Annotated in this window: 59 protein-coding genes and 1 tRNA gene (2 of these 60 only partly in view); 22 read left to right on the top strand and 38 right to left on the bottom strand. The window is 59.1% G+C overall.

Annotated features, from left to right (window positions below):
* Together ABIE63_RS10510 and ABIE63_RS10505 are read left to right on the top strand one after the other, a co-directional pair.
* Window positions 1-167, top strand: the 3' portion of a protein-coding gene (locus ABIE63_RS10510) for a transglutaminase-like cysteine peptidase (protein ID WP_354504432.1). Its footprint begins 496 nt before the window's first position; only the last 167 of its 663 coding nucleotides appear in the window; its start codon lies off the left edge, out of view; it ends in the stop codon at window positions 165-167.
* A complete protein-coding gene (locus tag ABIE63_RS10505; protein ID WP_354504431.1) occupies window positions 149-2,320 on the top strand; it encodes an HD domain-containing phosphohydrolase in 2,172 nt (723 codons plus the stop codon). Before ABIE63_RS10510 ends, ABIE63_RS10505 begins: the two co-directional genes overlap by 19 nt.
* On the opposite strand, the gene ABIE63_RS10500 is transcribed toward ABIE63_RS10505, so the two are convergent.
* The 16 genes from ABIE63_RS10500 to acnA all read right to left on the bottom strand — a co-directional run bounded on the left by ABIE63_RS10500 (window position 2,317) and on the right by acnA (window position 16,867).
* Window positions 2,317-2,841 (bottom strand): isoprenylcysteine carboxylmethyltransferase family protein, encoded by a 525-nt coding sequence (locus ABIE63_RS10500; protein WP_354504430.1) that lies wholly within the window; start codon window positions 2,839-2,841, stop codon window positions 2,317-2,319. The genes ABIE63_RS10505 and ABIE63_RS10500 overlap by 4 nt on opposite strands.
* Complete coding sequence (locus ABIE63_RS10495) at window positions 2,838-3,896, bottom strand: type III polyketide synthase (protein WP_354504429.1); 1,059 nt, start codon at window positions 3,894-3,896, stop codon at window positions 2,838-2,840. Before ABIE63_RS10495 ends, ABIE63_RS10500 begins: the two co-directional genes overlap by 4 nt.
* A 182-nt stretch (window positions 3,897-4,078) precedes the next feature.
* Window positions 4,079-4,270: a hypothetical protein gene (locus ABIE63_RS10490; RefSeq protein WP_354504428.1), complete on the bottom strand. Its 192-nt coding sequence runs from the start codon at window positions 4,268-4,270 to the stop codon at window positions 4,079-4,081.
* A gap of 50 nt (window positions 4,271-4,320) precedes the next feature.
* A complete protein-coding gene (locus tag ABIE63_RS10485) occupies window positions 4,321-4,497 on the bottom strand; it encodes a DUF1328 domain-containing protein (RefSeq protein ID WP_183416927.1) in 177 nt (58 codons plus the stop codon).
* Between the two features lie 37 nt (window positions 4,498-4,534).
* Window positions 4,535-4,786: a hypothetical protein gene (locus tag ABIE63_RS10480; protein ID WP_183416928.1), complete on the bottom strand. Its 252-nt coding sequence runs from the start codon at window positions 4,784-4,786 to the stop codon at window positions 4,535-4,537.
* 274 nt (window positions 4,787-5,060) lie between these two features.
* Window positions 5,061-5,903, bottom strand: a complete 843-nt coding sequence (locus tag ABIE63_RS10475) for a phytanoyl-CoA dioxygenase family protein (RefSeq protein ID WP_354504427.1) — start codon at window positions 5,901-5,903, stop codon at window positions 5,061-5,063.
* A gap of 38 nt (window positions 5,904-5,941) precedes the next feature.
* Window positions 5,942-6,700, bottom strand: a complete 759-nt coding sequence (locus tag ABIE63_RS10470) for a glucose 1-dehydrogenase (RefSeq protein ID WP_354504425.1) — start codon at window positions 6,698-6,700, stop codon at window positions 5,942-5,944.
* Window positions 6,687-7,712 carry a GTP-binding protein gene (locus tag ABIE63_RS10465; protein ID WP_354504423.1) on the bottom strand — a complete coding sequence of 342 codons (1,026 nt, stop codon included), beginning with the start codon at window positions 7,710-7,712 and terminating at the stop codon, window positions 6,687-6,689. The genes ABIE63_RS10470 and ABIE63_RS10465 overlap by 14 nt, the downstream gene beginning before the upstream one ends.
* Before the next feature lie 9 nt (window positions 7,713-7,721).
* Entirely contained in the window at window positions 7,722-8,450 is a 729-nt protein-coding gene (locus ABIE63_RS10460; RefSeq protein ID WP_354504421.1) for an isochorismatase family protein, read from the bottom strand.
* A gap of 10 nt (window positions 8,451-8,460) precedes the next feature.
* A complete protein-coding gene (locus ABIE63_RS10455) occupies window positions 8,461-9,834 on the bottom strand; it encodes an amidohydrolase family protein (RefSeq protein WP_354504420.1) in 1,374 nt (457 codons plus the stop codon).
* Window positions 9,835-10,221 (bottom strand): nuclear transport factor 2 family protein, encoded by a 387-nt coding sequence (locus ABIE63_RS10450; protein WP_183416934.1) that lies wholly within the window; start codon window positions 10,219-10,221, stop codon window positions 9,835-9,837.
* 6 nt (window positions 10,222-10,227) lie between these two features.
* Window positions 10,228-11,019 carry an ABC transporter permease gene (locus tag ABIE63_RS10445; RefSeq protein WP_354504419.1) on the bottom strand — a complete coding sequence of 264 codons (792 nt, stop codon included), beginning with the start codon at window positions 11,017-11,019 and terminating at the stop codon, window positions 10,228-10,230.
* Between the two features lies 1 nt (window position 11,020).
* Complete coding sequence (locus ABIE63_RS10440; RefSeq protein WP_183416936.1) at window positions 11,021-11,947, bottom strand: ABC transporter permease; 927 nt, start codon at window positions 11,945-11,947, stop codon at window positions 11,021-11,023.
* A gap of 32 nt (window positions 11,948-11,979) precedes the next feature.
* Window positions 11,980-13,002, bottom strand: a complete 1,023-nt coding sequence (locus ABIE63_RS10435; protein ID WP_354504418.1) for an extracellular solute-binding protein — start codon at window positions 13,000-13,002, stop codon at window positions 11,980-11,982.
* A gap of 44 nt (window positions 13,003-13,046) precedes the next feature.
* The gene (locus ABIE63_RS10430) at window positions 13,047-14,105 is read right to left on the bottom strand and encodes an ABC transporter ATP-binding protein (RefSeq protein WP_354504417.1); all 1,059 of its coding nucleotides are present in this window, start codon (window positions 14,103-14,105) and stop codon (window positions 13,047-13,049) included.
* On the bottom strand, window positions 14,102-16,867 hold the full coding sequence (acnA, locus tag ABIE63_RS10425; protein WP_354504415.1) for an aconitate hydratase AcnA: 2,766 nt from the start codon (window positions 16,865-16,867) through the stop codon (window positions 14,102-14,104). Before acnA ends, ABIE63_RS10430 begins: the two co-directional genes overlap by 4 nt.
* A gap of 184 nt (window positions 16,868-17,051) precedes the next feature.
* Between acnA and ABIE63_RS10420 the strand changes: the two genes are divergently transcribed.
* Window positions 17,052-17,723 carry a GntR family transcriptional regulator gene (locus ABIE63_RS10420; protein ID WP_354504414.1) on the top strand — a complete coding sequence of 224 codons (672 nt, stop codon included), beginning with the start codon at window positions 17,052-17,054 and terminating at the stop codon, window positions 17,721-17,723.
* A gap of 33 nt (window positions 17,724-17,756) precedes the next feature.
* On the top strand, window positions 17,757-18,656 hold the full coding sequence (locus ABIE63_RS10415) for an isocitrate lyase/PEP mutase family protein (RefSeq protein WP_354504413.1): 900 nt from the start codon (window positions 17,757-17,759) through the stop codon (window positions 18,654-18,656).
* Between the two features lie 146 nt (window positions 18,657-18,802).
* On the opposite strand, the gene ABIE63_RS10410 is transcribed toward ABIE63_RS10415, so the two are convergent.
* Both ABIE63_RS10410 and ABIE63_RS10405 read right to left on the bottom strand, forming a co-directional pair.
* A tRNA-Arg gene (locus tag ABIE63_RS10410) sits at window positions 18,803-18,879 on the bottom strand.
* 243 nt (window positions 18,880-19,122) lie between these two features.
* The gene (locus tag ABIE63_RS10405; RefSeq protein WP_183417474.1) at window positions 19,123-20,796 is read right to left on the bottom strand and encodes a formate--tetrahydrofolate ligase; all 1,674 of its coding nucleotides are present in this window, start codon (window positions 20,794-20,796) and stop codon (window positions 19,123-19,125) included.
* A gap of 223 nt (window positions 20,797-21,019) precedes the next feature.
* On the opposite strand from ABIE63_RS10405, the gene gpt reads away from it, so the two are divergent.
* Entirely contained in the window at window positions 21,020-21,505 is a 486-nt protein-coding gene (gene gpt / locus ABIE63_RS10400) for a xanthine phosphoribosyltransferase (protein ID WP_322091269.1), read from the top strand.
* Here gpt and panC read toward each other — a convergent pair.
* From panC to ABIE63_RS10385, 3 genes are all read right to left on the bottom strand, one after another.
* On the bottom strand, window positions 21,502-22,371 hold the full coding sequence (gene panC / locus ABIE63_RS10395) for a pantoate--beta-alanine ligase (RefSeq protein ID WP_354504412.1): 870 nt from the start codon (window positions 22,369-22,371) through the stop codon (window positions 21,502-21,504). The two genes, gpt and panC, sit on opposite strands and share 4 nt — an antisense overlap.
* A gap of 109 nt (window positions 22,372-22,480) precedes the next feature.
* Window positions 22,481-23,233, bottom strand: coding sequence for a cyclic nucleotide-binding domain-containing protein (locus tag ABIE63_RS10390; protein WP_354504411.1), 753 nt, complete (start codon window positions 23,231-23,233; stop codon window positions 22,481-22,483).
* Between the two features lie 86 nt (window positions 23,234-23,319).
* Complete coding sequence (locus ABIE63_RS10385; protein ID WP_354504410.1) at window positions 23,320-24,738, bottom strand: HAMP domain-containing sensor histidine kinase; 1,419 nt, start codon at window positions 24,736-24,738, stop codon at window positions 23,320-23,322.
* 229 nt (window positions 24,739-24,967) lie between these two features.
* On the opposite strand from ABIE63_RS10385, the gene ABIE63_RS10380 reads away from it, so the two are divergent.
* Window positions 24,968-25,237, top strand: a complete 270-nt coding sequence (locus tag ABIE63_RS10380) for a hypothetical protein (protein ID WP_354504409.1) — start codon at window positions 24,968-24,970, stop codon at window positions 25,235-25,237.
* A gap of 143 nt (window positions 25,238-25,380) precedes the next feature.
* On the opposite strand, the gene ABIE63_RS10375 is transcribed toward ABIE63_RS10380, so the two are convergent.
* The 3 genes from ABIE63_RS10375 to ABIE63_RS10365 all read right to left on the bottom strand — a co-directional run bounded on the left by ABIE63_RS10375 (window position 25,381) and on the right by ABIE63_RS10365 (window position 28,800).
* Window positions 25,381-26,826: an FAD-dependent oxidoreductase gene (locus tag ABIE63_RS10375; protein ID WP_354504408.1), complete on the bottom strand. Its 1,446-nt coding sequence runs from the start codon at window positions 26,824-26,826 to the stop codon at window positions 25,381-25,383.
* Window positions 26,827-26,917: 91 nt separating this feature from the next.
* Window positions 26,918-27,658: a TVP38/TMEM64 family protein gene (locus ABIE63_RS10370; protein WP_354504407.1), complete on the bottom strand. Its 741-nt coding sequence runs from the start codon at window positions 27,656-27,658 to the stop codon at window positions 26,918-26,920.
* A gap of 254 nt (window positions 27,659-27,912) precedes the next feature.
* Complete coding sequence (locus ABIE63_RS10365) at window positions 27,913-28,800, bottom strand: DMT family transporter (protein ID WP_354504406.1); 888 nt, start codon at window positions 28,798-28,800, stop codon at window positions 27,913-27,915.
* Between the two features lie 486 nt (window positions 28,801-29,286).
* On the opposite strand from ABIE63_RS10365, the gene rpmH reads away from it, so the two are divergent.
* The 6 genes from rpmH to argB are packed head-to-tail and all read left to right on the top strand — an operon-like array spanning window position 29,287 to window position 33,612.
* Complete coding sequence (gene rpmH / locus ABIE63_RS10360; protein ID WP_183417465.1) at window positions 29,287-29,421, top strand: 50S ribosomal protein L34; 135 nt, start codon at window positions 29,287-29,289, stop codon at window positions 29,419-29,421.
* A 3-nt stretch (window positions 29,422-29,424) separates the two neighbouring features.
* Complete coding sequence (gene rnpA / locus ABIE63_RS10355) at window positions 29,425-29,835, top strand: ribonuclease P protein component (RefSeq protein WP_183417464.1); 411 nt, start codon at window positions 29,425-29,427, stop codon at window positions 29,833-29,835.
* A complete protein-coding gene (gene yidD / locus ABIE63_RS10350; protein WP_354504404.1) occupies window positions 29,832-30,170 on the top strand; it encodes a membrane protein insertion efficiency factor YidD in 339 nt (112 codons plus the stop codon). The genes rnpA and yidD overlap by 4 nt, the downstream gene beginning before the upstream one ends.
* Window positions 30,171-30,176: 6 nt before the next feature.
* The gene (yidC, locus tag ABIE63_RS10345) at window positions 30,177-31,958 is read left to right on the top strand and encodes a membrane protein insertase YidC (protein ID WP_354504403.1); all 1,782 of its coding nucleotides are present in this window, start codon (window positions 30,177-30,179) and stop codon (window positions 31,956-31,958) included.
* Window positions 31,958-32,653 (top strand): ribosome biogenesis GTP-binding protein YihA/YsxC, encoded by a 696-nt coding sequence (gene yihA / locus ABIE63_RS10340; RefSeq protein ID WP_354504402.1) that lies wholly within the window; start codon window positions 31,958-31,960, stop codon window positions 32,651-32,653. The genes yidC and yihA overlap by 1 nt, the downstream gene beginning before the upstream one ends.
* 44 nt (window positions 32,654-32,697) lie before the next feature.
* Window positions 32,698-33,612 carry an acetylglutamate kinase gene (gene argB / locus ABIE63_RS10335; protein WP_183417460.1) on the top strand — a complete coding sequence of 305 codons (915 nt, stop codon included), beginning with the start codon at window positions 32,698-32,700 and terminating at the stop codon, window positions 33,610-33,612.
* 1 nt (window position 33,613) lies between these two features.
* On the opposite strand, the gene rmuC is transcribed toward argB, so the two are convergent.
* Window positions 33,614-34,729 carry a DNA recombination protein RmuC gene (gene rmuC / locus ABIE63_RS10330; protein WP_354504401.1) on the bottom strand — a complete coding sequence of 372 codons (1,116 nt, stop codon included), beginning with the start codon at window positions 34,727-34,729 and terminating at the stop codon, window positions 33,614-33,616.
* 157 nt (window positions 34,730-34,886) lie between these two features.
* Between rmuC and def the strand changes: the two genes are divergently transcribed.
* The 3 genes from def to truA are packed head-to-tail and all read left to right on the top strand — an operon-like array spanning window position 34,887 to window position 37,129.
* A complete protein-coding gene (gene def / locus ABIE63_RS10325) occupies window positions 34,887-35,417 on the top strand; it encodes a peptide deformylase (protein ID WP_183417458.1) in 531 nt (176 codons plus the stop codon).
* A gap of 42 nt (window positions 35,418-35,459) precedes the next feature.
* The gene (fmt, locus tag ABIE63_RS10320) at window positions 35,460-36,389 is read left to right on the top strand and encodes a methionyl-tRNA formyltransferase (protein ID WP_354504399.1); all 930 of its coding nucleotides are present in this window, start codon (window positions 35,460-35,462) and stop codon (window positions 36,387-36,389) included.
* Window positions 36,386-37,129, top strand: a complete 744-nt coding sequence (gene truA / locus ABIE63_RS10315) for a tRNA pseudouridine(38-40) synthase TruA (protein WP_354504398.1) — start codon at window positions 36,386-36,388, stop codon at window positions 37,127-37,129. The genes fmt and truA overlap by 4 nt, the downstream gene beginning before the upstream one ends.
* A gap of 15 nt (window positions 37,130-37,144) precedes the next feature.
* On the opposite strand, the gene argC is transcribed toward truA, so the two are convergent.
* The 6 genes from argC to ABIE63_RS10285 all read right to left on the bottom strand — a co-directional run bounded on the left by argC (window position 37,145) and on the right by ABIE63_RS10285 (window position 42,456).
* Complete coding sequence (gene argC, locus ABIE63_RS10310; protein ID WP_354504396.1) at window positions 37,145-38,104, bottom strand: N-acetyl-gamma-glutamyl-phosphate reductase; 960 nt, start codon at window positions 38,102-38,104, stop codon at window positions 37,145-37,147.
* 118 nt (window positions 38,105-38,222) lie between these two features.
* The gene (locus ABIE63_RS10305) at window positions 38,223-38,831 is read right to left on the bottom strand and encodes a hypothetical protein (RefSeq protein WP_183417454.1); all 609 of its coding nucleotides are present in this window, start codon (window positions 38,829-38,831) and stop codon (window positions 38,223-38,225) included.
* Entirely contained in the window at window positions 38,828-39,976 is a 1,149-nt protein-coding gene (dapE, locus tag ABIE63_RS10300; protein WP_354504395.1) for a succinyl-diaminopimelate desuccinylase, read from the bottom strand. Before dapE ends, ABIE63_RS10305 begins: the two co-directional genes overlap by 4 nt.
* A gap of 32 nt (window positions 39,977-40,008) precedes the next feature.
* Window positions 40,009-40,866 carry a 2,3,4,5-tetrahydropyridine-2,6-dicarboxylate N-succinyltransferase gene (gene dapD, locus ABIE63_RS10295; RefSeq protein WP_354504394.1) on the bottom strand — a complete coding sequence of 286 codons (858 nt, stop codon included), beginning with the start codon at window positions 40,864-40,866 and terminating at the stop codon, window positions 40,009-40,011.
* A gap of 157 nt (window positions 40,867-41,023) precedes the next feature.
* Window positions 41,024-41,710: a pyrimidine 5'-nucleotidase gene (locus tag ABIE63_RS10290; RefSeq protein ID WP_354504393.1), complete on the bottom strand. Its 687-nt coding sequence runs from the start codon at window positions 41,708-41,710 to the stop codon at window positions 41,024-41,026.
* Window positions 41,710-42,456, bottom strand: coding sequence for a methyltransferase domain-containing protein (locus tag ABIE63_RS10285; protein WP_354504392.1), 747 nt, complete (start codon window positions 42,454-42,456; stop codon window positions 41,710-41,712). Before ABIE63_RS10285 ends, ABIE63_RS10290 begins: the two co-directional genes overlap by 1 nt.
* A gap of 117 nt (window positions 42,457-42,573) precedes the next feature.
* Here ABIE63_RS10285 and gloB point away from each other — a divergent pair, with 117 nt between their 5' ends.
* Window positions 42,574-43,344 (top strand): hydroxyacylglutathione hydrolase, encoded by a 771-nt coding sequence (gene gloB / locus ABIE63_RS10280; RefSeq protein WP_354504576.1) that lies wholly within the window; start codon window positions 42,574-42,576, stop codon window positions 43,342-43,344.
* Between the two features lie 87 nt (window positions 43,345-43,431).
* Entirely contained in the window at window positions 43,432-44,061 is a 630-nt protein-coding gene (locus tag ABIE63_RS10275; protein ID WP_354504390.1) for a glutathione S-transferase, read from the top strand.
* An 11-nt stretch (window positions 44,062-44,072) separates the two neighbouring features.
* Here ABIE63_RS10275 and ABIE63_RS10270 read toward each other — a convergent pair whose 3' ends face one another.
* The 5 genes from ABIE63_RS10270 to ABIE63_RS10250 all read right to left on the bottom strand — a co-directional run bounded on the left by ABIE63_RS10270 (window position 44,073) and on the right by ABIE63_RS10250 (window position 49,375).
* The gene (locus tag ABIE63_RS10270; RefSeq protein WP_354504389.1) at window positions 44,073-44,762 is read right to left on the bottom strand and encodes an HAD family hydrolase; all 690 of its coding nucleotides are present in this window, start codon (window positions 44,760-44,762) and stop codon (window positions 44,073-44,075) included.
* Between the two features lie 12 nt (window positions 44,763-44,774).
* Window positions 44,775-45,683: a DMT family transporter gene (locus ABIE63_RS10265; RefSeq protein ID WP_354504388.1), complete on the bottom strand. Its 909-nt coding sequence runs from the start codon at window positions 45,681-45,683 to the stop codon at window positions 44,775-44,777.
* Window positions 45,684-45,765: 82 nt separating this feature from the next.
* Window positions 45,766-46,491 carry an acetoacetyl-CoA reductase gene (gene phbB / locus ABIE63_RS10260; RefSeq protein WP_183417446.1) on the bottom strand — a complete coding sequence of 242 codons (726 nt, stop codon included), beginning with the start codon at window positions 46,489-46,491 and terminating at the stop codon, window positions 45,766-45,768.
* A 180-nt stretch (window positions 46,492-46,671) separates the two neighbouring features.
* Window positions 46,672-47,847, bottom strand: coding sequence for an acetyl-CoA C-acetyltransferase (locus tag ABIE63_RS10255; RefSeq protein ID WP_354504387.1), 1,176 nt, complete (start codon window positions 47,845-47,847; stop codon window positions 46,672-46,674).
* Window positions 47,848-48,049: 202 nt separating this feature from the next.
* A complete protein-coding gene (locus ABIE63_RS10250; protein ID WP_354504386.1) occupies window positions 48,050-49,375 on the bottom strand; it encodes an alpha/beta fold hydrolase in 1,326 nt (441 codons plus the stop codon).
* Between the two features lie 35 nt (window positions 49,376-49,410).
* On the opposite strand from ABIE63_RS10250, the gene ABIE63_RS10245 reads away from it, so the two are divergent.
* The 3 genes from ABIE63_RS10245 (at window position 49,411) to ABIE63_RS10235 (ending at window position 51,306) form a co-directional block, all read left to right on the top strand.
* Window positions 49,411-49,662, top strand: coding sequence for a hypothetical protein (locus ABIE63_RS10245; RefSeq protein ID WP_183417444.1), 252 nt, complete (start codon window positions 49,411-49,413; stop codon window positions 49,660-49,662).
* Window positions 49,663-49,790: 128 nt separating this feature from the next.
* Window positions 49,791-50,438 carry a polyhydroxyalkanoate synthesis repressor PhaR gene (phaR, locus tag ABIE63_RS10240; protein ID WP_354504385.1) on the top strand — a complete coding sequence of 216 codons (648 nt, stop codon included), beginning with the start codon at window positions 49,791-49,793 and terminating at the stop codon, window positions 50,436-50,438.
* 52 nt (window positions 50,439-50,490) lie between these two features.
* The gene (locus ABIE63_RS10235) at window positions 50,491-51,306 is read left to right on the top strand and encodes a phosphatase PAP2 family protein (RefSeq protein WP_354504384.1); all 816 of its coding nucleotides are present in this window, start codon (window positions 50,491-50,493) and stop codon (window positions 51,304-51,306) included.
* On the opposite strand, the gene ABIE63_RS10230 is transcribed toward ABIE63_RS10235, so the two are convergent.
* Complete coding sequence (locus tag ABIE63_RS10230; protein ID WP_354504383.1) at window positions 51,293-52,120, bottom strand: sulfite exporter TauE/SafE family protein; 828 nt, start codon at window positions 52,118-52,120, stop codon at window positions 51,293-51,295. The two genes, ABIE63_RS10235 and ABIE63_RS10230, sit on opposite strands and share 14 nt — an antisense overlap.
* 205 nt (window positions 52,121-52,325) lie before the next feature.
* Between ABIE63_RS10230 and ABIE63_RS10225 the strand changes: the two genes are divergently transcribed.
* Both ABIE63_RS10225 and ABIE63_RS10220 read left to right on the top strand, forming a co-directional pair.
* Window positions 52,326-53,309: an amidoligase family protein gene (locus ABIE63_RS10225; protein ID WP_354504381.1), complete on the top strand. Its 984-nt coding sequence runs from the start codon at window positions 52,326-52,328 to the stop codon at window positions 53,307-53,309.
* Entirely contained in the window at window positions 53,306-54,007 is a 702-nt protein-coding gene (locus ABIE63_RS10220; RefSeq protein ID WP_354504380.1) for a gamma-glutamyl-gamma-aminobutyrate hydrolase family protein, read from the top strand. Before ABIE63_RS10225 ends, ABIE63_RS10220 begins: the two co-directional genes overlap by 4 nt.
* Here the strand turns inward: ABIE63_RS10220 and ABIE63_RS10215 are convergent.
* On the bottom strand, window positions 53,971-55,610 hold the 3' portion of the coding sequence (locus ABIE63_RS10215; RefSeq protein WP_354504379.1) for a hydantoinase/oxoprolinase family protein. The gene runs 403 nt beyond the window's last position; 1,640 of the gene's 2,043 nt are visible here — the last part of the coding sequence; its start codon lies off the right edge, out of view — the gene reads right to left on this strand; the stop codon is at window positions 53,971-53,973. The genes ABIE63_RS10220 and ABIE63_RS10215 overlap by 37 nt on opposite strands.

Raw genomic sequence — 55,610 nt, 5'->3', positions numbered from 1 at the left:
ACGACACCAATTTGGACATAGGACATGCGGTGCTTATCGTTGATTCGGAAGACACATCCTGGGTCCTAGACAATCAAACGCGCACACCCTTGCAGATGGATCGCGTCCTGCACTACGTGCCCTATTACTCATTCAATAGTGAGATGACATGGCTGCATCGTTACTGAGTCCCGCCAAGCGAAATCGTACAGGCATAATAGCCGTCGTCGGTTTGGCGGTTGTTGGCATCGCCGCCTTTCTTGCCGTGCTTGGCTTCGTACGCGGCGAGCGTGAACGCGAACTTGGCCAGTGGCAGCTGCGTTTGGACTGGTGGGCGCAGCAAAGCGCGGAATCGTCCGACCGGTGGTTGCGTGATCAAAGTGCCCTAGCCGACCGACTTGCAGCCAACGATACGATTCGGTTGCAGCTCACCTTGATGGCTGAGGCGGGCAGCGACGGCGGCGGGTTGGCCGCCGAGGAGGTCGCGTATGTTCGGAATCTTCTTCAGGCCGTTTCTTTGAACGCCGGTTTGCGGATTTCGGATTCCGAGCGCCGGGTCCCGGCCAACATCCCACAGTTCGCACCTGAGGGTGTGGCGTTGATCGCCAACGGCCAACGTCTGGTGGCCGCAACCGCTGGCATGCCGACGCTCGACCAGAAGGCAGAGACTTTACTGGCTGCACGCGAAGCTGGCGGCACTCTGGTCGTTGCGCTGGATCCGGCTCCCGACGGCGTTCTGCGGGTCCTGCTCGCCAGTCCCGTCTATCGTTTCCAGGCGGATCCCTCGCCTGCGGACGAGATCGGCATGATTGTCATGCTGAGGTCGCTTTCCCGGGCAGCGGCTCTGGAGTTGATCAACCCGGGAAGCCTGACCGCGCCCGGCAGCAAAGCGGGTGTCTTGCATCTGATCACGTTAAACGGGAGCAACGGCCGATTACTGCTGTCGACCCGAGCAGACACCGATACCGGCTTGTCAGAAGGGGACAGTTTTTCACTCGAAAACCAAAAGTTCTTCCTGGCCAAGGCCGCGACGCAACCAGGCGTTTTCCTGGAGACGGAGACCTTGAGCGGTGACGCCCTTCTCATATCTTCCGCGAAGGTCGAGCTCTTGCCTTGGATGACGGCCGCCTCGATTCGGCGCGACGCAGCGCTGGCGGCATCGGAAGCCAGACTTGATACGCTGGCAACTCTGTTCTTCGGCGGCATCCTGGTCGCCACGCTACTAATCCTCCTATTCTGGCGCCATGGTGCATCGGCCAAGGCGGAAGCGCTTTCGGATCGCATGGCGCGCACGCTCGATGACGAGCGCCGCGCCCGGACACTGTTGCAAGGCGTCAGCGATGCCATAACCGATGAACTGCTCGCGCTCGACAGGAAGGGCTTGCTGCTTTACGCGAACGAAAGCCTGGCACTGCGGGTTGGCGTTTCTGCCGATGAAATGAAGCGAAAGACACTTGCCGCTATCCTTGGCCCTGCCGTCGGTGCCGAGCTTAACGCCCAGATCGAAAAGGCCCATGCCGAAGGAACTACCGTACGCCACGAAATGTCTGGCGACGAGGAGGCAAGTGCGCAGCGAGTGATTCGCGCGATCATTGTCCCAGTCGGGCCGCATGATCATACCGCCGACAACGACACGAGCGCGGCGTCGGAAGAGCCGGAGCCGGCCACGATCCTCGTCCTGCAGGATATTACAGAACCTCTGCGCTCCCGCGAGGCCCTGGCGGAGGCGGAAACACGCATGGTCCGGGCACTGGTCCGGATAATCAATCAACGCGACCCCTTTGCCGCGGAGCAGTCCGCGCAAGCCTCCCGACTTGCCGAGGAACTCGCGGAAGAGATGGGATTGCCGTCGGAAGAAGTGCGCGCTGCCAATCAAGCGGCACTGCTCATTGACCTCGGTAAGATCGCAATACCCAGAGACCTGCTCACCAAGAAGTCCGCCTTGACTGCGGAGGAGCTGCAGTTCATGCGCCGCGCCATTCGCCAGGGTGTCGAACTGGTGGACAACGCGGGCTTGCCAAGCGTTGTCTATAAAACGCTCCGCCAACTGGCCGACCGGCTTGGAGCCGAGAAGCGTCCGGTTGACCTGGCGGATGATGAATTACTCATGGCAACCAAAGTCGCTGCTATAGCCCATCACTTTGTAGCCCTCGCCAGCAGGCGCGTTTATCGCGAAGGATTCTCGCTGGAAGACGCCCTGAGAATGGTGCGCGAGGATTCGGATCTGAAACACGACGATGCCGTTGTTTCAGCGCTATCGCACCTTTACTACAGCCGTGGAGGCAGAGAGCGGTGGCACCTAGGGTCCTCGGGAGGTAAAGAACAGGAATCCGAGAGCTAAGGCTGCTCGCGGCGACCGGCCAGGGCTTGCTCCTCCAACCTGATCCGCCATATCAGCAAACAAGCGTTCAGAAGCGAAAACAGAATCGCGACCCACAGTGCGCCAAAGGCCAATGGGAGCAAGAGAATTTCTCCTGCGACGATCACGTAGTTGGGATGGCGCAAAACTCGATAGGGGCCGCGCTTGACCAAGGGCGCTGCGTCCAAAGTAATGATGCGCGTCGTCCAAAAGCGCCCAAGGCTCGTGACCACCCAAACCCGCGCGATCTGCAAGAATACGAACGGACCCAGGAACAGCCAGTCAGCCGGTTGTCCCGACGGCACCACCAAAAACAACGTCAGCAGCCAGGAACCATGCAGCAAAATGAAAAGCGGATAGTGCGCCGCGCCAACTTCGCGCGCACCTGCCGCCAAAAGGGCCTGCGTATTCCGCCGGGCGATCACGAGTTCGCCCAGGCGTTGCGCCGCGACCAGCAAAACGACGAACTGTGCCCAACCGAAACCGAGCGCGTCCAGGTTCATTCCGCCCCTCCGGGCAGAACAAGCTGCAAGGCCGCACTGAACCCCGGTCCCAGCGCTGTCGAGAGTAAGGGGCCTTCTAGGCGCCTTACTTCGCTCAACACCCGTTCCAGAACAAACAGCGCCGTCGGCGCCGACATATTGCCGTAAGCGCGCAGGATCTGCCGTTCGTGCGGTAATGGTCGCTGCAACACTTCCTCCAATGCGGCAACAACCTTTGCGCCGCCCGGATGGCAGGCAGAATGAGCAAGCGAAGCGACGGTCATGTTCTGGTGCTTCAGGAACCTTCTCACAAGCGGCCCCAAATCGCGGCGGACAAGTTGCGGAATATCACGGGAGAAAATAACCCCCAAGCCGTCGTCCTCAACGCGCCAGCCCATAATACCCTTTGATCCGGGCCAGCGGTGTTGCGCACTGGCACCCAGGATCGGCCCTCGCTTTCGGGCATCGGTCGACACAAGCACCGCCGCCGCACCGTCACCGAACAGCGCGCTGGCAATCACATTGGACTTGCTGAGGTCTTGCGCACGAAAGTTGAGGCTGCAAAGCTCAACAACCAGAAGCAGTATCCGGCTACCCGGTCGCGCCTCGGCCAGACGGGCTGCCTGTCCCAATCCGATCACACCGCCAGCACAGCCCAGCCCAAAGACCGGCAGGCGCTCGACATCCTCGCGAAAGGCGAGCCGGTCCATCAGTAGCGATTCCAACGATGGGGTGGCGATTCCGGTGCTGCTGACCAACAGCAGGCTATCGATATCCGCCGGTTCCAGGTCTGCCGAACGCAAACAACGGATTGCGGCGTCTTCCAACAGTGCCAGCGCTGCGTCTTGATAGATTGCCGTGCGCTCGGGCCAACTCCTCGGTTGTGCGTACCACTCCATCGGCATAGCCGAATAGCGCGTTTCGATGCCCGCGTTATCGAAGGCCGGCAGCAGCGGCGTCACGTCATAACCTTGCTCCCGAAAGAGCTTGTGGATATGCGATTTCACCGCTGATTGGGCAAGACGCTCAGGAGGAACGGCAGTACTGATAGCTTGAAGACGGGCGCTCGGAGCCATTCCAACCTCTGGGAAAAGTACAACGGTCTTTCAGGGGACCCCTGCACCGCTCCCAAAGATATATAGGGTAGGTTCGCGCAATAATCGATGGCGCTGTGGGTGAAAACCCTGAAATGTTTCACTATTCCGCGGATTTCTCCGCGATGGTCACGCTTTGTGGCGCCGTCCAAAGGCGAATTAAATCAGTCGGTTTTTTGCTCCAATTCGTCGGCCGCTTCCTTGACCTTGTCGCCGGCTTCTTCAACTGCCTGGTCAATCTTGGAGCCAAGCTGTTCGGCGGGACCTTCTTCTTCGCAAGCGGCAAGAGCCATGCCCAGTAACAGTATGCCAAAAATCATGGCGATGGGTCTCATCGCCGACTCTATGGATTTCATCGCAAATTCCTTTCAAGGGTTGCTTGTTGGTCTGCCTTCAAGAACCGGCCCTAGGGAAGGGGTCCTCGGTCACGCATCAAGTGGAAGGCCATCATCATGGCAAAAAGCACGATGAAGATGAAAAAGAGAACCCGCGCCAGATCGACCGCCACCGCTGCGATCCCGCCGAAACCGAGGGCAGCCGAAACGATCGCGAGTAAAAGAAAGATAGCAGCCCACCTTAACATTGAAGGTCTCCTTGCCCAGAGGATTTCATGCTGAAGATTAGGGAATCACACAGTCAAACGTCATAACGCCGCCGTTGTCGCGCCTGACGTCCTCAACAAGACGCGCTGCCCGATTATAGTTCTCATAGCAGTATTTGGCCGCTTCCTGCCTTGTCTCCTCCTCATCGCCATAGTGATAGGAGTAACTGACGGTTGGATTTTCCGCGCCGATCCGCTCCGGGCCGGATGCCGCGCAAGCCGCCAGAATGAACGGCGACAGGAAGGCAAGACTCTTGAAACGATAATTCATGATCTCTTCCCCGGTGATTATTGAAACTCTGTTCGACCCTCGGCTGCTTTAGAGAATAACCTATGGCTATCCGCCGGCTACTCAACAGCCCAAGGGATTTCAGAAACTCTATCGGTCGTTCCGGGCGAGATGTTGTGACAAAACGATAATTTCAGCCGGAGTTAGTCACAGAATTATCATAAGTCCACTTCTTCTATAATGATCTCGAATGAAAAGTTCTTAGCCTATTCATGACATGTAGTTCGCGGACCGGCTGAAACTGCTGTCTTCGATTTTATCCGGTAGCGGACTTGGAGAGCCGCTCGGTTATAACCTTTCGACCTTCGTTCCAGCGTGCCATCGCCTCCGCATGGCGGCGCATCTCCAGTTCGCCGCAATCAACCTGCGGGCGGGCGTCGTGTTGGAAATAGCCATAGCGGTCCTCGCCCCGAACGAGCGTGGCGGAGAGCGGCACACCGCTCGTCGAACGAACGTGGGCGGGGATGTAGCTGATACCCAACCCGATGCGGCGATCTGTGGATCGGTTCGGGCGGCTGTTGTGCAGCAGCTGCGTATGATGCAGCGATAACTGCCCTGGCCTTAGCGGCATCAGGGTGGGTGTACCTTCGTAGTCGGAAATGTCGATGGTTTGTCCGGTCTTCAGCATGTTCCCGGGTTGAAACTCGACCTTGTGGCGCGCCTGTCCACGTTTGTGTGAGCCGGGCAGGACCTCTACACAACCGCTCTCTTCGGAGGCTTCGGACAAAGCCACCCAGGCCGTTACATGCTCCAATGGGTCAAGACCGAAATAAGTAGCGTCCTGATGCCATGAGATAAAGGCATCAGTATTCGCCTCTTTGATCCAGATCGTTAGTTGAACCAATAGGATATCCGGGCCGATAACGTCCTCGACAGGGTCCAGCACTTCGGACGAGTGCACGATCTCATCGATCCAGGTCTGATACAGGTGCGGTTTGAACATCAGGTTGCCGGTGATGCGGCCGCCAAGCTTTGCCTCCAGCGCCTCCAGGCGAGCCCGGTATCCGGCGGCCTGCGCGCCCGTGAAGGCGTCAACCGGCGCCACAAATCCCTCTTCCCTGTACTGACTGACCTGCGCTTCGCTCAGCTTCTTCGTCATATTCTTCTCACCCTTTCACCGTATTCTTGGTTTCTTGATCACGCGGCGAACCCGCCATCCAGGCGCAGATCGGCTCCCGTCATGAACGCACTCTCCTCGCTGGCCAGATATAGCGCTGCAGCGGCAATCTCATCAGCAGTCCCCAGACGGCCAAGAGGGTGCGCGGGGGCGAGCGCCTTCTCCGCAGCTTCGCGCCCCCCGTACCGCCGCTCTACGCGGCTGGTCATGATCGCGCCAGGCGACAGGCTGTTGACCCGAATGCCTTCTGCGGCATGATCAAGCGCCATGATGCGGCTGAGGTGGATCAACGCCGCCTTCGTTGCGCCGTAGGCGGCACGGCCCGGCCGGGCCCTTTGGCCCAATTGGGACGCGACATTGATGATGACTCCACCGCCTGCTTTACGCATGTGAGGGATGGCCTCGCGGCTCAACAACATGGCGCCGGTCAGATTGACGGCCAGCGCACGATCCCAGTCCTCTAACGTGATATCGACAACGGTTGCTTGGGCCGTTACTGCCGCCGCGTTGTTGACCAACAAGTCGACGCCGCCCATCGCTTGGGCTGCGGCCGCAACCGCGCTCTGCACATCCGAAGCGCGGCTGATATCGCACACTATGGGAGGTCCGGCTCGCTCAGGTGCGATCACCGATACTTCCGCGACAGCTTCGGTGAGTCCCTGGCGATCGTGATCCATACCTATGACCTGAGCGCCTTCGCGCAGGAACGCCGCCATGATCGCCTTACCGATATCGCCGGCTGCTCCAGTCACGATGGCTCGCTTGTCATTCAGCCGCATCGGGTTTGCCTCCCCCCAGGCACTTATCGATCAGTTTCTCGATTTTCTGTTTCACCAGTCCCCTACCAATCAGAACGAGCCCCAAACGAGCGCCGCTGGAGGCATGCTTGGTCGCCTCGGGAAGTGCGAAGACGTGCTGCACTCCCTGAATAACCATTGGCTGCGCCTCGCCCGCGAACTTCAGTAAGCCCTTGACGCGAAGCAAATCCGCCCCGTATCGGCTCTGGAAAGCTTCCACCAAGGCTGCGTACCCCGGCCAGTCGACGGCCTGCTCAACAGGAACGAACAAGGTCTCAAAGTCCGATTCCTCATGGCCTGAATGTACGTGATGAAGGCCCTCATGAGACGCTTGCCAGGCCAAAGCGCTGCTTGGCTCGATCTGATCCAGCGCGTCAACCGGATCCAGATCTCCGGCGGAGCTCACCAAAACCCCGGCGCCCGGGTTCATTTCCTTTAAGAGGCCCTGGATTTGCGTAATTCGTTCGGCGGGCACGGCATCGGCCTTCGTAACGATCAAGCGATCGGCGAGCGCAACCTGCTTGCGAACCTCCTCAAAACCGTCTTTCTGATCCAGAAAGAACAAGCCATCCACGCAGGCGATCACACCGGCCAGGTGAAAGCGGGCCGCCAGCAGGCGGTCGGTCATCAGCGTATGCATCAAGGGCGCCGGATCGGCGATGCCCGTGGTCTCGACGACAACCCTGGAGAAGCCTGGAATCTCACCGCGCGCGCGGCGATGGAAAAGGTCGGTTAGAGTTTCCGCGAGGCTGCTATTGAGGGTACAGCATAGACACCCTGAATCGAGAAGAACTACATCGTCCTCCTCGCCTTCGGTGACCAGCAGGTGATCGAGACCGACCTCGCCAAACTCGTTGACGATAACCGCCGTATCGGCGAAGGCCGGAGCCCGCAGCCAGCGCGCGAGTAACGTCGTCTTACCGCTTCCCAAGAATCCCGTCAGGATGAATAACGGCGTCGCCTGCGGATCGCTAGATGATGACCGACCACTCATGGCAACGCCTCATCCTGCGCCGGGATTACTTTCCCGCACGGGCAAAGCTTCCAGATACGCGGCGACCTCGTCCGTTGGAATCACATCCGCATACTTGCAGTTAAGATCAAAGAGGTTCATCGCATGGCTCGATTCGAAGCGATCGAAGGCCGTTTCCTCGGGGATGATGGCTTTAAAGTTGAATGAGTAGGCATCCACCGTCGTCGCCCGCAGGCATCCGGAAGTCGTACAGCCCGTCAGGATCAAGGTATCCACGTCCAGAAAATTCAGGTGGCTCATGAAGAGCGTACCGAAGAAAGCCGAAGGTTTGCGTTTTCCGATCAAAATGTCCTCGGGCCGTGGTGCCAGCGGCTCCACCGTCTGTGTGGCATGCGTACCCGCGACGCTTGTTTTCTCCGCGCCGCGATGGTTTTTGCCGACCTGAACGCCGCTGTCGATCATGTCCGGACGCCGTTCGCTCTGGGTATAGAAGATCGGCAGATTTTTCGCGCGCGCGATTTTCATGAGGCGCTCGATATGCGGAACCGCCTTCCATCCAGCTTCACCACAGTGGGTGCGGTACTGCTTGACGCCGTCTTCCTGCGACTGACCCGGAGCGTCGCCGCAGAAATTGTACTGCACATCGATGATGAAGAGCGCCGGGCGTTTGCCGAATCCACCGCGCTTTCCGTATCCCGCAAGCTGATAGATACGCTTGTCTTTCTCAGTCAAAAACCGGTCCCAGATTCTTTCGCTCACAGATAGTCTCCTAGCGTTGGTGCTTGGGCAGGCGCGGCAGGTAGTGGCCGGTGCCGTCAATCGCCGCGTCCGTCAATTTTCCGTTCTCGGCAAGCAGGCGCCCACGCGAGAAAGTCATGGTCGGCCAACCGCGCAAACTGCGCCCCTCGAATGGCGAATAGTCGGAATAGGACAGCAGATTCGCGGGATCGACGACCCGTTCCAGATCAGGATCGACGACGACGATATCGGCGTCCGCGCCGGGCGTCAGCGTGCCCTTGCCGTGCATATTGTAGGTACGTGCGGCCGTTCGACTGGCCACCATAGCCAACACCTCCGGCGGCACCTGCCGCTGATGGTAGCCGGCCTCCATGAGGATCGGCAGGAAGGTCGCCACGCCCGGAAGGCCGTTCGACGCCGACCAAACGGACTTTTCCTTGGTCGCACGCTTGCGCGGCACGTGATCGGTTCCAACGGTCGTTACGGTACCATCGAGAATACCCTCCCAGAGCGCATCGACATCGTCCTGACTTCGGAGTGGCGGATTGGCCTTTGCCAACACACCCGCCGGGTCGTGCTTGTCGGTGAAAAGGTAGTGGGGGCAGGTCTCGACGTACATCGGCGGTCCACCGGCATAGCGGTGACGTCTGACCTCATCCAGCGCTTCCTTGGAGCTCAAATGGACAATGTTGACGGCACAGCCCGTCTTGCGGGCGAAGTAGCAGACCCTGTGCACATTCTCGGCTTCCAGGAAATCCGGGCTTTGCTCATCCCAAGCCACCAGGTCGTCTCGACCCTCGGCACGCAGCGGGTCGCGCAGATAGGGAATCACTTCGACGTTCTCGCAGTGAACGCCCAGGATGGCCCCGGGCAAAGCCGCCGTTTCGCGCATTGCGGCGAAAAGCAAGCCATCGTCGATGTCCGTGAATCCCTTCGCGAGCCCCGCCTGCCCCTTGTACATCATGTACATTTTGTAGGAGCTGACACCGAAGCGTTCATAACATTCCGCCAATGTTTTGACGTGCAGGTCATTGGTCAGCCCGAGGTGATACGAGAAATCGATCACGCTCTGCGATTCGGCGCGCGTGCGCTCCGCATCGAAGCCCTCACGAAAATCCTTGGTGCGATAAAAAGAAATAACCGACGTGACCCCGCCCAGCGCCGCCGAGCGTGATTCCGTGCGGAAATCATTCTCCGGATCGCCAAAGCCAAAATGAACATGGGGATCGATGATGCCGGGCATGATCCATTGCCCCTGGCAATCGATACTGCGGGCAGCATCGAATTCCTCGCCAAGCGCCGCCGTCAGCACGATCTTGCCGTCTCGGATTCCCAAGCCGCCTGGTAGCGCCCCTTCGCCTGGGAAAACCAACAGGCCGTTCTTGAGGAACAGGTCGAGTTTCATTCAGTTTCGCCCTCCGCGCGCCAAACGATGTTCTCCGGAATCGTTCCAAACCCACTGTGACTGGATTTTGCCGTCGCGTATCTCGAAACGATCAATAAACCGAATGCCGTCGAACGCTTCTCCGTCCGGCCAGACCCCATGGAGCGTTCCATAGCAGTAGGCGATTGTAGCATCGCCCGCAGGGCAAAGATCGACACCCTCGATGGTCTTGCCGATCCGCTGATAGCGGCCTTTCGAATTGGTCACCAGTTGCTCGAGTGACGGCGGGCGCTTGCCGCCCGGGAACAGCATAACCATGTCCTCGGCGAGGAATGCCTTTGCCCGAGGCAAATCCCGCGCCTCGACGGCGGCCAAATAATCCCTGGCGATCTTCTCAGCGCTTTCCACGACGCCTTATCCTTTCTGTCCAAATACCCGATCAAGCCCAAAGGCCCGTTCCAAGCCGACCACCAGCAAGTAAGCAAAGATAATGAGCAGCGTCGAAACGGCCGCGATCATCGGATCAATTGCGAATTCTATGTAGGTGAAGATACGGATCGGCAGGGTGGTCACGTCCGGCCCGGTGAGGAAGATGGAGATCGTCACCTGATCGAACGAAACGATGAAAGCAAATATGATACTGACCAAAATTGCTGGAGCAATGGCCGGCATCACGACCTGGAAGAGAACGCGAAGCGGCTTCGCACCCAGGCTCTCCGCCGCTTCCGCCAACGACGTATCCAACCCGACGATCGCCGCCCCGACGGTCCGAATGACATAGGGCAAGGTGATCAGCGTATGACCGATCACCAGACCAAGCATGTTCGAGGGAATTTCAAGCAACCTGATGAACTGAAACAGCGCCACGCCGGTAACCACCGTCGGTAGGATCAGGGGCGACATCAGGAACGCCCTGAAGAACTCGCGTCCGACAAAATTCTCCCGCGCCATGGCGATGGCCGCTATGGTTCCCAGCAATGTCGCCGCCACCGTCGCTGCAACGGCAAGAACCAGGGAATCCACAAAAGATCGAAGGAAGTCTTCGCGCCCCATAAGTTTTTCGTACCACTGAAGGGTAAAGCCCTCCGGCGGGAATGTGATGTGCGGTGCCTCGGTAAAAGAACCGGCTACGATGATAACCAGCGGGCCTAGCAGGAAAATCAGCGTGCAAGTTGTCCAAAGGGCAAGGGCGGTGCGTCCGATCATGTCACACCTCCTGCCGGAAAAGGCGCGCATGAAGCAGTATAACGATCATGTTCATGGCCAACAGAACGAAGACGAGGGCCGAGCCGAGCGGCCAGTTCACGGAAAAAGTAAACTGCTCGTAGATCAGCGTGCTGACCGTCGAAACGTGACCGCCACCCAATAGCGCAGGGGTGACGAACGCGCTAATCGAAAAGCAAAACACCAGGATTGAGCCGGCGCCGACACCCGCCCAGGTCAAAGGCCAGACAACATCGGTGAAGATACGCAATACCGAAGCGCCCAGGCTCTCGGCGGCCTCGATTACTTGCGACGACAAGCTTTCCATGACACTGACGAGTGAAAGCACCATGAACGGCAGAGTGACATGGCCCAAGCCCACAACGACGGTCCAAAAGTTGTTACTAAGGGGCAGTGGCGTTCCAACCAACCCCCAGTCCAAAAGCCAGCCGTTGATAATGCCGTTATCTCCCAATAGGGCCAGCCAGCCGTAAGTGCGAACGACCAAGTTGATCAGCAAAGGCGATAAAACCGCGGCCAGCAGAAAGCTCTTCATACGCGGGCCGCAGCGGGCGATCTGCCAGGCGATGGGGTATCCCACAATCAAGGTGAAGAAAGTCACAGCCAGGCCCAGCCAAATGGTCTCGCCGACAATCTGCAGATAAAAGGTGTCGGATAGCAGTTTTGCGTAATTGTCCAACGCGAAGGCTTCGCGAAACACAAACATCGCGTCGTACTTGTTGAAGCTCATACGCAAGAGATAAAGGTAAGGAAGCACCAGCCCCAGAATGTAGAGCATCGCGATGGGCGAAAGCTGGAAGAACCGTCGCCAAAGGGTCCGCCCACGCGCGGCGGCCTCCAGGCTTGGAGCTTCGGAAGAAGTCTGTCCTCCCTCCGTAGTCCCATCAACGGTAGTCGGCTCTCGCACCATCGCGTCTACTCCAACTCTATTCTCAGACCCGTTCAGCCCGTGAAGGCCTTGTTCCACTGCTCAAGCAGCTCCGACTTGCGCGGGTTCAAGACGGACCAATCCGCAAAGCGCAGGCTGTTGACCTTGTCGGCGCCATAAACATGCTTGGCCGCAAGATCCGCATCCATGGTGACCGTCGTGTTGGACGGGCTGTACAGATTGGATACGAAGGCATCCTGATACTCAGCGCCCATGACCCGGTTCGCCCAATCGAGCGCTGCGGCCTTGTTGCTGGTGTTCTTCGGAATCTGCACACCGGTACGCATGCCGTAGGTGCCCTCTGAAGGCGTGGTGAAGGCGACGCTGACACCGTCGTCCATCAGAAGCTGGATCCGATGACGATAGAAGAGAGCGGCATCCATCTCACCTTGCTGGAACTTGCCGAAACCGTCGGTGACGCCTTTGTAGATCTTCATGTTGGGCAGGTCTTTGAGCGCTTGGAAGCCCGGGTCGAGATTCTCGACACTACCGCCATTCAACTCCGCTGCAATCTGCAGGAAGATCATGCCGTAGGTCGAAGAAATATGCGGCACACCGACCGTGATCCCATCTTGCCATAGATCGGCCCAGGACTTCGGTGCGTCCATCTTCTCGGGGTTGTAGGCGCAGGTAAACTCGTAGACCGTACTGGTGTACTGCGGGACGGCCGGTGGCTTACAGATATCATAGACATTAGCGATATTGGGTGTAGCGCCGGTGTCCATCGGTTCCCAAAGGCCCGCCGTCTCACCGAAAATCGCCTCGTCTTCGTTGACGTAGATCAGATCGAACGGCGGATTGGCCTTCGACGCTATGATCTTCGGGATAAACTTGGAACCCCAACCCAGTTCCTTCTGGACCGTGACATCATTGGCCGACTCAAACGCCGGAATAACACTGGCATCCAAAATTTCTGAGTAAAGGCCGCCAAAGGTGCCAATCACAAAGTTAGAGGCGGCAAAAGCAGGGCGCAGCGTCGTCAAAGCGGTAGCCGCCGCCGCACTGCCTGCAAGAAAATCTCTCCGAGAAACGTTCATAAATCTATCCTCCGCTGTCGTGGTTAACCGAAAATTCGTCCGAATCACCGTGCTTCCATCACTTTGCAACGCGCGGCATCGGCTCGGGCTATCACCCTGGCTCCGACCGCCACACCCTCGGCTTCGCCCGGTGACAGCAAAGCCTTGATCACTCCATCCCTATAGTTGGCCATGACCTCAACATAGAGGCCGAGATAACGGTGCGAGATCACCTCCAGACCCTCGGTGCCGACGGTAGGCTCCAGCGTGATGTCCTCGGCCTGTACAAAGACAGTGACGTCCTCGTCGGCTCCCGTGCCCGGCGGCTGACCAAGCGAAAAGTCGCAACCCGCCCCAAGGTCGATTGCGGTCTTTCCGTTCTCGCCGGCTAGGACTCTTCCTTTAAGCACATTGCCACTGCCGATGAACTCGGCAGCCCAGGGAGTCCGGGGCGCTGTAAAAATCTCCTTTGGTGTGCCGAGCTGCTCCAGCTCGCCGTCGCGCATGATCGCAATGCGATCAGCCATGGCCATCGCCTCTTCCTGGTCGTGAGTCACGAAGACCGCCGTCACGCCCAGTCGCTTTTGCAAGAGTTGCAACTCAGTCTGCATCTGGATGCGGAGCTTCTTGTCGAGCGCACCCAGAGGCTCATCGAGCAATAGAATGTTGGGCTCGATCACCAGGGCTCTGGCCAGCGCCACCCGCTGCTGCTGCCCGCCGGAAAGCTGGCGCGGTTTCCGGTCGGCAAACTGCCCTAGGCCAACCATATCCAGCGCCCGTTTGACGCGATCGTTGATCTCCGAACCGGGCACGGCGCGGCATTTCATGCCGAAGGCGACGTTCTCCGCCGCCGTCATGTGCGGAAAGAGTGCAAAGTGTTGAAACACCATGCCTAGGTTGCGCTCGCGCGGCTTCAAGCGCAGCACGTCCTGCCCGCCAATCCTTATGCTGCCTTTACGCGGGTGGACAAATCCGGCGATGGACCTGAGCAAGGAGGTTTTCCCACAACCCGACGGTCCGACAAGAGCTAGAAAATCGCCTTCGCCGATTGAAAGGTCGACACCGCGCAGCGCATGAAACGCGCCATACCAAAGATGCAGATTGTTGATTTCCAGCGAACTCACGTTGCCGTGCCTCCATTCGGATGATGATCTGGCCCCCCAGCGGCGCTCTTCAGAAAGTCCTTGAGCACCGAGGCAAATATTCCCCCGTCTTCCAACAAGCGCCGCTCGCTGTCTCCCGCCAACACCGGTCGTACGGTGAAGGTGACAACCTTGCCGTCCGCCTTCTCCGCCACGACCTCGACCGGGCTGCCGCTTTGGACACTCGTGGCGATCCCTGACAGCGTAAAAATCTCGCTGCCATCCAGGCCCAGCAAGCGCCAGCCGATCCCGGGCTCGAAGGCCAAGGGCAGAATGCCCATGCCGACCAGATTGGAGCGGTGAATGCGCTCGAACGATTCTGCTATTACGGCCTTCACGCCCAGCAGAGCCGGGCCTTTAGCCGCCCAGTCACGGCTGGACCCCATGCCGTAGTCGCGACCGGCCAATACGATCATCGGGGTTCTCTCCCAGCGGTACTGCCGGGCCGCTTCAAAGATCGGCATTTCCTCGCCGTCGGGATACTTCCGGGTAAAACCACCCTCGCGGACACCTTGCATCAGATTCTTGATGCGGGGATTGGCGAAGGTCGCGCGCATCAGGACTTCGTGATTGCCCCGCCTTTGCGTATAGGCATTGAAATCACGTTCCTTCACGCCCTGGTCGGCCAGATACTGCCCGGCGAGGCTGCTTGGAGAGATTGCGCCAGAAGGTGTCACATGATCAGTCGTGAGTGAGTCGCCGAAAAGACAGAGGGCGCGTACGTTGAGCAAACTGTCAGGCAACGCCCTTTCCAACGTTTCCTTCGCAGCGTCGAAGAATGGCGGCCGAAGCAAGTAGCTGGACGTTTCTGGCCACGCAAACAGTGGCCCTTCAGGCGCTTCAAGGTCACGCCACAACGCGGTTCCCTCATAGAGCGTCGCATAGTTCTCGCGATAGAGTTCGGGTCGACCGACGTGAGCGACAAGCGCCTCGACTTCCGCGTCCGAAGGCCAGATATCGCGCAGGAACACCGGTTGCCCGTTGTCGGTTTGGCCCAGGGGTTCGACCTGAGGATCAAGATTGATGCGCCCGGCCAAAGCGTAGGCAACCACCAACGGCGGCGATGCGAGATAACTTGCACGCACTTGAGGGTGGATGCGGGCCTCGAAGTTTCGATTGCCGGAAAGGATTGCAGCGAGAACCGCGCCTTCCTCCTCTGCCGCAGCGGCCAAAGCCGGTGCGATCTCGCCAGACTTTCCGCTACAGGTAGTGCAACCGTAACCGACGACGTGAAACCCCAACGCTTCGAGATCGTCAATCAACCCGCTTTGGGCGAGATAGCGCGTGACAACGCGCGAGCCCGGCGCCAGCGAGGTCTTCACATGACCCGGCACGCTCAATCCCATGCGCCTGGCTTTGCGGGCCAGAAGCCCGGCGGCCAGCATGACCGAGGGGTTGGAAGTGTTCGTGCAAGACGTAATCGCGGCGATCGCCAAAGTTCCGTGCGGCGTGGCAGTGCTCTTGGAAGCCGCAGCGAAGCCGCCGTCTTCCTTCGACTTGGCCAAGCTCGCGTTAAAATCCGCGGCAGCGGCGGAGAGCGACCGACGGTCCTGCGGGCGGCGCGGACCGGCCAAGCAAGGCTCGGCCTCAGACACATCAATCTCGATGATCGCGCTATATTGGGGGATCGGTGCGTCTTCCTCACGGTAAAGTCCGCTTGCCTTCGCGTACTCCTGAACCAAGGCAATCTGCTCATGGCTTCTGCCGCTCTGCTCTAGGTAGGCAATGGTCTGGCCGTCGATCGGGAAAAAGCCGCAGGTCGCTCCATATTCGGGCGCCATGTTCGCCAATGTTGCGCGCTGCGGCACGGTCAGCGCTGCTGCCGCCTCGCCGAAATACTCAACGAAGTCACCGACTACACCGACCGACCGCAGTTTCTCAGTGACCAACAACACGAGATCCGTCGTGGTCACGCCTTCACGCATCTTTCCGGTGAGCCGTACACCCACGACACGAGGCAGCTTTACCATGTACGGGCGCCCCAGAAGGGCCGCTTCCGCCTCTATGCCGCCGACCCCCCATGCCAGCAGACCCAGGGCATTGACCATGGGGGTATGGGAGTCGCAACCAAGGACGAATTCCGGGAACACCACCTCACCATCGGGGCCGGATGCGCGACCGACGACGTTTGAAAGCCGCTCAAGATGTATTTGGTGAATGATGCCCATCCCTGGCGGCACCACCCGCAGGCTTTTGAAGGCTCCTTGCGCCCATTTGAAGAACCGGTAGCGCTCGGCGTTGCGCTCGTATTCGCGCCGCTCGTTATAGGCTGCAGCTTCCGCCGTGCCGGCGCGATCGACGATCAAGGAGTGGTCAATTATCAGATCGACGGGAATGACGGGCTCGACTCCGTCAATAGGCAAACCTTCTTCCGCCAGTGCATCGCGAAGCGCCGCAAGATCCATCAGCGCCGGAAGCCCGCTAGAATCAGGCAGGACAATGCGCGCGACCCGTAAGGGAACCGTGCAATCCTCCGGCACGCCATTCCAGCGCAAAAGCGCCTCCAGCGCCGCGGCGGCGTCGCTATCTTCCTCTGCTGCGCGCGCTACGTTCTCAAGCAGAATGCGAAGGGAATAGGGAAGCGTACTGATCGCGGCTTCCTGAAGCCGCCGCAAGTCAACGAAACGGCACGCCCCAAAATCCCCGTCGAGGTCCTGTTTCGCCACGGCGACCACCCCACCCCTTTCCTTTAGAAAGGACGTCCAGGGCACTGTAATGTTTCCTGCTGAGCGACTGCTCGACATACTTGCCTCATGCTTCGTCAAGCGCAAGGTAGCCAAGGATTTTAGGAAGTGTCAACACTAATAGGGTCATAATGCATTATGGTACAATTTAGTAGGAGCGGCAAAAAGTACCCACAGTAAAACCATTGACCATCGTAGCATGGGTCGGTAATCATTAAAAACTGTTGACAGTTAGAGTTGAGCCATGAACGTCGATACTCCTCAAAGCACACTGGCGGAACAGGCATTCGAACAGATATTCGACCTCATCCTGACGGGGGAGCTCCCGTTGGGCGGAATCGTCAATGAGGCCAATCTGGCGCAGCGCTTTTCGATCAGCCGCGGTCCCGTGCGCGAGGCGGTACAGCGCCTCCAGGGCCTGCGGCTCGTTACCCGCGAGCCCTACATGCGCGCACGGGTCGTGCAGCTTTCCGGGCGCGATTTGGTGGAGATATTTCAACTCCGCCAGGGTGTCGAAGGGATGGCTTGCAGATTAGCTAGCCAAGCCATGCGGGACACGGACCTGCAGCAGCTCCTCGACGATTTGGAGCAGTCGCGGAACGGTCAGGGTGCGACACCTGAGATCCTCGATATCCATGTGCGCATCGCCAAGGGCAGCGGCAACAAGCGTATCGTCAGCCTGCTGTGCGGAGATCTCTACCACCTAATGCGGATTTACCGTTTTCGCTCGGGGTCAGAACCGGGACGGCGAGGTAAAGCCTTCGAGGAGCACTGGCAGATCGTGAGAGCAATGCGCTCGCGCGACCCCGATCTTGCCGAATCGCTGATGCGCGCGCACATCGGGCGGGCGACAGAGACTTTGTTGGCGTCTCTCAATGATATCGAGGCCCCCTTGCGCCTCGTCACCGAAACGTAAGGGCTCACCAAGAAAAAGAGATGGAAAGCTTTCATGACTAAAACCAAACGCCTGCGTGATCTGCTTGCCGCCGATGGCATTCTCGTTTCACCGGGAGTCTATGACGGTTACAGCGTCCGCCTTGTCGAGCAGATGGGCTTCAAGACCGCCTGCACAACGGGCGCGGGCATGGCTAATTCGCGGCTGGGTGTTCCCGATGTCGGTATCATGGGGCTTTCCGACAATGTCGAGGCCTGTCGCATGATTGCGCGCAGCGTCGACATTCCCGTCATGGCGGATGCCGATACGGGGTACGGCAGCCCCGTGACGGTGTTCCACACGGCCCGCTATTTTGAGGAAGCGGGTGTCGCAGGGATCAACATCGAAGACCAGGTGAATCCCAAGCGTTGCGGCCACATGCAGGGCAAGGAAGTGATTGATGCCCGCGAGATGGCCCGGAAGGTAGAGGCTGCTTGCGACGCCCGGCGCGACGATGATTTCGTCATCCTCGCCCGCACCGATGCTATTGCCGTCGAAGGGCTGGAGGGCGCCATTCGCCGCGCCAAACTCTATGCCAAAGCGGGCGCGGATCTGATTTTCGCCGACGCGATCGCGACCGAGGATCAAATCAAGCAGCTCGTTGATTCCGTTGATGTGCCTGTTTCGGTCAATATGGGCTTTGGCATCCGGGCACGGCCCACCACGCCGCTAATCTCCGTCAAGCGCCTGGCCGAGTTGGGGGTCAAGCGCGTGACCCTGCCACGCATGCTCCCGGCGGCTGCGATCATGGCGATGAAGCAGGCGCTCCAAATATTTCAGGATGCGACCCAAGCGGGCGAAACCGTTGACCGCCGCGACCTGCTCGTCGGTATCGATGACATTTGGGAGCTGATCGGCCAACCCCAGGTCAAGGAGCTGGAGAAGCGCTACATGACCCTGGAGGGTATCGGCTGACCGTCATATCAAGAATCGGGGGAGGGAACAGGGGCGGCATCGGGGGAGCCGCCCCTGTTGCTTTTGGGGCCGCGCGCCGCCGCCTTGCAACGACAGCGCAATCGCTTTACGGCCTGCGCTTAACAACTGAAATGTACGGAATTAAATGGCGCGCCCGGGAAGACTCGAACTCCCAACCTTCTGATCCGTAGTCAGACGCTCTATCCAATTGAGCTACGGGCGCTTAGCCACGAGGGGCGGAACTGCAAAAACAAAACCTGTTCCGCTGCCGTCAGAAGCCGCGGAGTGATAGCAGAAGGGATTAGCCCCTGCAAGGGTCAAAGACCGCTTTTTCGCCCCTTCCCGTCCTATGCCTGCCGTTACCTTTGCCAGGCTGGGGGGACTAAAAAGAAAGCGGCCCTGCCTGATCCTCCAAAGAGTCCCGGCAGAGCCGCTGCCTTGCAACAACAGACTTTTCAGCGAACGCCTAGAACAGACCCTCGATCTGGCCGTTGGCATCCAGCTTGATGTTATGGGCGGAGGGTACACGCGGCAGGCCCGGCATGGTCATGATCTCGCCACAGATGGCAACGACGAATCCCGCCCCCGCCGAAAGACGGAGCTCCCGCACCGGAACCACATGCCCGGATGGTGCGCCTTTCAGGTTGGGATCGGTCGAGAAGGAGTACTGAGTCTTGGCCATGCACACCGGCAGGTCTCCATAGCCCATATCTTCAAGTTCCTTGAAGCGATTGCGAACTGCCTTGTCGGCAATGATGTCGCTGGCGCCGTAGAGCCTGGTAGCGATGGTCTTAACCTTGTCCCAAAGCGGCATGTCATCAGGATAGATCGGCGAGAAATTGGCGGTCTGGCTATCGACAACCCGCACAACCTCGTGCGCCAGCTCCTCGGTGCCCTTCGATCCCTCGGCCCAGTGGTTGCAGAGAATAGCCTTGGCGCCCTGTGTCTTGGCGACCTCTTGTACAGCTGCAACCTCGGCATCCGTATCCGCGGAGAAACGATTGATCGCAACCACCACCGGCACGCCGAATGACTTCACGTTCGCCAGATGGCGCGCAAGGTTCGAACAACCCTTCTTTACGGCCTCGACATTCTCCTGGCCCAGGTTTTCCTTCGCAACGCCGCCGTGCATCTTGAGGGCACGGATGGTCGCCACGACAACGGCGGCTGCCGGCTTCAAGCCTGCCTTACGGCATTTGATATCAAAGAATTTCTCGGCGCCCAGATCGGCACCGAATCCGGCTTCCGTCACCACATAATCGGCCAGCTTGAGCGCCGTCCGGGTGGCAATAACAGAGTTGCAACCATGGGCAATGTTGGCGAAGGGTCCGCCGTGGATGAAAGCTGGGTTGTTTTCCAAGGTCTGCACAAGGTTCGGCGAGATGGCATCCTTCAACAACACAGCCATGGGGCCCGGCGCCATCAAATCGCCCGCTGTCACCGGCGATTTATCGCGGCGCTGCGCGACCACGATCCGCGACAGGCGCTCGGTCAGGTCGTTGAGGTCCTTGGCGAGGCAGAAAATTGCCATGACTTCGGACGCCACAACGATATCGAAGCCGTCTTCTCGCGGGAAGCCGTTGGAAACGCCGCCCAGGGAACTGACGATCGAACGCAGCGAGCGGTCGTTCATGTCCACCACCCGGCGCCACGACACCCGGCGCAGGTCGATACCGAGCTCGTTACCCCAATAGATGTGGTTATCGATCAGCGCGGACAGCAGGTTGTGGGCGATGCCTATGGCATGGAAGTCGCCGGTAAAGTGGAGGTTGATATCCTCCATCGGCACAACCTGGGCATAGCCGCCGCCAGCGGCGCCACCCTTCATGCCGAAGCAAGGCCCCTGGCTTGGCTCGCGTAAACAGATCGCCGCCTTCTTGCCGATGCGATTCAGGCCATCGCCCAGGCCCACGGTGGTGGTGGTCTTGCCTTCACCAGCCGGGGTTGGCGTAATCGCCGTTACCAGGATCAGCTTGCCATCGGGCTTACTGTCCAGGGAGTTGATGAAATCAAAGGAAAGCTTGCCCTTGTAGGGGCCGTACTGCAGCACCTGATCGGCGGGAATACCCAATTTGCTGCCGATTTCGGTGATCGGTTGCATCGTCGCTTCACGTGCGATTTCGATATCGCTCTTGGCCATGGTCTCTTTCCCTTCATCGAATCCTTGCGCCAAACATAAAGGGCGGGCCATTAGCACCCGCCCGGCACTTCGCTGTGGTTGTCACAGGACGCGACATTCCCTTCTTGCCTGCAAGCGGCGTTCGCACGCCTGTTAGCGCTTACCCAAGACGACATCTCCTCTTGCCTTTACCCGCGCCAATCGTGAAAAAGAAGCTATCCGGTCACAATCGAGAGGAGCCAGCATCGTGAATGAATCAGCAGCGCCCAATAAAACCTTCCCGGTTTCCTGGGAAGAGCTTCACCGCCATTCAAAGGCTCTCGCTTGGCGACTGCTGGAAACCCTCAATCCCGTTGGGATCGTGGCCGTCACGCGCGGCGGATTGGTGCCTGCCGCCATCGTGGCCCGCGAGCTTGACGTTCGCTTGATCGACACCCTTTGCATTGCCAGCTACGACGACCAGAAGCAGGGCGATCTAACTGTGTTGAAGGGCATCGAAGGCGATGGCGAGGGGTGGCTGATCGTTGATGACCTGGTGGATACGGGCAAAACCGCGCGCGCGGTACGGGCGATGCTGCCAAAAGCCCATTTTGCAACTGTTTACGCCAAGCCGGCCGGGCGTCCTCTCGTGGACAGTTTCGTTACGGAAGTCAGCCAGGATACCTGGATTCTGTTCCCCTGGGACACGGAACCCATGTCGGTACCGCCGATCGTCAGCCGCAAAGGCTAGTCACCTCGACCTTCCGGCTGACGATCGATGATCGGGAGATTATCGATCAAGCGCACCGCACCCAACCAAGCCGCGGCAAACAGTCGGCTCGGCCGGTCTGCCCGTTCCAAGGGCCGTAGCAGGTTGGAATCTCTGAGTTCCAGGTACTCAATCCGCTCGAATCCAGCGGCCGAAAGACTTTTGCGCCCTGCCTCGAGCACCGGTTCTGCGGCAGTCGTCCCATCGGCCAGTTGCGCCGCCATCTCCGTTAAAACTGCAAACAGTTTCGGCGCAGCCCGGCGTTGCTGGTCCGTTAACAGCCGATTGCGTGAAGACATGGCGAGGCCGTCGGGCTCCCGGACTGTTTCGACCGGAACAATGGTAGCGGGAATATCAAGGTCGCGCGTAACCCGTTCTATGATCCGAAGCTGCTGAAAGTCCTTCTCGCCAAAATAGGCCCTGTCGGGCAAGCATTGCAGTAGAAGCTTGCTGACCACGGTAGCAACGCCACCGAAGTGTCCGGGCCTATGGGCCCCGCAGAGGCCCTCGCTTAAGGCGGCTACCATCACACCGGTCGAGAAATGCTCAGGATACATCTCCTCGACAAGCGGCCCGTAGAGGACTTGTACGCCAGCCGTTACCAGTTTCTCCCGGTCCGTCGCTTCGTCCCGTGGGTAGCTGGCAAGATCACCTGGTCGGTCAAACTGCAGCGGATTGACGAAGATAGACACTACGACACGGTCGCAATCTTCAAAGGCTCGCCTGACCAATTGCAGGTGACCCGCATGCAGAGCGCCCATTGTCGGCACTAAGCCAACCGTAAGACCTGCGGCACGCCAATCCGAGACTCGCGCGCGCAGTTCCGCCACTCTCCGAATTGTTTCCAATCCCTCTGGCTCCTGCCTGCTTGTTAAGTGTCGTCCTTATCCCTGGACCAAGCGTGCAGAGCCTAGGTGAAGGCAGGGTTGGGGGCAACCGCTGCTTAACTGTCTGCGATTACATTCCCTCGGCAATATCCTCAAGCTGGTCGATATCGCAAAGCTCTACCAGTCCGCCCGGCAGCAAACGAATCATCTGCGATGATTTCAACTGCGTGAAGGTGCGGCTTACCGTTTCTGTCGTAAGCCCAAGAAAATCGCCGATATCATTGCGGCTCATCGGCAGATGGATCGGATTATCCTGCAACCCGCGCTTACGATAGCGACTGGAAAGGCGCAACAGGAACGACGCTATCTTTTCCTTTGCAGTCTTCCGACCCAGCAGCAGCATCTGTTCCTGCGCAGCCGCCAGTTCATGGCTCGCCACCATCAACATCTGCCGCTCGACGGCCGGGAAATTATCGAGCATCGCTTCAAACTTCTGTCGAGGAAAGCAGCAAAGACGCGCATCCGTAACGGCCTCGGCGCTATAGGCATAGCGCTCCTCGTTCGCCAAACCCAAAAAGTCGCCCGCGATCAGAAACCCTGTGACCTGACGGCGACCGTCCGGCAGAAGTTTGTAGATCTTAACAACTCCCGAGGTCACGTTGAAAACATGCTTGGCGAGATCGCCTTCGTCGAACACTGCATTCGCAGGTTCAAAATGCCTGCGCTTCATAATGGTGGAAAACTCCGCCAGCTCTGCCGGGTTGAGCGGCGCGCAGACCGTCAAGTGACGAACAGCGCAGGCGACACAAGGTGCGGAACTCCGATCAGGACGCGGGCGCGCCTGTTCAAGATTGCGTACGAACCTGACATCGAACGGCGGCATTTTACGCTTTTGTATCCTTTGATATCGTCAACTCTCGACACTAGCCCAGACGCAGACAAAGCGCTACCCGAGCTTAGAAAGCGCCTTCAAGCGGCGTTTTCCTTGCGTTGGACCTCACGCAACGGAATCTCGATCCTAAAACGCGACCCTTCGGCCCCCGTGGATGCTAGTGCCAGCCGTCCACCATGTGCGCGGACAAGGTCGTTTGCAATGCACAGGCCAAGGCCAACACCCCCACGCCGCGCCGAACTCTCAAACGGTTTGAAGATATTTTCCAGCGCGCGCGGCGGAAGCCCAGGTCCGTCGTCCACGACATCGATGGAAAGCCGTCTGTCGCTGCTCTCACAACGTACTGTCACCACCCCTGCCCCCGCTTCGAAGGCGTTGTTTCCTAGGTTGTGCAGCACTCTGTACAGCTGCTCGCGGTCTGCTTCCAACTCCAACCCTTCCGGCACCTCGTTGTTCCAGATGCGATGCTGCGTTTCATCCGCCAGTAATCCCTGCCCCACTTCGTCGATTAAGCCGCGCAATGGAAAGTCTTCAAATTGAGGTCGAGGCGGCTTTTCGGTCGTGTAATCCAATGTTTGCAGGCACAGATTGACTGCACGATCGATCGCAGAGAGCAGTGTCGGCGCGACACGCTTCACCGCAGGATCGTCGATGTCCGCCAGCCTGTCTGATACCAAACGAGCAGTCGCCAGAATGTTTCTGAGGTCGTGAGTGATCTTGGAGACCGCCGTCCCCAGCGCCGCCAAACGGGTTTTTTGCGTCAGCGTGTCGCGCAACACCTCTTGCATGCGTGCAAGCTCACGTTGCGCCAAACCTACTTCGTCCGAGCGATCCGAGGCACGAATCAGGCTGTGTCCGTCCTCCGGATCCCGGCGAAAAGCAATCATGCTTTCCGTGATACGGCGCATGGGCATCACCATCAGCAACTGCAGGCTCAAATAAACCAAAGCCGCTGTGATCAAGGAGATGATCAAGGAAAGTGCGAGGATACGTTGCGAGAATCCCAACATGGCTTCACGCAGCGGCGTTTGGTGCATCACCACCTCAACGATCGCATCCCGATCCTTGGGCGAAGACCCCATGACCCGAATTAAGCGATCTCCTTCACTGGTCAGCACCATGAAGGCATCCCGGATCAACATAAAGAAACCTTGGCTGCTCAGGTCATAACTATCGTCTATCGGCGGCAGTTGGCTATCCATCAACATGAGCTTGCCGGCGCCGGGCTTGGACAGCGCAATACTGCGCGCGCCCACATGCGACAGAAGCTCGCGCTGCAGGTCGGGACCGACCATGAAGTCCGGTGCGGCTTCCAGGGTCAAGATCGCCAAATGCGCCGCACTCAGCTTCTCTTGAAGGTAGGTCAACCTGAATCGACCAATGGAAGGCGCGTAAATGAAGACCTCCGACAGCATCACAAAGAAGATGGTCAGAATCAGCAGGCGTGCCGACAGCCCTCGCAGCAGCGACGGCAATTTGTAGCGCTTGGTCTTCATCCCGACTTTATAGCACGAGAAAAAAGAAAAAGCGCCGCCCGGGGAATGCTTGAGCGGCGCTTTCTCTCGATTGGTGAACGCTGACGCCTTGGAAGACCCCCAGAGGGAGAGGGAGAGAGTGGGATAGCCTTCTGAGCGTCAGCGTTCTAGGCCGATAATTCCGGCCGTTCTGTTACCTGCAAACTGTTAGTTCTTCTTAGCCGCACAGGGATTGCAGGGATTGCAAGCCTTGGCTGCACAAGGATTGCAGGGATTGCAAGCCTTGGCCGCACAGGGATTGCAGGGATTGCAGGCCTTGGCCGCACAGGGATTGCAGGGATTGCAAGCCTTGGCCGCACAGGGATTGCAGGGGTTGCAACCGGATGCGAGCTGGACTGAATTATCGAGCACCTTGGCGGCGGCGGCGGGCAACACGGCGGCGCCTGTCGCCAGAGTGGCTACACTGAGAGCTACAACTGTCTTCTTGAACATGGGTATTCCTCGCTACTGCAATTGCTAGGTTCGGAATTTTTTTCACTGGATCCAAACCGTATCCTACCTGGGATAATGCGCAGTGGCGGGGTGATAAGCCACTCACGTTCACAGATAAAATGTCAACTTTCTGTGAGAGCAAACCCTAGTATTTCTGCGAATTTCCGCGCTTTAGCCGAGCTTCAGCAGTAGCCGCACCAACCACTTCGTACGCTCACTGAAAAGCTTGGGTGTGTAATGGGACCCGGTCGCCCTTTTGGTGACCTCTCCGAATGTTGGATAAGGGGCGATCATGCCCACCATGTCCTTCACCGAAAGCTTTTTGTGAAGTGCCAGCACCCAGGGATAGATCGCCTCACCGGCGTGGGCGCCAACGATGGTGCAGCCGAGTATTCTCCCTTTCGGAGTCACGATGGCCTTCAGCAATCCGGCCGTCTGCCGCTCGCTTTGCGCCCGGTCATTCTCGGCAAAGGGCCAGCGCAGCACCTGCACGGTCAAACCCTGATCGTCAGCCATTTTCTCAGTCAAGCCGACATGCGCGAGTTCCGGGTCGCTGTAAGTGACCCAGGGCAGCGCGCTGTAGTCGGTCCTGGCGGGCAAGCGAAAGAGGAAGGAGCGGATGAAAAGACTGGCGTGATAACTCGCCACATGGGTGAATTGTGGACCGCCAGCCACGTCCCCCACCGCATAGATCTTACGGTTGCTGGTCCGCAACCCGGCATCCACCTTGACGCCGGCACGGTGAAATTCGACGCCGGCCTTCTCCAGATCAAGCCCCTGGATCGAAGGCGTGCGGCCGGCCGCGACCAATAAGTGACTGCCCTGTAGCTGCTCGGTCGCGCCGTCCTGGCGCTCGACCTCCACAGTTACGCCGCCATTCTTGAATGCGCTCTCGACCGGTGAAGAGACGCGCGTAACTTTTGCACCTTCGTGCAAAAACACCCCGTCCTTTCGCAACGATTGACGCACGACATCGGCGGCCTCCGGGTCATCCTTGGGCAGAAGCGATGCCATCTCGACAATGGAAACCTGCGTGCCGAGGCGCGCGAAAGCCTGGCTCAACTCACATCCGATGGGGCCTCCACCCATCACGATGAGATGCTCCGGCTGTTCCTGAAGATCGAAAAGCGTTTCGTTCGTTAGAAAGGGCACATCCGCAAGACCCTCGATCGGCGGGACCATGGGTTTGGATCCGGTGGCGATCACGAAACGCTTGGCGGTGATCTCCTGCTCTCCGGCCACGACCCGGTCCTTATCGACGAACCGCGCCCATTCGCGGATGACCGTGACGCCCAAGCCCTCAAAACGTTCTTGTGAATCGACAGGAGCGATACCCGCGATCACGTCCTTCACATGGGCCATGACGCCTGCAAAATCGACCTCCGGCTTGGTGTAGGTGATACCGAACTTGGCGGCCTCCGCGCCGCTATGGGCAGCCTTGGCGGCGGCCAGCAACGCTTTTGAGGGAACGCAACCCACGTTCAGGCAATCGCCGCCCATCTCGCCCGCTTCTATCAGTGCGGTGCGTGCGCCCAGTTGGGATGCCCCTGCCGCGATTGATAGACCTGCGGCCCCGGCACCTATGACACAGATGTCAAACTCCAATGGCTTTGACATATCCTCTCCCGCCGATACGTGAAAATTGAGATTAAACTTACTTGGGTCCCTTTTGGAGCGCCCTTAGCAGGCGTTCGGCTTGGGGATCCGATCAGCCCTTGTCCCGCCGCGCCTTAATCTTACGGTAGGCGACCGGCAGCAGTGAAAGCAGCGACAACCCGATCAACGGCATGAATATTTCCAGATTGAAGATAATACCTAGGTCCGGCGTCCGGCCCTGAGCGAGAAGCGTGCCCAAGCCTGCACCGACAGAGGCATACACGAAGGTTCCCGGAATGATGCCCAACAACGTGCCGATGAAATAGGTGCGCAGCGGTACTTCCAGTAGCGCCGGCACGATGTTCACAAGCCAGAAAGGGAACAACGGAATCAGGCGTAGGACCAGCAGATAGCTCAAGGCATTCTCCTGAAAGCCCCGCTCCATACGCAGTAGCGCGCCACCGGCCTTTTTACGGAACAGATCGCCAAGCGCCGTGCGGGCTGCCAGAAATACCAGACAGGCGCCAATCGTGGCTCCAAGGACGGTTGCCGTTCCACCGATCAGGGTACCAAACAAGTAACCGCCGACCAGGGTCATGATGGCGCCGCCTGGAATCGAAAAGGCAACCACCAGGATGTACGCCGCGGAATAGATCAGGAAGGAAGCAATCGCGTTATCCGAAACCTGCTGGATCAACCATTCATTATGATCTACCAACGCATTCCAAGACAGGTACTCGTCCAGCCCGGCGGCAAAGAACGCGACAAATCCGGCCGCCAGCAACAGCAACGGCAGGAACCGCTGGAAGAGTGTTTTCTTCGCAACTGGCTGTAACGTTGCATCGCTGGTCACGGTTTCTTCCTCTCGCACGTTCGATCCATCCTCGCATGGTCCACCGAATGCTGCTCCAACAGCATCGCTCCCTGGCTCGTTGCACGCAAACAAATGTCGGAAGTCCTTGCTCCCGACAGACTGCTCGACAAGAGGTTCCTCGTGCCTCGCACACTAGCCCCGATGGCAAACTGCTATGTAGCACCGCCGCCTATCACAACCCATTCACCTTAGAGTGAGCTTTTCCGGCGGCCGCACTTCGGAAGCCCAACACTTCAAGCCGCTATTTTCCTTGATCTCGCTTTGGGCGCCGTGAACACAAGAACGGCGCCAAGAAGCGCCAGGCCAACACCGAGTCCTGTCGTGAGGCTCCAGACCAAGCCCTCGAACACCGTCGAGGTTGCCAGGGCTACCAGCGGGAAAAGCACCGTTGCGTAAGAAGCCCGGATCGGTCCCCAGCGCGTGATGAGATTGAGATAGGCAATGAAGGCGACAACAGATGCGCCGACAGCCAGATAGACAAGTGAGCCCAGATAGGTGGCGGAAAAATCGATAGGTAGTGCGCTGTGTCGATACAAACTGATCGCGGCCGTTAGCAAGCCGCCGTAGAGCATCCCCCACGCCATTCCGTTCAGTAGGTCGATATCGCGTCTTACCCGGATCGAAACGAAATTGCCCAGCGAAAAGGAATACGTGCCGGCCAGGGTCAGGGACAACCCAATCCAGCTATCCTTACCGCCGATTGCCTGCGCATCGACACTGAAGAGGCAGGCGATGCCCAGAACTCCGACAAACGATCCGAACACAACCTGCAGAGAAGGTATCTGTCTCAGAAAAATCAAACTGTTGATTGAGCCGAAAATGGCCGCACAAGCGAAGATCACGGATACGACACCGCTGGCGACATAAGAAGTCGCCGCATAGATGAATAAGAAATTACCGCTGAAGAGAAACAACCCCAAAAGGAGGACCCAGCCCTGGGCGGCAACGGGGATCTTGCGCAGTTTCCCCGACACCGCCAACCCCAGAAACATGAGACCGCTGGCCAACAGGAACCGCCAGGCCACCGAGGCCTCAATGGGCGTTGTCCCCAATTGAAGCGCGATCGCGTACCAAGAAAATCCCCAGGTTGTAACGACGATCAGCAAAAGAGCGACGGGCATGCGATCAGCCCCCCATTTATAGCCGCATGAAGGCAATCCGTCGCCTTGCACGATACAACCAACAGGCCGTTTGGGCGCTCGACGGAAATCAAAAGCCTTGTATTCCGAGTTGGCCTTTATAGACAAGTGGTTGCAGGAAAATCAGCACCCATAGAGCCGCTATGACTGAGTCCCCAATTGCATAGGCGCGACCGTGCACGGGCCTCTGTCCGATTGCGGGTTGGCGACAAGCCTCCCATCCGCGCGGTGGCCGTCTCACGGGAACCTTCCAGGGGTGATTCTCCTCTAGAAGCCGCCTCCCATATCCTGCGCGATAGAGCTTGTATCCGCAGCACGGCAACGATAGGTTTCCCGTCGCCGTGGCAAGTAGTCTTTGCGAAAACAAGGTTAGGCGTCGTTGACAGATGGCGCAGGCATGCTTATACAGCCCCGGCAAAGTTAATCGGCTAACGGGCCGATGAGACCAATCTAGAACGGAGAAGACAAGTGAAGCGCACCTTTCAGCCAAGTGTGCTGGTCCGCAAGCGCCGCCATGGATTCCGCGCGCGCAAGGCTACCGTCGGTGGTCGCCGCGTACTCGCGCAGCGCCGTGCGAGGGGTCGTAAGCGCCTGTCCGCCTGAGTCATGTCGGCGGATCTGGCGCGCGCGACCAAACTGGGTCGCCTGACCAAGCGGTCGGAATTTCTTAGCGTCGCCGCCAGCGGTCTGAAATGGGTCACGCCGGGCTTGATACTTCAGGCCAAACGGCGTCCTACAGCACCGCTTCGGGACCAGGAGGACCGCGACGTGCCTGCCGCAGATTCCATCCGAGTGGGTTACACAGCCAGCCGCAAGGTCGGTTCGGCTGTTGTGCGCAACCGCGCCCGACGACGGCTGCGCGCCGCTGTTTCGGCTGTATTGCCCGATCACGCCGCACCCGGCACCGACTACGTACTCATCGCGCGGCACTCTACGCCCTCGCGCAACTTTACCGAATTACTGTCTGACCTGACGGCGGCTCTGTGTCGCTTGAAAGAGCGGGAGGCGCGCAAATGACGCACATCCTGGGTCTACCATTCAAGTGGCTCGCGATTGGGCTGATCTATTTTTACCGCTATTGCCTATCGGCATTGTTGATGCCGCGTTGCCGTTACCTTCCAACCTGTTCCGAGTACGCCCTCGACGCCATCAGGCATCATGGCGCTATGCACGGCGGTTGGCTGGCTGTAAAACGCATTGCCCGCTGCCATCCCATGGGTGGCTCGGGCTACGACCCTGTCCCAAAAATCCCGGGACAAGACAGAATCCAACCACACACCCACACCGTGGACTGTGGAGGGGCCTGTCATGACGAAAAGGGTGATATGAACGCCAGGTTGCTCGGGAGCTGACATCGGATGGACCAGAAGAACATCATCATCGCAATCACCCTGTCCGTTGCGATTCTATTGGGTTTTCAGTTTTTTTATGAAGTGCCGCGCCTGAAAGAGCAGCAACAACTGGCCGCGCAGCAAGCCGCTCAGCAACCGCAGGGTGACGCCATCATTCCGCAGCCCGGCAGCGGAACCGGAACCGGCGATTCCGTGGCAGCGCCCGGATCCGACGCGGCGACGGCGCTCCAGAGCAAGACGCGCGACGAGTTGCTGGGGGAAGACCCCAGAGTGAAGATTTCTTCTCCACAGCTCTCCGGCTCCATCCGTCTGCGCGGCGGGCGTCTGGATGACTTGGTTTTGCTGAACTATCGCGAGGAAATTGCTCCGGAGAGCCCCAAGATCAGGCTGCTCAACCCGGTAGGCGGCGGCGAGGGCTATTTTGCCGACCTCGGCTGGGCGCCGAGCGACCCGGCGGTTAAGGTTCCCGGCGCGGACACGCTGTGGCAGGCCGAGGGCGGACCCTTGGCGCCCGGCCAAGACGTCAAACTGAGCTGGAACAACGGCGAAGGTCTGACATTCGAGCGCATCTATTCGCTGAGCGACAACTACCTGTTCACGGTCAAGCAGCGCGTCACCAACGATAGCGCCACGCCTGTTTCCTTGGCGCCCTACGGATTGATTTCCCGTCGCGGCACGCCGGAAACGCTTGGCTTTTATATTCTACACGAAGGTCTGTTGGGCGTATTCGACGGGACTTTGAAAGAGGTCGACTACAGCGATCTCGCCGACGAAGGGCGCATCGAGCAAGACACCACGGGTGGTTGGATCGGCATCACCGACAAATACTGGCTTGTGGCTCTTTTGCCCGATCAGGAACGTAAACTGGGTACGCGCTTCGTCTATGACGGCACGGGGCCGCTGCCTAAATATCAGACGGATTATATCTGGGAGCAGCAAGAGGTTGCCGCCGGATCGAGCCTGGAGACCACTAACCGAATATTCGCGGGCGCCAAGCGAGTCGTTCTCCTCGACCAAATCCGCGACAAATACAATGTCGCAGGATTGGATCGCGCTGTCGATTTCGGATGGTTTTACTTCCTGACCAAGCCGATTTTCTACGTGATGCATTTCTTCAACGACCTGTTGGGCAACTTCGGCCTTGCCATTATGGCGCTAACGGTCTGCATCAAGCTGGTCTTCTTCCCGCTCGCCAACAAGTCCTATAAATCCATGGCGAAGATGCGCAAGCTGACCCCCGAACTCACGGAGTTGCGCGAGCGCTACAGCGGCGACAAGACCAAACTGAACACCGAAATGATGCAGCTTTATAAGAAGGAGAAGGTCAATCCCCTCTCCGGCTGCCTGCCGATCTTGATCCAGATTCCCGTGTTCTTTGCGCTCTACAAGGTGATCTTCGTCACAATCGAAATGCGCCACGCCCCCTTCTTTGGCTGGATTCAGGACCTCTCGGCCAAGGATCCTACATCGATCTTCAATCTCTTCGGACTGCTGCCCTATGACATCCCGAATTTGGGCCCGTTGGAGATTCTCAGTCTCGGCATCTGGCCTCTTGTGATGGGCTTCACCATGTGGTTCCAGCAGCGCCTGAATCCGCCGCCGCCCGACAAAACGCAGGCCATGATCTTCCAGTTGATGCCGATCTTCTTCACCTTCATCCTGGCAGGCTTCCCTGCCGGACTGGTGATCTACTGGACCTGGAACAACTCCCTGTCGATCTTGCAGCAGGTGGTGATCATGAAGCGCCAGGGCGTGCCGATCGGGCGCATGCCGACCAAGAAAACCTGATGGAAGAGGTCCCGCCCGTTCCCAGCCCGCAGCCCGAGGAACCGAGCGAGGAGTCGCTCGCCTTTGGCCGCTGGCTATTCGCGCAGGACTGTCAGTTCATCATGGCGGCAGCCGATTTAAACCAGCTGCCGCTTGCCGATCTTCCGGAGATCGCCTTCGCGGGTCGGTCCAATGTCGGCAAGTCGAGTCTGGTGAACGCCTTGACCGGCCGCAACACCCTGGCGCGCGCCTCGAACACCCCTGGGCGCACTCAGCAGCTCATCTTCTTCGATCTCGGCACCCAACTGCGCCTGGTGGATTTACCGGGCTACGGTTATGCCAAAGCAGGCAAGTCCGCGATCCGCCAGTGGACGCGCTTGACCCGCGCATTCCTGAAAGGCCGCGCCAGTCTCATGCGGGTTTGTCTGCTGGTCGATGCCCGTCATGGAATCAAGGATAGCGATCGCGAGGTCATGAAGGAGCTTGATGATGCAGCGGTTTCCTATCAAATCATCCTGACCAAGGCCGACAAGACGAAAGCCAGCGAGCAGGCTGCCTTGCTTGAGGCAACAGCCAAGGAAGCCCGGGGTCATGTTGCCGCGCACCCGGAGATTGTGCTGACCTCGGCGCAAGAAAATTGGGGAATCGACCGGCTTCGCGCTAGTCTGTCATCATTCGCGCAAGGCGCGCCTCGCAACGACGGACCAGCGACTTGATCGACAGGGATCGAGTGCGTGCGGTGAGGAGGACACCAGGGACCATGACAACGACCCCGAAAAGCTTCAGTGAAACCAAACATTGGCTGCGCACCGCGGAGACCATCACCGAAGCGTTGCCCTTCATGCGCCGCTACACCGGGCGCACCTGTGTCATCAAATACGGCGGTCACGCCATGGGCGATGCAGAATTGTCCCGAATCTTCGCGCGCGATGTAGTGCTGCTGAAACAAATCGGCATCAACCCCATCGTGGTTCACGGCGGCGGCCCACAGATCGGTGCGATGCTCGAACGCCTGGCGGTCAAAAGCGAGTTCGTCGATGGTCTTCGGGTCACCGATCAAGCAACGGTCGAGATCGTCGAGATGGTCCTTTCCGGTTCGATCAATAAATCGATCGTCCAGGCTATCAACGAAGCCGGCGGTACGGCGATCGGGCTTTCCGGTAAGGACGGTAACCTGATCAAAGCCAGCAAGCTCAGGCGCACCAAGCATGACCCGGAATCAAACATCGAGAAAATTCTGGACTTGGGTTTCGTGGGTGAACCGCAGGAGGTCAACCCGCATATCCTGATGGAACTCGAACAAGACGACATGATCCCGGTCATCGCCCCTATCGGCGCAGGTGTGAACGGCGAAACCTACAACATCAACGCTGACACCGTCGCCGGCGCGGTCGCTGCCGCGATGGGGGCCGTTCGCCTGTTGCTGTTAACTGACGTGATTGGTGTTCTGGATAAGAACAAGGAGCTGATCTCCGATTTGACGGTGGAGGACGTAAAACGCCTGCAATCGGACGGCACTATTTCGGGCGGCATGATCCCGAAGCTGGAAACCTGCACCATGGCCGTCGAAAACGGCGTTGATGCAGCGGTCATCCTGGACGGCCGCCTACCCCATGCCATGCTACTGGAGATCTTCACCGATCGCGGTATCGGAACCCTCATCCGACGGGAGTAGTTCAGGTCTCGCCCGCCTTACCGCCGCCCGCCAAAGGCGGCACCAGCGTGGGCTTGCCATCCTTATCCGGGTCTTCAAGCTGCAGTTCGCCGATCTTGCTGCTGCGGCTGGAAATCTTGCCCGAAGAAACCTCTATGTCCCGAATATCGCTGTTCGCAGAATCGAAATGCTTGCGAAGCTTGGCCACGCGTTCGTCCAGGCGTTCGATGTCCTTCGACAGGGTCATAACTTCCCGCTGAATGACATGGGCCTGCTCGCGCATGCGCACGTCCTTGAGAACCGCGCGCACGGTATTCAAGGTCGCCATGAGCGTCGTGGGTGACACGATCCAGACGCGGCGGCTGTAGGACTCCTCGACGACCCCGCGGAAGTTGGCGTGGAGTTCTGCATAGACCGCCTCGGAGGGCAGGAACATTAGCGCCGATTCGGCCGTCTCCCCGGGAATGATGTACTTCTCCGCGATGGCGGTGATATGACGGCGCACGTCATCGCGAAAGCGCCTGCTCGCTTGGAGTTTAGCCGCCTCATCGCCGGCGGACCGCAACGCCTCGTAACTTTCCAGCGGAAATTTAGCATCAATGCCGATAGGCCCGGGCGGATTGGGAAGCTGCAGCAGGCAATCAACCCTGACACCGGTCGAAAGCGGCGTTTGGAACCCATAGGACGACGGCGGCAGTATGGCGCTGACCAGGTCCTTGAGCTGCACTTCCCCGAATGCCCCGCGCGCCTGCTTGTTTGAAAGAATGTCCTGCAGCGACACCACATCCTTGGACAACTCCGTGATGTTCTGTTGCGCCTTGTCGATCACCACGAGACGCTCACGCAATTCGCCCAACGTCTTCTGCTGTGTCGTGGACTGCTCCTGCAAGCGGTCACTCACCCGCTTCCCAAAATCCGTCAGTCGCTGCTCGACCATTTGCGACAACACTCGTTCCTGGCCCTGTAAGCGCTCGGCAATCTGGTTCTGGCTGACCGCCAACCCCTCGGCCATCTGTGCCAGACGGCCGGAAAGCTCCGCGGATTCGGGCACGTCGTTCCGGCGGGCGCTAAGAAGCCATCCCCCCAGCAACCCCGCCACGACGGCCAGCAGGATGACGCCCAAAGTCATGATATCCATACGATTCGTCCTCTTGGTCCGGCGCTCCGGGTCATCGCTCCCGAGTCGCCATTCGACAGTGTACCAGAGCCACTGTGCCTTGACGCCCGGCCTTCGGCGCAATACTTACCTCGCCAGGAGTATTTCTACGGATAAATAACGAAAGCAGACAGACGCCATGGCCCTCTTGCCCATCATCACCGCGCCCGACCCTCGGCTGAAGAAGAAAGCTGCCCCGGTGGAGAAGGTTGATGCGGAAGTTCGCCAGCTTATGGACGACATGTTGGAAACCATGTACCAGGCGCCGGGTATCGGCTTGGCCGCGCCGCAGGTAGGTGTCCTCAAGCGCGTCATCGTGCTGGATATCACGCACGAGGAAGAACCGCGTAATCCTCTGTTCATGGCGAACCCGGAAATAATATGGGTGTCCGACGAGGACGCCAGTTACAACGAGGGATGCCTTTCCCTGCCCGAACACTACGCGGATGTGGTGCGCCCTGCCGCTGTACGCGTGCGCTACCTGGATCATGAGAATGAAATCCGAGAAATAGAGGCAACCGAACTACTGGCTACCTGCATCCAACACGAGATCGATCACCTGGACGGTATTCTCTTTGTCGACCATATCTCCGCACTCAAGCGCAACATGATCCTGCGCAAACTCCTCAAGGCCAAGAAAAGTAACGAACCCGAAACCGTCAACGCCTGACGGCTTGGACGTAGCACTATTGAAGCGCTATCTTTCGCTCCCATGACAGCCTTGAAACTCGCCTTCATGGGAACGCCCGATTTCGCGGTTCCCAGTTTAGATGCCCTGCTCTGTGCTGGGCATGATGTCGTTGCGGTTTATTGCCAACCACCCCGTCCGGCGGGCCGCGGCAAGAAGCTTCGTCCCTGCCCTGTTCAGGTTTTTGCAGAGGGTCGCGGACTGATGGTTCGCAGTCCCGCATCACTGCGCGACGGCACAGCCCAGAACGACTTTCGCAATTTGGAGCTCGATGCGGCGGTCGTGACCGCCTACGGACTGCTCCTGCCTCCGGGAATCCTGCAAGCACCGCGTTTGGGTTGTTTGAACGTCCATGCCTCGCTTCTGCCCCGTTGGCGTGGCGCGGCACCGATTCAGCGCGCGATCCTGGAGGGTGACGATAGGTCGGGTATCACCATCATGCAGATGGACGAGGGCCTGGACACCGGCGCGATCTTGCTGCAGGAGGCGATCCCCATCACCAACCGAGACACCGGGCAGCGCCTTCATGATCGGTTGGCTTTATTGGGTGGCGCATTGATCGCACAAGCGCTCGTCGGTTTGCAGCAAGGCACGCTCACGGCCGTCCCGCAACCGACAAAGGGCGTCACCTATGCGGAGAAGCTGACCCGCGAGGAAGCAAAGCTGGACTGGCGCCAGGATGCGACCCGTCTGGAGCGTCAGGTGCGGGCCTTCACGCCCTGGCCCGGCGCCTGGTTCGAAGCGCGCGGGGAGCGGCTTCGTGTTCTGGATGCCGAGGTCGTTGATGGCGAGGGCACCGCCCTTCCTGGAACACTGCTGGATCAGCATCTAACAGTTGCTTGCGGTGCGCAGGCGTTGCGTGTCACCCGTCTGCAGCGCGCCGGGAGAGCCCCGATGGCGGCAGCCGATCTTTTGCGCGGATTTAGCCTGGAACCCGGTCTATTGCTGACATGACACAGCGCTTCAAGATTACCCTTGAATACGACGGTGGCCCCTTTGTCGGCTGGCAACGGCAGGACAACGGACCCAGCGTGCAACAAGCCCTGGAGGAGGCCATCACGGCCTTTAGCGGAGAAATGCAAAGTGTACAGGGTGCCGGGCGAACCGATTCCGGTGTGCACGCGCTCGGTCAGGTCGCACACTTCGATCTTGATCGCTCGATCGACACTGACGAGTTGCTCGGTGCGATAAACCACCACCTGCGCCCCTGGCCGGTCAGCGTGCGTTCAGCCGAAATTGTGCCCGAGGACTTTCACGCCCGCTTCTCGGCTACCGGCCGCGCCTATCTTTACCGTATCGTCAATCGACGCGCCCCTTTGGCCCTGGACCTGGGTCGGGTTTGGTGGGTACCCGTCGCCCTGGATGCGGAAGCCATGGCCGCGGGAGCCGCCTTGCTGGTCGGTCATCATGATTTCACGTCGTTTCGCGCCAGCGAATGCCAGGCCGCCTCGCCGGAGAAGACACTCGACAAGCTGGAGGTCCGGCGTTCGGGAGAAGAGATTCAGGTCATCGCGGAAGCCAGGTCATTCCTACATCACCAAGTGCGCAATATCGTCGGCACTTTGAAGCTGGTCGGCCAGGGGCGTTGGCCCGCGTCGCGCGTCGCAAAGGTGTTGGCGGCAAAGGATAGAAGCGCCGCCGGCCCGACCGCCCCTCCGGACGGTCTGTACCTCACCAACGTCACTTACGACTGAGGCCCAAAGAGCCGTTCAAGCGGCCAAAGACAGGCCCGCTTCCGGAGCGCATCCCAACATCAGATTGAGATTCTGCACGGCCGACCCCGATGCGCCCTTGCCCAGATTGTCGAGCTGAGCGACGACCAAAGCCTGCTCGCTCCGGCTATTCCCGAACACGTGAATGCGCAGTTCGTTCGTGCCATTGAGCGCCTGTGGATCAAGTCGTCTGGCCTTGGCTTCCGTCTCGCAAGGCGAAACCTTCACGAAGGGTTGGCCGTCGTAGTGCTTCTCATAGATGGAACGCACATCCTCGGGACTGGGGCGCCCCGGCAACGCCCAGAGCTGTAGCGGCAGCGAGACCAGCATACCCTGTGCGAAGCGCCCCACCGATGGTGAGAACACCGGCGAATGAGCCAGCCCGCCGTACAGCATCATCTCGGGCAGATGCTTATGCGCCAAATCCAGTGCATAGAGCCAGAACGGACTTTCCGTGTAGGCTGGATTGTCCTTGTCTTCATAGCTTTCGATCAACTGCCGGCCACCGCCGCTGTACCCCGAGATCGCATGAATCGACACCGGATAATCGGTCGGTAGAAGGCCGCGTTCGGTCAAAGGGCGTAGAATGGAAACCGAACCGACCGCATAACAGCCAACGTTTGCCACGCGTTTGGATTCAACCACCCTGGCCGCATGCCCCGGCGTTAATTCCGGAAACCCGTAGGTCCAGCCCTCGGCCACCCGGTGGGCCGTGCTGGCGTCGATGACCCGCGTGTGCGGGCTGTCGATCATGGCCACAGCCTCACGCGATGCCTCGTCCGGCAGGCAGAGGATGGCAAGATCGGCTTCGTTCAGAAGCTCACGACGCGCTGCGGGGTCCTTACGACGCGCGGGCGCAATCGAGAGTAGCTCGATGTCCGTGCGGCCTTCCAGCCGCGCCCTGATCTGCAGGCCGGTCGTCCCAGCCTCGCCGTCGATGAATACCCGCTGTGTCATGGCTCCCGCCTTTCCTTGCCACGGAACCCTAGTCGAAAGATTGGCGCCATCATTGACGAAGCGAGCCCTTAGAGCAAGTCCTGGAAAGGGTTGCCGCCCTATTCGGGGCCCTCAGGCATTAACTGAGAACGGCTTCGCCAAGAAGGAAAATGAACAAGCCGAGCATCAGATCGGCGATCACCATGCCGGCCGCAGCCATCCCCGGAAGCTTCAGCGCCACACGGGCAATCGCCCAATCGAAATACAGAACGCCGATCATCGCGATGAAAACCAGGAACCCACCGCCGCCGGGGAACAGCATCCCACTGAGCAGGGTGACCAGTGCCACCGCGTAAATCTGCACGACCCGCGCCCAGTTGTAGGCGATGATGTAGCCAGGATACTCGGAATCGCGTTTCAAGTTGCGGCAAAGCACGTCGGCCACAACCGGCCAGGCGAGCCAGTTAATGGCATAAACACAAAGGTGCCCCAGCAGGACACCGAGAGAAAAACCACTATCAGTGGCCGTCGTATCAACAGAGCTGGCCACGCCGACCGCATCCTCGACAACAGGTTGCAGCGCAATCAACAACAGATGCGCCGGGCCGGCGAAAAAAGCGGCGTAGAAGGAGCGCCAGAAGCCGCGACGGGAGATATCGAAGAAACGCATGGCGCCGGGGTCCTGGCGCAACAGCAACAGTGCGCCGGACAAGCCGCGTCCCAGTTCTTCCCGATCAGGCAGGCTCATGACGTGAAGTATCCTTCCAGTATCCGCCTGTAGATATTGGTCAGGGCTTGTAATTCTGCCAGCGGAACCTGCTCGTCGACCTTGTGCGCCGTTGCGTTCCGGAGGCCGAACTCCACAACCGGACAGGCGTCCTTTATGAAGCGGGCATCCGAGGTACCACCGGTCGTACCCAGCTCCGGCGCGGCGCCCAGCTCCGCCTGCACCGCGTTTGAAACCAGAGTACTGAGTGAACCCGGCGGGGTTAGAAAAGATTCTCCGGAAACCGAGATTTCCAGTTCATAGGGCCTACCGACGCGGTTGAGGCGTTCGCGGATCCACTGCTCGACCGTGATACCGCTATAGAGGTCGTTGAACCGCACGTTGAACCCGGCACGGGCAACCGCCGGAATCACGTTGGTGGCCGGGTTGCCGATATCGATGGTGGTAACCTGAAGGCTCGACGGAGGAAAATGCGCGCTACCGTCGTCCAATGCATCCGTCGTCAGGTTGGCGAGCATAGCGACCAAGTGATGCGCCGGATTGTCGGCAAGCTGCGGATAGGCCGTATGTCCTTGAATACCGCGCACCACCAGCTTGCCGTTCAAGCTTCCTCGCCGCCCGATCTTCACCATGTCGCCCAGTTTTTGATCGCTGGTCGGCTCCCCAACCAGGCAGTGGTCCAGTTGCTCGCCGTGCTCGGCAAGCCAGGAAAGCATCTTAACGGTACCGTTGACCGCTTCAGCCTCCTCGTCGCCCGTGATCAGAAAGGCGATCGACCCCTTGGGAACGCCGCCTTGCCGATCGAGATAGTCAGCCGTGGCTGCAACGAACGCTGCAATCGAGCCCTTCATGTCAACTGTGCCACGGCCAATCAAGTTTTCGCCGACGACTTCGGCTGCAAAGGGGTCAACGCTCCAGGCAGCCCGATCGCCGACCGGCACCACGTCGGTGTGACCCGCATAGCAGAAAACCGGCGCTTTCGTGCCAAGACGTGCATAGAGATTGTCCACCGGCGGATAGCCCGGTTCCTCGAACGGCAAGCGCTGGCAGTTAAATCCCAAGCCTTCGAGCGTCCGCTGCAACAGGTCGAGCGCGCCGCCTTCGTCGGGTGTGACCGAAGGACAGCGAACCAGATCGCGGCAGAACTCTATGACATCCAACGACATTATTTGGATTATCCTGTGAATCGGAGCTTTCGTCAGGCGCGAAGCAGCTCATTGATTGAGGTTTTCGAGCGGGTCTTTTCGTCCACACGCTTGATGATGACCGCACAGGAAAGGTTCGGCCCTGGTTCGCCGTTCGGCAGCGGCTTACCCGGCAGCGAGCCCGGCACCACAACCGAGAATGCAGGAACGCGACCCATGTGAATTTCACCGCTGTTGCGATCGACGATCTTGGTCGAGGCGCCAATGAAGACGCCCATGGAGAGAACCGCGCCTTCTTCTACGACGACGCCCTCGACCACTTCGGAACGAGCGCCGATGAAACAGTTGTCCTCGATGATCACCGGACCGGCCTGCAGGGGCTCGAGCACACCGCCCAGCCCAACACCGCCGGAGATGTGGCAATTTTTACCGACCTGGGCGCAGGACCCGACCGTTGCCCAGGTATCAATCATCGTCCCCTCGTCAACGAAAGCGCCGACATTGACGAAGCAGGGCATCAAGACGACGCCCTTGGCGATGTAGGCTGATCGCCGCACGGCGGTCGGTGGCACGACACGGAAGCCGCCGCGCTCGAAGTGTTCGTCGGTCCAACCCGCGAACTTCGAGGGCACCTTGTCGTACCATGCGCCAACGCCGTTCTTTTCGTCGGAAGGACCGCCGAGAAAGCTATGAGTCGGCGTCAAACGGAAGGACAACAACACGGCCATCTTCAGCCACTGGTTGACCTGCCAACCGCTCTCGGTTTTCTCCGCCACCCGGTACTGCCCCTTGTCGAGGCCTTCAAGCGCCAACTCCACGGCATCACGAACCACGCCATGGGTTCCCGTACCGATTTCGGCGCGCTGTTCCCAGGCTCCTTCTATCACGCTTTTCAGGTCTTCGGTGCGCATGGCGATCTTCCCCTTATTTGCTCAGCACGGGGTCTTCGGCCCCAAGTTCAATCAATTTTGTCGATGCAATCGAAGACTGCAAACCCGAGGCCGCAAGATGAGCAAGACCACTCGGTTAGTCAATCGGAGCGACACTCAAGTCGGCGAAATAGCTCACTTATAGGCTTTCCAGCCACAAAGGCAGGTCCGTGATCCTGAAATGAATGCAGTTCCGGTCCAGTCCCACCAATGTATCGGGGTGACCGTGGTCAAGCCAAACCGTTACCATTCCCGACATGTGCGCGGGAACCAAGTTTCGCGCCGTATCCTCAACGAATACTGCCTGTCGCGGGTCGACCGCATGGCGCTCGAGGAAACTGTCGAAGGCTGCGGCCCCGGGCTTGGGCCGGTAATCGGCGGCCACGATGTCAAAAATACCCTCGAAGTGCGCCGATAATCCCAGACGATCGAGAATGCGCTCTGCGTGCGGCGTGGAGCCGTTCGTATAGATCAATTTGCGGCCCGGCAGGCGCTCGATCGCTGCAATCACACGCGGATCGGGAACAATCGGCGACAGATCAATGTCATGAACGAAGTCGAGGTACGCTTTCGGATCGATTCCCCGCACCTGCATCAGCCCGTTCATGGTCGTGCCATAACGGCGGTAGTAGTCCTTCTGCAAAGCGTGCGCAGCTTCGGCGTCGAGACCCAGCAAGCTTTGCACGTAGCTGCGAATGCGATCGCTCACCTGCGGGAAGAGGTCACTTGTGGCTGGGTAGAGTGTGTTGTCGAGATCGAAGACCCATACCTCCGCATCGTCACGCGTGAACGGCTTGTGCTCCAAATCTACTTGGGTAGACCCCATCAATCGGTAACCTCGCTTCTTGGTGTCGGTACGGCCTGCGGCATCTTGGCGACGAAGGGCCGGCGCGTTTCCTCAGCCCTGCGCGCATTGACCGCCCATATTTGCTTTCCGGCTTCGGCCAGTACAATCCCAGAGAAACGGGGGCACCACTGGGCGCCGATACGTTCCCAAGCGGCGGCCGAGTGCAAAAGCGTACGGCTCCTGAGCGGCGGCACGAACAGGGCACGCTCACGCGCCGTCGGCGTGAATCCGTGATGCCGCAACAAGCGGGACAGCTCGTTCTGGCTGAAGGGGTGGCCCAAACCAAAGGGGCTGCGGTCGCTCCGGGCCCAGACGCCGCGGCGATTCGGGGCCACCACAAGCAAACGACCGTCACCCGCCATCACGCGCCAGATTTCCTCCAACAAGCCCCGCTGTGCCTGGCTGCTTTCCAGTCCATGCACCAACAGAACCCGATCAACCGAGGCATCTGGAAGCGGCAAGGCGTTCTCCTCAACCAGAGCAGCGGCATTCGGCCCTTCATCCGGCCAGGCCATGACACCCTGCGGCGCTGGCATGAAGGCCAGCACGCGATCCGCTTCACTGCGGTAATGGCGCAGGTAGGGTGTGGCGTAACCGACACCCAGAACCGTCTTGCCCTTGACGTCCGGCCACAGCTTGCGAATGCCTCTGCGCACCATATGCCGCGCGACCTGACCCAGGTCGGACTCATAAAACTCATGGAGATCGATGATATCTGCCCACATATCCCTATCATGAAGCGGTCTGCGAAGTCTTCAAGTCGCAAGTCACCTCTGTTACGTTTCGCAAACGCAGCCCCTCTGCTCCTAACTATCGGAAAAGGCGCCATGCCACAAACGACATTGCACAAACTAGAGGTTCATCAGATACCGGTCTTAAACGACAATTATGTCTATCTCGCTCACTGCCCCACCACCGGCGACACGGCCGTGATCGACCCAGCGGTCGCCGGGCCCGTGCTGGCGGAGGCAAAGCGGCTCGGGTGGCGGATCACCCATATTCTGAATACACATCATCATGGTGATCATGTCGGCGGTAATCTGGGGATCAAGGCTGCAACCGGCTGCACCATCGTCGGCCCCAAGGCCGACGCAGGACGCATTCCCGGCATTGATGTCGAAGTCGACGATGGCGACCACTACAGCCTTGGTGACGCCACGGCCCAGGTCTTCTTCGTTCCCGGCCATACCCGTGGGCACATCGCCTATTGGTTTGCAGACAGCGCGGCGCTTTTCTGTGGCGACACGCTATTTGCGCTGGGTTGCGGGCGGCTCTTCGAAGGATCTCCCCAGCAGATGTGGTCGTCGCTCTCCAAGCTCAGGCGCTTGCCGGACGACACGCGCGTGTTCTGCGCCCATGAATATACCCAGGCCAACGCCCGTTTTGCAGTGACGGTCGACCCGGCGAACCAAGCGCTCCACGACCGCAGCGCCGCAATCGACGCGGCGCGTGCACAAGGTAAGCCGACCGTGCCGTCCCTGCTGGGTGAGGAAAAAGCCACGAACCCTTTCCTGCGCGCCGATGAACGCAGTCTAGCCGATGGACTTGGATTGACAAACGCCGCGCCGGAGATTGTCTTTGCAGAGGTGCGCAAACGTAAGGATTCGTTCTGAGTTCTTCTACTAATTGCCTACGATGATCGCGCTTTGCCCAATACCTCCACGACCTTTGCGATTGCACTTGAAAGGAAATCACGTCCCATGAGCACGAACGCTTCGACCATGAAGTTGCGTTTCTCCCCGACCTCGCCTTATGTACGCAAGGTGATGGTCACCGCGACCGAAATCGGCTTGGCCGACTTGATTGAAAAGATCCCTACCAATACGCAAAATCCCGACGACCCGATCGGCAAGGTCAATCCGCTTGCCAAGGTGCCAACCTTGGAGTTGGAAGACGGGCGGATCTTGTTTGATTCTCCTGTCATCTGCGAGTACCTGGACAGCCTACACGACGGCCCGCGCGTGTTTCCGTCGGCCGGCGCGCCGCGCTGGCAGGCGCTCCAACAACAGGCTCTGGGGGATGGCATTCTCGACGCGGCGATCCTGGCCATGCTCGAAGGGAGGCGACCCGAGGAAAAGCGGTGGCAGCCCTGGGTCGATAAGCAGCTTCAAAAGGTGCGCAACGCCATCGCCCAACTCGAAGCCCAATCCGACGAACTCGCGGGCGGCGGCCTGACGATCGGTCAGATCACCGTAGCCTGCGCACTCGGATACATCGACTTCCGCTTTGCCGGTGAACAGTGGCAAGCCAGTCACCCACGACTTGCGGCGTGGTATCAGGGGTTCTCGGCACGACCCTCCATGGTGAACAACCAACCGCCCGAGGCTTGATCCTGGAGCTTTTAAAGTTGCCGGAGCCAGTCACCTAAACTTTTGAAATCATTGAATATAGCAACCGCGCCCAGGCTCGACAGATGTTGCGCCTGGGCGGTGCGTTCCGATCGATCCAAATGAGTGGCGCCGAGAAAACCGACGACCTGCATCCCGGCATTGCGCGCCGCTTGGACTCCCGTACCGCTGTCTTCGATCACCAAACAATTCTCCGGCGCAAAACCAAACATACCGGCGGCCAGAAGATGCAGATCGGGCGCCGGCTTAGGCTGCGGCACCTGCTCTGCGCTGAACAGACTCCGGGCCCCGAAAAAATCCAGTAAATCGACAATTTCGAGGGCGCGACGGAGGCGGTTTCGGCCAGAGTTGGAGGCAACGCAGCGTGGGCGCTGTTCGCTGCGCAAGAGTTCATGAATACCGGGCGGGGTCTTGAGCGATGTTTCAAACGCCTCCAGTGCCCGGTTCTGAACACGAAGCGGAAAATCCTTCGGGAGAGAAACCCTCGTCTCCTGGGTTACCTGATCGGCAATCTGCTGGTCGGTATATCCGGCAAAACGCTTTGCCACCTCGGCGCCTTCATACCGAAGGCCCCAACCGGCCAGTTCATCGGCAATGGCCTGACAGGCGAGCGTCTCGCTGTCGATCAGAACCCCATCGCAATCGAAGATGAGCAAACCGGGAGAAGGAACACCATGCACCATTACCGTGTCATCTCATCCCTGCTTGCCACGCCGCAGCAACATGTCCTTGGCTGCCAACGCTGCTCCAAAGACGATAAGTATCGTAGCCACTGCCAGGCTTAGGCTGGGCGATGCGAGCCCCGCTGCGACCAGCACGATCGTCGAGAGCAGAGGCGCCATGTACGACGAGGCGCCTAGCGTCTGGATGTGGCCATGCTTGGTCCCAAAATCCCAGAAGAAAAAAGCGATCCCCACCGGTCCCAGGCCCAATCCGACAATCGCCAGCCATTGCGTTGCCGTCGGCAGAACCGTTGGCTCGAACAGCAGATGGAAAAAAGCCCCCAAAACGGCAACAACCGCGCAGAATCCCGAAACGATCTCCGTAGGCACGGTTCCGAACCGCCGGTTGATGACGGAATAGCTTGACCAGATAAGTGCGCAGACCAGCGCGGCAATATAGCCCGTCATGTACTCGGTCTTGAAAGAAACCCGTCCGCCGTCGGTCACAAGGAGGGCTGCGCCCAGCAATCCCAGCAGCGCACCGGCAACATGAAACCACCGTAGTCTTTCACCCGGCAACATGGCCGAAAAAATGACGATCAGCAAAGGCCAGAGGTAGGCGATCAAACCAGCCTCGACCGGCGGTGCATTCTGCAAGGCGATGAAGTAAAAGAGGTGATAGCCGAACAAGCCTCCGACCCCAACTGCCCAAACGGGCCAAGGTTGCCGCAAAGCCGACAAGCCGGCGCGACCGCGGCGCAACAGGAAGCAAAGACTGACCAAAAAAGCGGTGGCAAAGGAAAGCGATAGAAGTTGAAACGGGGGAATAGCCCCCGCCGCTGCCGTAAAAAGCGCCAATAGCGCCCACAATAAAACCGCAAGAAACCCTACCAGCGTAGCCAATCTTTGGCGTCCGCCGACATGCTCCACACCTGCTGTCATCTGTATTCCCGAAATTGAGAAGTTGGTGCTTCCGATGCTTGCATCAACGCAAGCCCGACGCCGTGCAAATTTTCCTGTTGCGTCAGATCATGTATTGCCCGCCGTTCACCGTCAGGGTTGACCCGGTGATGAACCCAGCCTCGTCCGAGGCAAGAAAAACAACGCTGCGCGCAATCTCCTCCGGTTCGCCCAACCGGCCAACGGGAATTTGCGGCAGTATCTTGCTTTTCAAGACTTCCTCGGGAACCGCCCGCACCATCTCAGTGCCGATATAGCCGGGCGCAATAACGTTGACCGTAATGCCTTTGGCGGCGTTTTCCTGGGCCACCGCCTTGGTAAAGCCGGCAACCCCAGCCTTTGCCGCCGAATAGTTGGCTTGCCCGAACTGACCCTTCTGCCCATTGATCGACGAAATAGACACGATCCGGCCAAATCCGCGTTCGCGCATGCCCTCGATCACATTGCGGGTCATGTTGAACAAAGAATCGAGATTGGTGCTAACCACCGCACGCCACTGCTCCGGCGACATACGATGCAGCGTAGTGTCACGCGTGATGCCCGCGTTGTTGACCAAAATTTCAACCGGCCCGAGATCCGCTTCAACGGCAGCGAGCCCTTCCTTACAGGCATCGAAATCCGACACGTCCCACTTGTAGACCGAGATGCCCGTCTCTGCCTTAAAGCTGTTTGCAGCTTCATCGTTGCCCGCATAATTTGCGGCGACGCTGTAGCCTGCATCCTTGAGGCCGATGGAGATGGCTGCGCCTATTCCGCGCGTGCCACCCGTGACAACTGCTACTCGTCCCATATTTCATGACCTCCCTGGTTTGCTTCTTGATGCGAGCTTACCCTGAGAAACGATGAAAACACGGAAGCGCCCATCAGGCCAAGTGCGGTGACAATATCCGAGCAAAACAGCGCGCCCGTAAAAAAACGCGACGGCCACACCGGCCGCCGCGCCTTTTCCGTGTAGCACCTAGAGCGTCGTTCAGTCGCGCGCCACGCACATGGCAATACCCATGCCACCGCCGATGCACAGGGTCGCCAAGCCCTTCTTGGCGTCGCGGCGTTGCATTTCGTGCAGCAAAGTCACGAGAACCCGAGCGCCCGAAGCGCCGATCGGATGGCCGAGTGCAATCGCACCGCCGTTGACATTCACCTTTGCAGGATCCCAGCCCATATCCTTATTGACGGCCAAAGCCTGGGCCGCAAAAGCTTCGTTGGCTTCGATCAGGTCCAGATCGTCGGCAGTCCAACCCGCTTTCTCCAGCGCCAAGCGCGACGAGGGTATGGGGCCGGTACCCATGATCGCGGGATCGACGCCACAGGTCGCCCAGGAAACGATCCGGGCCAACGGCTGCACGCCGCGACGCGCGGCTTCGCCAGCCTCCATCAACACGACCGCGGCGGCACCATCGTTGATACCGCTGGCGTTGCCCGCGGTGACGGTGCCTTCCTTGTCGAAAGCCGGACGAAGCTTGGCAAGGCTTTCTGCCGTAGTGCCGTGCTTGGGATGCTCGTCGCTGTCGACGACGACATCGCCCTTGCGGCTGCTTATCACAACCGGAACGATCTCGTCGGCAAAGCGACCCGCCTTTTGTGCCGCTTCGGCTTTCTGCTGGGAAGAGGCGGCAAAAGCATCCTGCTCATCCCGGGTCAGTTGCCACTTGCGAGCAACATTCTCGGCTGTGTTGCCCATGTGGTAACCGTTGAACGCGTCCCAAAGACCATCGCGGATCATCGAATCGATGAACTTCACGTCACCCATCTTCGCACCGTTGCGCAGATGCGCCACGTGCGGTGCCTGGCTCATGGACTCCTGCCCACCAGCGACGACGACCTTGGCGTCTCCGCATTGAATGGCTTGCGAGCCCAGCGCCACCGTCCGAAGACCTGAACCGCAAAGCTGGTTGATCTGATAAGCCGTTTTTTCGACGGGAATACCCGCATGCACTGCAGCCTGACGCGCCGGATTCTGCCCGGCGCCAGCGGAAAGAATCTGGCCCAGCACAACTTCATCAACATCGCCAGCTTCGAGCTTGGCTCGGCTCAAGGCTTCTTTGATGACGGTGGTTCCAAGATAGGACGCCGGGACGCTGGAGAGCCCCCCATTGAAAGCGCCAACCGCCGTGCGAACGGCACTGGCAATCACGATATCGGCCATTGAGAAAGGACCTCCTATTTTTCATTTGCATGCGGGCCACGAGGGCGCGACCCTCCAGGTCGCAGGGAGGTCGTAGAAGACCCCAACCTCACGCTGCGATGCAACAATCCCCTCTGATATAGCCCGCCGCCACCCGGCCCGCAAGGTGAACCCGTGAAGCCGGAAACCGAAATCATGCAGATATTCGCATGACGAACTATGACTAGCTGCGCGCCGAAAGCCATTCGGCGAGCGGCTTCCAAATCCGCTCGGGCGCGCGTGCGGAAACCACCATGCCGATGTGCCCAAGCTTCGGCTGCTCGACTTGCGCGCCCGGCAAGGCGGCGGCCAGCGCCAGGGCGGATCGGGGCGGCACAATGCGGTCTTGCGCCGGAACCATGACCAGCGCCGGTAGGCGTAAATCCTCGGGCTTTACGGGGTGTCCCGCGATACGCCAGCGACCGCGCGCGGGTTCATTACGGCCATACCAACCGGACAAACATTCCCCAGCCACTTTCGCCGCCAGGGGAACACCGTCGTTCAACCAATCTTCCAGTGCGACAAATCGTCGAGCCTTCGGGCTGCCAGGCTCAAACTGCGCGAAGGCGAGGAATTTCCGCAGCACACCTGCCGGGTCGAGAAGCGCAAAATAGCTCTGGATCATATCCGTTGGCATCACGCCCATCGTCCTGAGCAAGGGCGCCATGACCTCGGCCTGCAGTCCCAAGAGCCGGGCTGCTTCAGGTTGCTCTGCGTGAAAATCCCATGGTGCGGCCATTAACACCAAGCTGGCGAAATCGCGACTGCGGCGCTGCGCCAGCGCCAAGGCCAAAAGCCCACCCATGCAGTAGCCCGCGAGATGCAGTGGTCCTTCCTGAATCTGCTTGAGCGCATCAAGCGCAGCTTCAAGACGACCGGCGACGTAGTCGGTCAGAGTGAAATCCTTCTCGCTTTCACCCGGCGCGCCCCAATCCATCACTGCTGGCTTGAAACCCTCGCGCGCCAACCAGCGTAGGAGGCTGGTTTCCCGTTCCAGATCAAGGACATAGAAGCGATTGACCAGCGATGGAACGAACAACACCGTCGGCGCGTCGGAAGGCGCGTCCGGGGCATAATCGAGCAAGCGGCTATTGCCCTCCTGCCAGATGACCGGCATTTCAGGTAACTCTCGGTGTTCGGGATAGGACCGGTAGGCCTCTACACCATCCAGAAACCGACCCATCCGTTCCCTGACTGCTTGGGCGAGCGCCGTTTGAAATACCTCAGGATCACATTTTTCCAGGGCTGCCCTTAGTGCCTGCTCGCTTGCTTCCTCTTGCGCCGGCTTTGCTGCCTGCAGACTGGCGCTCCAGCGTAGCGAGTCGCTTTTCCAGAGTGTCCAGGCGCTCAAGGATGAGCCCCAGAGCAGCGTCGCGGTCGCCAGATGCAGCGGCAACGGACGCGGTCCCTGGCGCTCTAGCGCCGGACGCAGTTGCTCCGTTCGGGGCATCGTCGTGTCCCGCCCGCCTTTCTTGTCGATCTGTGCTGGCCCGCGCCGCGCTCGTGCCATCCCCTTCACTTCCCTGGGATTTCCAGAATTCCATCATGCCCGCCATGCTCTGTTGCCACAACAACAAGGGCGAGGCGGCTTTCGCATCGGCATCGGAAACGACACCAAGGCCCGAGAGTCTCAGTAAGCTCAATGCTTGCGGGTCGCTGCAAGCCCGAGCCATCTGGTCTTCCCATAAGTCCAAGAAGCGGCGCGCCAGCGCAGCCTCTGCATTCGTGTCATCGTCGCTCTGTTTCATGGTGGCAACAATTATAGGTCTGGCGGCCATCATTGACCAAGGCGAATGATTTGAACCAACCGCGGCTTACCGTGATCGCCATCGGGTCATTGGTCAAACATTGACATATCTTGACGCGGCGCAGCACAATCCTGTGTGCAATGCCAAAAAATTCAATGGATAGGGCGGGAAGTGTCCATGCAGAAGTCAAAACCGACGGAAGCGAAGACCGGTGACAAAACGACCGGCAAAAAGGATGACGAGATCGTCGTTATCAAAAAGTACGCCAACCGGCGCCTCTACAACACCGCGACCAGCAGCTACGTCACTCTCGACCACCTTTGCCAGATGGTCAAAGACGGCGTTGATTTCGTGGTTTACGACGCCAAGGCCGGCGACGACATCACGCGAAGCGTATTGACGCAAATCATCGTCGAGGAAGAATCGAAAGGCACAAATCTGCTGCCGATTTCGTTCCTGCGCCAGCTCATCGGATACTACGGCGATAACATGGAATGGATGGTGCCGCGCTATCTTGAGCACATGATGGCATCCCTGCAGAAGAATCAGGAGCAGATGCGCCAATCGATGCAGGACACTTTGGGCGGCATGTTTCCCTTTGGCAACATCGAGGAAATGAGCAAGCAGAACGTCGCCTTCTTCGAAAGCGCGATGAAAATGTTTTCTCCCTTCGCCGGCGACGAAAAGGAGCAGCAGGGCCAACCGCCCACAACGGATTCATCGGACGATTCGGATGGTCCGGACGATGACCAACTACAGCAACTCCGGCGTCAGGTAGAAGCGCTCCAGCAACAGCTTCAGTCGATCAGCCGCGGCAAGAAGTAGGGTGCGGCCAGGCGCGCTTCCCAGGCGGCAATGACCAGGAGGGCCGCGCCCCTTGTTGACTGCCCCCCCTTATCGCTTCGTACGCCCACTTGCCATAGCCATCCCACTGCTGGGTATTGGGCTACTCCTGACTTTACGCCCCGAGATCGATCTTTGGGTGGCCCGGCAGTTCTACCTGCCGGCCATAGACGGCTTTCCCTTTGCCTGGCAGCAGCCCTTCTTTACGGCAGAGGGGCAGGCCGAGATTGATCGCTGGGTCGCGCACCTGTTCGATTTCGGCTTTTTCTCTCTCAACATAACGAACTACCGGATGGATGACTTTCGCGCCGCCTTGTCGATTCCGGCTTACGTTCTTGCTGCGGCATGCGGCCTGTCTCTGCTTTGGTGCAGCATCAAAGGCCGTTATCTTTTCGGACTGGACCGTCCGGCGATCCTCTATCTGATAAGCAATGCCCTTCTGGGCGTGCTGTTGATCACCAACCTCTTCTTAAAGGAAATCTGGGGCCGTGCCCGTCCGCTGCATCTTGCCGAGCTCAGCCACTGGGAAAAGGACTTCTCGCCAGCCTGGATTTTATCGGATCAGTGCGAAAGCAACTGCTCTTTCATCTCAGGCGAGGCCAGTCTGGGATTTCTGTTCCTGGCGGTCGCCTTTCTGTTGCCGCCAGGTTGGCGGCGGGGGACCGGCATGGTTTGCGCAATTGCTTACGGGTCGTTGTTGAGTGCGGTTCGCATTCTGCAGGGCGGCCACTTCCTCAGCGATGTCTACTTCTCGTTCCTACTGATGTTGGGGCTTGCTTGGCTGTTGCATGGTCCGTTGGTGCGCCGGGATATTACCGCAACTTGGTTCAGGTCGTTCAGAAAAGGCTGACGATCATACGAATGCCGGTGATGATCAGAAACAAGGCAAACGCTTTTCGGAGATAGTTGACGTTGATGCTGTGGGCAATGCGCGCGCCCCAGGGCGCCGTCAGGACGGTCGCCGGCGCTATCAACAAGAATCCCAGCACATTGACGTAACCCAGGCTGAAGGGCGGAAGGTCGATACCCTGCCAGCCGCCATAGATAAATCCTGCGGTCGCCGGAACCGCGATCACCAACCCCAAAGCGGATGAGGTGCCGACGGCATTGCGGATCGGATAGCTGCACAGGCTCAACAGCGGCACCGCCAAAGTGCCGCCGCCAATACCCATCATTGATGAGAAACCGCCGATAATGAACCCAAACACCTGCCGCAACAGGCCCTTAGGTACCTCCGCGACCAGAGAGAAACCCTCCCGACGCAAAGCCATATTGGCGGCTACGATAAGGGCGACCGCTCCAAATATCGCCGACAGCACGGGTCCCTTGACGTAAGTGGCGAACGCCGTGCCGACAGCAACGCCGATCAAAACCGAAACGAGCAGGCTTTTCAGGAGCGTCCAGTCAACCGAACCGCGTCTACTGTGCGCTCTGGCCGAAGAAACCGATGTCGCCACAATCGTCGCCAGTGAAGTGGCCACGGCAACGTGCATTCGCTGCCCTTCAGCCACCCCCAACAACCCCAGCAGGTGAAACAGCACCGGTACGATGACGATGCCCCCGCCGACACCGAGCATCCCTGCGAGGACGCCTCCAAGCAGCCCCGTCCCCGTCATTGCCAGGACGAAAAGCGCCAGAAATGTCATCTCGGGCAGGGCGTCCAAAGGCAAGGGCTCCGCGCAGGGTGAAGTGAATTGGTATGACCAGAATGAATCAATGAGAAACGAAGTACCCAGACGAGTCAATCATCGGCAGATGCATTGAATACAGCCTGAGGACGGCAAGTGTGCAGATACGTCTCCGACGATTGCCCTTCTTCACCTTGGGCTTTGTTTGAAGTTTCGTCGGCTATCGCTATATCGTTAAACTATGGCAGAAAGTTACAAACGACCGCCCTTGGAGAAAACACCGGATGGGAAAATACGCCGGGTTGGAATCGAGATCGAATTTTCTGATGTAGACCTTGAGGCTTCGGGCAAGATCGTCCAACGGCTTTTCGGTGGCAGGTTGACCCATTCCGATCCGCACCGCTTCAAGGTTCTGGATACCCAGTTCGGGGATTTCCTGGTGGAGCTCGACTTCACCATAATTCACCTAGAGGACAGACCCGAACAAAGCGAACTGTCGCCGCTGCTCCAGGAGATTGAGGCGGAACTGGCGAAAACCGCCGGAGACATCGCGGCCCTCTGGCTGCCCCGAGAGATCGCCTGCCCGCCAATTCCCTTCGACAAACTCGACCGCCTGGAAACCTTGGTGACCGAATTGCGAAAAGCGGGAGCCACTGGTACGACCGGTCGCTGGTTTGCCGCTTACGGCATGCAGATCAATGCAGAACTCGCGCGACATGACGTTGCCTATCTCCTTCAGCACCTGCGCGCCTATCTTCTACTAAGCGCCTGGTTGCGCCAGAAAATCGATGTAAATTTAAAGCGACGCCTGACGCCCTTTATTGATCCCTTTTCCAACGCTTATATCTCCAAAGTCATAGATCCCGATTACGCTCCCGACCTCGGCGGCTTGATGGACGATTACATGGAAGCCAACCCCACCCGCAGCCGAGAATTAGATCTTTTGCCAATCTTTGGTCACTTCGATCCGGAACGAGTGAAACGCCGTCTGCCGAACGTCAAGGTCCGCAGCAGGCCGGCATTTCACTACCGATTACCGGATTCAAAAGTGGACAATCCCGAATGGAACTTGGCCCGTGAATGGAACTTCTGGTTGGAGGTTGAGCGTCTGGCTATGGATAGCGACCGACTGGCAAAACTGCAGACCGCATATATTGATCATCATGATCAGATCCTTTCCTTTGGATGGGCCGAAAAGGTCGATGAAATCTTGAGCGGATTATGACCCGTCGACCGATCATTGGTGTAACCACGTCGCGCCGCGGCGGGCGCTTCATGTGGTGGTTTAACCGCTTTTCGATCTGGCGAAACGGTGGGCGCGGCCTTCGCATTACCGCAGACAAGCGCGTTTCAATCGAAGATCTGGATGGTCTGATCGTCGGTGGTGGCGATGATATCGTACCATCACTCTATGGTGGCGCCCTGGATCCCGCAGTGCGTTTGGACCCGGAACGTGATCAACTGGAGCTCGATCTGCTTCGCGCCGCTGAGGATAGCGGGCTCCCGATACTCGGAATCTGCCGAGGCGCCCAGATGATCAACGTCGCCAGGGGCGGCAACCTACACGGCGACATCAAACTCGTTTATGATGACACGGGACGGCGACGAACCCCTCTCCCCCTTTTGACAATTGATATTGCCCCAGACAGCAGGCTTGCGGCAATTCTCAGAGTGACACGGTGCCGTGTTAACGCACTACACCGCCAAGCTGTAGACCGCCTGGGACACGGCTTGGCAATTGTCGCACACGACCAAAAAGGCGTTGTCCAGGCACTTGAAGGCCGGGGCCAAGCCTTTCTGTTCGGCGTTCAGTGGCACCCAGAATTCCTAATCTTCAATCCCGGACAACAGCGACTATACCGTCGCTTGATCCGAGCCGCCCGCAGCTATACCGCAGAACGGGTCAACCTGGGTCTGCCGTAGGCGCGGGCCGTGATCTGCGCCTCGACAAAAATCTCCTTGTCCCCGCGCAGTGTCGCTGCCTTGATTTCACGCTGCAACTCAACCTTGATCTCTGTCGCTCCGGCAGCTTCTGCTGCCTTGCGGGCACTTGCAGTGGCCACCGCGTCAGCGCGTTGCAGCGCCTTGTCGAGTTGCGTGAAGTCCTCGACTCCCAAAGCGCTGTGCAGGCGGAAACGGCCTTCCTCTGGCTGAGTCACGGAAACCAGGACCCGCTGGCTGACGCCACCGGCAACGGCGCCGACCGCATTACATACCTCCGCAAAACGCGGCACCACGTGACGCGTGCCAAGCCGCTTGGCGATTTCTTCGTAGTAGGTTGCGGCAGGTGCGCCGATGCCGACCAAAGGGCGTTGCAGTTTTACGGAAAATCCCAGCAAGCCGCCCACGCCGGGCGTTGCCAGCGCGCGGTTGATAAAACTCCGGGATTCCTCCTTTGCACCGGCCGCCAGCTTGGAAGCCGCCGGATTGCTCGACCGAAGTTCCTCGGACAAGGCCGCCAAGGCAATGGCTTCTCCTGACTGCAGGATGACCTGTTCGTAAACCATCGACGCAAAAGCCTCGGCGGACTCAGCAATCGCTTTACCGAAAGCATCCTCCCGGCGTGCCCAGAGCAAAGCGCCGAGGCGCGCAGCCTCCGCTTCCCAGGTGTTCTGTAGACCCAGAACATGCGCGGCGTCTGAAGGTGTGAAACAACTGAGAATGACCAACCCGCGGTCCACCAACTTGCGAAGCGATCCAATTGGGAACGCGCCGCCAAGTAGATTCCCCAGCGCCACCGGCCCGGTCGCCAGAGCGTCCCAGATGCTGCGCTCCAGCCGGGAAAGCGCGCCCTCTCCGCCCGGTGGCAGGCTACGGACCCTCAGGGCAAAGCGGCCATCGTTCTCGCTGGGCCAGGGACGCTCGGCCTGCTCGCGCAGAACCGGCAGCACGCCAGGATGCTCCAGCGCCAAAAGACTGAGCGGCTGAGCTCGGCGCGGACCCAGCACGGGCCGTAACCGGTCATCAAGCCTAAACTCGCTGTCGCCGCCAAGTCCGACGGTATGGACCGCCACCGCTTCGACCATGGTGCGGTAACCACCGACGCGCGCGCCATCTGGATCAAGCAGCGGCTGGCCGTTCTGGAGAACCGCGATATCGGTCGTGGTGCCGCCGATATCGGAGACCACAATATCGCCCTCGCCGGAAAGAAAGCGCGCGCCGACCACACTGGCCGCCGGACCGGAAAGTATTGTTTCCACCGGCTTTTCAAGCGCCGTTTCCGCAGCGATCAGGGAACCATCACCCTTGACCACCATCAGGGGCGCCGCGATTTCACGCGCTTCCAACATACCCTGCACGGCGCGTATGAGCTGTTCGATCATGGGAATGAGGCGCGCATTCAAAAGTGCCGTCAGCGCCCGGCGCGGTGCGTCCAGCGCTCCGGAAAGGTCGTGCCCGCAAGTAACCGGCAGGCCCGTTTTATCACGCAATAGGTCCCGAACGCGCAGTTCATGCTCCGGGTTGCGCACGGCAAAGTAGCTACAGACCGCGAAGGCCGCGGCGCGTCCTTCAATCTTCCGAACCC

This window comes from Limibacillus sp. MBR-115, from assembly GCF_040549425.1.
Taxonomy (GTDB): Bacteria; Pseudomonadota; Alphaproteobacteria; order Kiloniellales; family CECT-8803; genus Limibacillus; species Limibacillus halophilus.
Note: the sequence above shows the minus strand (reverse complement) of the source record. Positions and strands in the feature narration are given on the sequence as shown.

Excerpts from the sequence above, each read along its gene's own strand:
- ABIE63_RS10455 (WP_354504420.1), bottom strand. The coding sequence starts at position 9,834 with ATGAAACTCGACCTGTTCCTCAAGAACGGCCTGTTGGTTTTCCCAGGC.
- ABIE63_RS10435 (WP_354504418.1), bottom strand. The coding sequence starts at position 13,002 with ATGAACGTTTCTCGGAGAGATTTTCTTGCAGGCAGTGCGGCGGCGGCT.
- ABIE63_RS10270 (WP_354504389.1), bottom strand. The coding sequence starts at position 44,762 with ATGGTGCATGGTGTTCCTTCTCCCGGTTTGCTCATCTTCGATTGCGAT.
- ABIE63_RS10500 (WP_354504430.1), bottom strand. The coding sequence starts at position 2,841 with ATGAACCTGGACGCGCTCGGTTTCGGTTGGGCACAGTTCGTCGTTTTG.
- ABIE63_RS10305 (WP_183417454.1), bottom strand. The coding sequence starts at position 38,831 with ATGAGCCTGCCTGATCGGGAAGAACTGGGACGCGGCTTGTCCGGCGCA.
- yihA (WP_354504402.1), top strand. The coding sequence starts at position 31,958 with ATGGAAGAGGTCCCGCCCGTTCCCAGCCCGCAGCCCGAGGAACCGAGC.
- ABIE63_RS10265 (WP_354504388.1), bottom strand. The coding sequence starts at position 45,683 with ATGACAGCAGGTGTGGAGCATGTCGGCGGACGCCAAAGATTGGCTACG.
- ABIE63_RS10250 (WP_354504386.1), bottom strand. The coding sequence starts at position 49,375 with ATGGCACGAGCGCGGCGCGGGCCAGCACAGATCGACAAGAAAGGCGGG.
- ABIE63_RS10465 (WP_354504423.1), bottom strand. The coding sequence starts at position 7,712 with ATGAGTGGTCGGTCATCATCTAGCGATCCGCAGGCGACGCCGTTATTC.
- ABIE63_RS10225 (WP_354504381.1), top strand. The coding sequence starts at position 52,326 with ATGGCAGAAAGTTACAAACGACCGCCCTTGGAGAAAACACCGGATGGG.
- ABIE63_RS10220 (WP_354504380.1), top strand. The coding sequence starts at position 53,306 with ATGACCCGTCGACCGATCATTGGTGTAACCACGTCGCGCCGCGGCGGG.
- ABIE63_RS10445 (WP_354504419.1), bottom strand. The coding sequence starts at position 11,019 with ATGATCGGACGCACCGCCCTTGCCCTTTGGACAACTTGCACGCTGATT.
- truA (WP_354504398.1), top strand. The coding sequence starts at position 36,386 with ATGACACAGCGCTTCAAGATTACCCTTGAATACGACGGTGGCCCCTTT.
- phbB (WP_183417446.1), bottom strand. The coding sequence starts at position 46,491 with ATGGGACGAGTAGCAGTTGTCACGGGTGGCACGCGCGGAATAGGCGCA.
- ABIE63_RS10285 (WP_354504392.1), bottom strand. The coding sequence starts at position 42,456 with ATGTGGGCAGATATCATCGATCTCCATGAGTTTTATGAGTCCGACCTG.
- ABIE63_RS10365 (WP_354504406.1), bottom strand. The coding sequence starts at position 28,800 with ATGCCCGTCGCTCTTTTGCTGATCGTCGTTACAACCTGGGGATTTTCT.
- ABIE63_RS10275 (WP_354504390.1), top strand. The coding sequence starts at position 43,432 with ATGAGCACGAACGCTTCGACCATGAAGTTGCGTTTCTCCCCGACCTCG.
- ABIE63_RS10405 (WP_183417474.1), bottom strand. The coding sequence starts at position 20,796 with ATGGCCAAGAGCGATATCGAAATCGCACGTGAAGCGACGATGCAACCG.
- ABIE63_RS10485 (WP_183416927.1), bottom strand. The coding sequence starts at position 4,497 with ATGTTAAGGTGGGCTGCTATCTTTCTTTTACTCGCGATCGTTTCGGCT.
- yidC (WP_354504403.1), top strand. The coding sequence starts at position 30,177 with ATGGACCAGAAGAACATCATCATCGCAATCACCCTGTCCGTTGCGATT.
- ABIE63_RS10480 (WP_183416928.1), bottom strand. The coding sequence starts at position 4,786 with ATGAATTATCGTTTCAAGAGTCTTGCCTTCCTGTCGCCGTTCATTCTG.
- ABIE63_RS10495 (WP_354504429.1), bottom strand. The coding sequence starts at position 3,896 with ATGGCTCCGAGCGCCCGTCTTCAAGCTATCAGTACTGCCGTTCCTCCT.
- yidD (WP_354504404.1), top strand. The coding sequence starts at position 29,832 with ATGACGCACATCCTGGGTCTACCATTCAAGTGGCTCGCGATTGGGCTG.
- argC (WP_354504396.1), bottom strand. The coding sequence starts at position 38,104 with ATGACACAGCGGGTATTCATCGACGGCGAGGCTGGGACGACCGGCCTG.
- ABIE63_RS10505 (WP_354504431.1), top strand. The coding sequence starts at position 149 with ATGGCTGCATCGTTACTGAGTCCCGCCAAGCGAAATCGTACAGGCATA.
- ABIE63_RS10440 (WP_183416936.1), bottom strand. The coding sequence starts at position 11,947 with ATGGTGCGAGAGCCGACTACCGTTGATGGGACTACGGAGGGAGGACAG.
- ABIE63_RS10255 (WP_354504387.1), bottom strand. The coding sequence starts at position 47,847 with ATGGCCGATATCGTGATTGCCAGTGCCGTTCGCACGGCGGTTGGCGCT.
- ABIE63_RS10290 (WP_354504393.1), bottom strand. The coding sequence starts at position 41,710 with ATGGGGTCTACCCAAGTAGATTTGGAGCACAAGCCGTTCACGCGTGAC.
- rmuC (WP_354504401.1), bottom strand. The coding sequence starts at position 34,729 with ATGGATATCATGACTTTGGGCGTCATCCTGCTGGCCGTCGTGGCGGGG.
- ABIE63_RS10475 (WP_354504427.1), bottom strand. The coding sequence starts at position 5,903 with ATGACGAAGAAGCTGAGCGAAGCGCAGGTCAGTCAGTACAGGGAAGAG.
- ABIE63_RS10375 (WP_354504408.1), bottom strand. The coding sequence starts at position 26,826 with ATGTCAAAGCCATTGGAGTTTGACATCTGTGTCATAGGTGCCGGGGCC.
- dapE (WP_354504395.1), bottom strand. The coding sequence starts at position 39,976 with ATGTCGTTGGATGTCATAGAGTTCTGCCGCGATCTGGTTCGCTGTCCT.
- phaR (WP_354504385.1), top strand. The coding sequence starts at position 49,791 with ATGCAGAAGTCAAAACCGACGGAAGCGAAGACCGGTGACAAAACGACC.
- argB (WP_183417460.1), top strand. The coding sequence starts at position 32,698 with ATGACAACGACCCCGAAAAGCTTCAGTGAAACCAAACATTGGCTGCGC.
- def (WP_183417458.1), top strand. The coding sequence starts at position 34,887 with ATGGCCCTCTTGCCCATCATCACCGCGCCCGACCCTCGGCTGAAGAAG.
- acnA (WP_354504415.1), bottom strand. The coding sequence starts at position 16,867 with ATGTCGAGCAGTCGCTCAGCAGGAAACATTACAGTGCCCTGGACGTCC.
- ABIE63_RS10420 (WP_354504414.1), top strand. The coding sequence starts at position 17,052 with ATGAACGTCGATACTCCTCAAAGCACACTGGCGGAACAGGCATTCGAA.
- ABIE63_RS10245 (WP_183417444.1), top strand. The coding sequence starts at position 49,411 with ATGCCCGCCATGCTCTGTTGCCACAACAACAAGGGCGAGGCGGCTTTC.
- fmt (WP_354504399.1), top strand. The coding sequence starts at position 35,460 with ATGACAGCCTTGAAACTCGCCTTCATGGGAACGCCCGATTTCGCGGTT.
- ABIE63_RS10490 (WP_354504428.1), bottom strand. The coding sequence starts at position 4,270 with ATGAAATCCATAGAGTCGGCGATGAGACCCATCGCCATGATTTTTGGC.
- ABIE63_RS10415 (WP_354504413.1), top strand. The coding sequence starts at position 17,757 with ATGACTAAAACCAAACGCCTGCGTGATCTGCTTGCCGCCGATGGCATT.
- ABIE63_RS10470 (WP_354504425.1), bottom strand. The coding sequence starts at position 6,700 with ATGCGGCTGAATGACAAGCGAGCCATCGTGACTGGAGCAGCCGGCGAT.
- rnpA (WP_183417464.1), top strand. The coding sequence starts at position 29,425 with ATGTCGGCGGATCTGGCGCGCGCGACCAAACTGGGTCGCCTGACCAAG.
- ABIE63_RS10385 (WP_354504410.1), bottom strand. The coding sequence starts at position 24,738 with ATGAAGACCAAGCGCTACAAATTGCCGTCGCTGCTGCGAGGGCTGTCG.
- dapD (WP_354504394.1), bottom strand. The coding sequence starts at position 40,866 with ATGCGCACCGAAGACCTGAAAAGCGTGATAGAAGGAGCCTGGGAACAG.
- ABIE63_RS10390 (WP_354504411.1), bottom strand. The coding sequence starts at position 23,233 with ATGCCGCCGTTCGATGTCAGGTTCGTACGCAATCTTGAACAGGCGCGC.